Origin of the sequence: Frondihabitans cladoniiphilus (genome assembly GCF_039544345.1) — a bacterium.
GTDB lineage: Bacteria > Actinomycetota > Actinomycetes > Actinomycetales > Microbacteriaceae > Frondihabitans > Frondihabitans cladoniiphilus.
The window spans coordinates 55,892-109,087 of sequence record NZ_BAABLM010000012.1 but is presented as its reverse complement, the minus strand read 5'-3'; the positions used below and the strand labels follow the sequence as shown (position 1 = coordinate 109,087).

The 53,196-nt window shown below is 67.9% G+C and carries 64 protein-coding genes and 1 tRNA gene (2 of these 65 only partly in view); 37 read left to right on the top strand and 28 right to left on the bottom strand.

Going from position 1 to position 53,196, the window contains the following annotated elements:
* The 3 genes in view from ABEA39_RS18230 to ABEA39_RS18220 are tightly spaced (each overlapping or abutting the next) and all read right to left on the bottom strand, a layout consistent with a single transcriptional unit that may run on beyond the window.
* Positions 1-9, bottom strand: the 5' portion of a protein-coding gene (locus ABEA39_RS18230; RefSeq protein ID WP_345377400.1) for a DUF4350 domain-containing protein. The gene continues 1,209 nt to the left of window position 1, outside the view; the window shows 9 of its 1,218 coding nt (coding positions 1-9); the start codon lies at positions 7-9; its stop codon lies off the left edge, out of view.
* A complete protein-coding gene (locus ABEA39_RS18225; RefSeq protein ID WP_345377399.1) occupies positions 6-650 on the bottom strand; it encodes a DUF4129 domain-containing protein in 645 nt (214 codons plus the stop codon). Before ABEA39_RS18225 ends, ABEA39_RS18230 begins: the two co-directional genes overlap by 4 nt.
* Positions 647-2,011 carry a hypothetical protein gene (locus ABEA39_RS18220; protein WP_345377398.1) on the bottom strand — a complete coding sequence of 455 codons (1,365 nt, stop codon included), beginning with the start codon at positions 2,009-2,011 and terminating at the stop codon, positions 647-649. The genes ABEA39_RS18225 and ABEA39_RS18220 overlap by 4 nt, the downstream gene beginning before the upstream one ends.
* A gap of 136 nt (positions 2,012-2,147) precedes the next feature.
* Between ABEA39_RS18220 and mtrA the strand changes: the two genes are divergently transcribed.
* The 6 genes from mtrA (at position 2,148) to secA (ending at position 10,982) form a co-directional block, all read left to right on the top strand.
* Positions 2,148-2,828, top strand: coding sequence for an MtrAB system response regulator MtrA (mtrA, locus tag ABEA39_RS18215; RefSeq protein ID WP_345377397.1), 681 nt, complete (start codon positions 2,148-2,150; stop codon positions 2,826-2,828).
* 7 nt (positions 2,829-2,835) lie between these two features.
* Positions 2,836-4,434, top strand: a complete 1,599-nt coding sequence (mtrB, locus tag ABEA39_RS18210; RefSeq protein WP_345377396.1) for an MtrAB system histidine kinase MtrB — start codon at positions 2,836-2,838, stop codon at positions 4,432-4,434.
* Positions 4,431-6,194: a GerMN domain-containing protein gene (locus tag ABEA39_RS18205; RefSeq protein ID WP_345377395.1), complete on the top strand. Its 1,764-nt coding sequence runs from the start codon at positions 4,431-4,433 to the stop codon at positions 6,192-6,194. Before mtrB ends, ABEA39_RS18205 begins: the two co-directional genes overlap by 4 nt.
* A gap of 140 nt (positions 6,195-6,334) precedes the next feature.
* A complete protein-coding gene (locus tag ABEA39_RS18200; protein ID WP_345377394.1) occupies positions 6,335-7,081 on the top strand; it encodes a ComF family protein in 747 nt (248 codons plus the stop codon).
* A gap of 168 nt (positions 7,082-7,249) precedes the next feature.
* Positions 7,250-7,948, top strand: a complete 699-nt coding sequence (hpf, locus tag ABEA39_RS18195; RefSeq protein WP_345377393.1) for a ribosome hibernation-promoting factor, HPF/YfiA family — start codon at positions 7,250-7,252, stop codon at positions 7,946-7,948.
* A 163-nt stretch (positions 7,949-8,111) separates the two neighbouring features.
* Complete coding sequence (gene secA, locus ABEA39_RS18190; RefSeq protein ID WP_345377392.1) at positions 8,112-10,982, top strand: preprotein translocase subunit SecA; 2,871 nt, start codon at positions 8,112-8,114, stop codon at positions 10,980-10,982.
* A gap of 580 nt (positions 10,983-11,562) precedes the next feature.
* Here the strand turns inward: secA and ABEA39_RS18185 are convergent.
* A complete protein-coding gene (locus tag ABEA39_RS18185; protein WP_345377391.1) occupies positions 11,563-12,201 on the bottom strand; it encodes an Rv3235 family protein in 639 nt (212 codons plus the stop codon).
* Between the two features lie 130 nt (positions 12,202-12,331).
* The gene (locus ABEA39_RS18180) at positions 12,332-12,601 is read right to left on the bottom strand and encodes a helix-turn-helix domain-containing protein (RefSeq protein ID WP_345377390.1); all 270 of its coding nucleotides are present in this window, start codon (positions 12,599-12,601) and stop codon (positions 12,332-12,334) included.
* Positions 12,602-12,706: 105 nt separating this feature from the next.
* On the opposite strand from ABEA39_RS18180, the gene ABEA39_RS18175 reads away from it, so the two are divergent.
* Entirely contained in the window at positions 12,707-14,203 is a 1,497-nt protein-coding gene (locus tag ABEA39_RS18175) for a sensor histidine kinase (protein ID WP_345377389.1), read from the top strand.
* Between the two features lie 353 nt (positions 14,204-14,556).
* On the opposite strand, the gene ABEA39_RS18170 is transcribed toward ABEA39_RS18175, so the two are convergent.
* Positions 14,557-14,805 carry a WhiB family transcriptional regulator gene (locus tag ABEA39_RS18170; protein WP_286344225.1) on the bottom strand — a complete coding sequence of 83 codons (249 nt, stop codon included), beginning with the start codon at positions 14,803-14,805 and terminating at the stop codon, positions 14,557-14,559.
* A 286-nt stretch (positions 14,806-15,091) separates the two neighbouring features.
* Here ABEA39_RS18170 and ABEA39_RS18165 point away from each other — a divergent pair, with 286 nt between their 5' ends.
* A complete protein-coding gene (locus ABEA39_RS18165; protein WP_345377388.1) occupies positions 15,092-15,448 on the top strand; it encodes a hypothetical protein in 357 nt (118 codons plus the stop codon).
* Between the two features lie 169 nt (positions 15,449-15,617).
* Here ABEA39_RS18165 and bcp read toward each other — a convergent pair whose 3' ends face one another.
* Positions 15,618-16,106, bottom strand: a complete 489-nt coding sequence (bcp, locus tag ABEA39_RS18160; RefSeq protein WP_345377387.1) for a thioredoxin-dependent thiol peroxidase — start codon at positions 16,104-16,106, stop codon at positions 15,618-15,620.
* 136 nt (positions 16,107-16,242) lie between these two features.
* Between bcp and ABEA39_RS18155 the strand changes: the two genes are divergently transcribed.
* A tRNA-Lys gene (locus tag ABEA39_RS18155) sits at positions 16,243-16,315 on the top strand.
* A 50-nt stretch (positions 16,316-16,365) separates the two neighbouring features.
* On the opposite strand, the gene ABEA39_RS18150 is transcribed toward ABEA39_RS18155, so the two are convergent.
* Positions 16,366-17,628, bottom strand: a complete 1,263-nt coding sequence (locus ABEA39_RS18150; RefSeq protein WP_345377386.1) for a tyrosine-type recombinase/integrase — start codon at positions 17,626-17,628, stop codon at positions 16,366-16,368.
* Between the two features lie 175 nt (positions 17,629-17,803).
* Positions 17,804-18,382, bottom strand: coding sequence for a hypothetical protein (locus ABEA39_RS18145; protein WP_345377385.1), 579 nt, complete (start codon positions 18,380-18,382; stop codon positions 17,804-17,806).
* Between the two features lie 130 nt (positions 18,383-18,512).
* On the opposite strand from ABEA39_RS18145, the gene ABEA39_RS18140 reads away from it, so the two are divergent.
* The 15 genes from ABEA39_RS18140 (at position 18,513) to ABEA39_RS18070 (ending at position 28,028) form a co-directional block, all read left to right on the top strand.
* Complete coding sequence (locus tag ABEA39_RS18140; RefSeq protein ID WP_345377384.1) at positions 18,513-18,731, top strand: helix-turn-helix transcriptional regulator; 219 nt, start codon at positions 18,513-18,515, stop codon at positions 18,729-18,731.
* Entirely contained in the window at positions 18,728-18,922 is a 195-nt protein-coding gene (locus ABEA39_RS18135; protein ID WP_345377383.1) for a helix-turn-helix domain-containing protein, read from the top strand. Before ABEA39_RS18140 ends, ABEA39_RS18135 begins: the two co-directional genes overlap by 4 nt.
* A 35-nt stretch (positions 18,923-18,957) precedes the next feature.
* Positions 18,958-19,332: a hypothetical protein gene (locus ABEA39_RS18130; protein WP_345377382.1), complete on the top strand. Its 375-nt coding sequence runs from the start codon at positions 18,958-18,960 to the stop codon at positions 19,330-19,332.
* Positions 19,329-20,552 carry an AAA family ATPase gene (locus tag ABEA39_RS18125; RefSeq protein WP_345377381.1) on the top strand — a complete coding sequence of 408 codons (1,224 nt, stop codon included), beginning with the start codon at positions 19,329-19,331 and terminating at the stop codon, positions 20,550-20,552. The genes ABEA39_RS18130 and ABEA39_RS18125 overlap by 4 nt, the downstream gene beginning before the upstream one ends.
* A complete protein-coding gene (locus tag ABEA39_RS18120; RefSeq protein ID WP_345377380.1) occupies positions 20,549-20,818 on the top strand; it encodes a hypothetical protein in 270 nt (89 codons plus the stop codon). The genes ABEA39_RS18125 and ABEA39_RS18120 overlap by 4 nt, the downstream gene beginning before the upstream one ends.
* 46 nt (positions 20,819-20,864) lie before the next feature.
* Positions 20,865-21,017, top strand: a complete 153-nt coding sequence (locus tag ABEA39_RS18115; RefSeq protein WP_345377379.1) for a hypothetical protein — start codon at positions 20,865-20,867, stop codon at positions 21,015-21,017.
* Positions 21,014-21,487: a hypothetical protein gene (locus ABEA39_RS18110; protein WP_345377378.1), complete on the top strand. Its 474-nt coding sequence runs from the start codon at positions 21,014-21,016 to the stop codon at positions 21,485-21,487. The genes ABEA39_RS18115 and ABEA39_RS18110 overlap by 4 nt, the downstream gene beginning before the upstream one ends.
* Complete coding sequence (locus tag ABEA39_RS18105; protein WP_345377377.1) at positions 21,477-23,066, top strand: terminase large subunit domain-containing protein; 1,590 nt, start codon at positions 21,477-21,479, stop codon at positions 23,064-23,066. Before ABEA39_RS18110 ends, ABEA39_RS18105 begins: the two co-directional genes overlap by 11 nt.
* Positions 23,063-23,440, top strand: coding sequence for a hypothetical protein (locus tag ABEA39_RS18100; protein WP_345377376.1), 378 nt, complete (start codon positions 23,063-23,065; stop codon positions 23,438-23,440). Before ABEA39_RS18105 ends, ABEA39_RS18100 begins: the two co-directional genes overlap by 4 nt.
* Positions 23,437-23,817, top strand: a complete 381-nt coding sequence (locus tag ABEA39_RS18095; protein WP_345377375.1) for a hypothetical protein — start codon at positions 23,437-23,439, stop codon at positions 23,815-23,817. The genes ABEA39_RS18100 and ABEA39_RS18095 overlap by 4 nt, the downstream gene beginning before the upstream one ends.
* 86 nt (positions 23,818-23,903) lie before the next feature.
* The gene (locus tag ABEA39_RS18090; protein ID WP_345377374.1) at positions 23,904-24,419 is read left to right on the top strand and encodes a hypothetical protein; all 516 of its coding nucleotides are present in this window, start codon (positions 23,904-23,906) and stop codon (positions 24,417-24,419) included.
* A complete protein-coding gene (locus ABEA39_RS18085) occupies positions 24,416-24,706 on the top strand; it encodes a hypothetical protein (protein ID WP_345377373.1) in 291 nt (96 codons plus the stop codon). The genes ABEA39_RS18090 and ABEA39_RS18085 overlap by 4 nt, the downstream gene beginning before the upstream one ends.
* A 3-nt stretch (positions 24,707-24,709) precedes the next feature.
* Entirely contained in the window at positions 24,710-27,613 is a 2,904-nt protein-coding gene (locus tag ABEA39_RS18080; protein ID WP_345377372.1) for a hypothetical protein, read from the top strand.
* Positions 27,614-27,645: 32 nt separating this feature from the next.
* Positions 27,646-27,822, top strand: a complete 177-nt coding sequence (locus ABEA39_RS18075; RefSeq protein ID WP_345377371.1) for a hypothetical protein — start codon at positions 27,646-27,648, stop codon at positions 27,820-27,822.
* A gap of 44 nt (positions 27,823-27,866) precedes the next feature.
* The gene (locus tag ABEA39_RS18070) at positions 27,867-28,028 is read left to right on the top strand and encodes a hypothetical protein (RefSeq protein ID WP_345377370.1); all 162 of its coding nucleotides are present in this window, start codon (positions 27,867-27,869) and stop codon (positions 28,026-28,028) included.
* 68 nt (positions 28,029-28,096) lie between these two features.
* On the opposite strand, the gene ABEA39_RS18065 is transcribed toward ABEA39_RS18070, so the two are convergent.
* The 5 genes from ABEA39_RS18065 to ABEA39_RS18045 all read right to left on the bottom strand — a co-directional run bounded on the left by ABEA39_RS18065 (position 28,097) and on the right by ABEA39_RS18045 (position 31,547).
* The gene (locus tag ABEA39_RS18065; RefSeq protein WP_345377369.1) at positions 28,097-28,447 is read right to left on the bottom strand and encodes a hypothetical protein; all 351 of its coding nucleotides are present in this window, start codon (positions 28,445-28,447) and stop codon (positions 28,097-28,099) included.
* On the bottom strand, positions 28,447-29,361 hold the full coding sequence (locus ABEA39_RS18060; RefSeq protein WP_345377368.1) for a tyrosine-type recombinase/integrase: 915 nt from the start codon (positions 29,359-29,361) through the stop codon (positions 28,447-28,449). Before ABEA39_RS18060 ends, ABEA39_RS18065 begins: the two co-directional genes overlap by 1 nt.
* The gene (locus ABEA39_RS18055; RefSeq protein ID WP_345377367.1) at positions 29,358-29,681 is read right to left on the bottom strand and encodes a hypothetical protein; all 324 of its coding nucleotides are present in this window, start codon (positions 29,679-29,681) and stop codon (positions 29,358-29,360) included. Before ABEA39_RS18055 ends, ABEA39_RS18060 begins: the two co-directional genes overlap by 4 nt.
* 302 nt (positions 29,682-29,983) lie before the next feature.
* Positions 29,984-30,244 (bottom strand): hypothetical protein, encoded by a 261-nt coding sequence (locus ABEA39_RS18050; protein WP_345377366.1) that lies wholly within the window; start codon positions 30,242-30,244, stop codon positions 29,984-29,986.
* Between the two features lie 424 nt (positions 30,245-30,668).
* Positions 30,669-31,547, bottom strand: coding sequence for a helix-turn-helix transcriptional regulator (locus tag ABEA39_RS18045; RefSeq protein ID WP_345377365.1), 879 nt, complete (start codon positions 31,545-31,547; stop codon positions 30,669-30,671).
* 107 nt (positions 31,548-31,654) lie between these two features.
* Between ABEA39_RS18045 and ABEA39_RS18040 the strand changes: the two genes are divergently transcribed.
* Complete coding sequence (locus ABEA39_RS18040; RefSeq protein ID WP_345377364.1) at positions 31,655-32,437, top strand: SDR family NAD(P)-dependent oxidoreductase; 783 nt, start codon at positions 31,655-31,657, stop codon at positions 32,435-32,437.
* Positions 32,438-32,554: 117 nt separating this feature from the next.
* On the opposite strand, the gene ABEA39_RS18035 is transcribed toward ABEA39_RS18040, so the two are convergent.
* Entirely contained in the window at positions 32,555-33,340 is a 786-nt protein-coding gene (locus ABEA39_RS18035; RefSeq protein WP_345377363.1) for an alpha/beta fold hydrolase, read from the bottom strand.
* 259 nt (positions 33,341-33,599) lie between these two features.
* Here ABEA39_RS18035 and ABEA39_RS18030 point away from each other — a divergent pair, with 259 nt between their 5' ends.
* Positions 33,600-34,148 (top strand): nuclear transport factor 2 family protein, encoded by a 549-nt coding sequence (locus tag ABEA39_RS18030; protein ID WP_345377362.1) that lies wholly within the window; start codon positions 33,600-33,602, stop codon positions 34,146-34,148.
* A 16-nt stretch (positions 34,149-34,164) separates the two neighbouring features.
* Here ABEA39_RS18030 and ABEA39_RS18025 read toward each other — a convergent pair whose 3' ends face one another.
* Positions 34,165-34,962, bottom strand: a complete 798-nt coding sequence (locus ABEA39_RS18025; RefSeq protein WP_345377361.1) for a helix-turn-helix domain-containing protein — start codon at positions 34,960-34,962, stop codon at positions 34,165-34,167.
* Positions 34,963-35,097: 135 nt separating this feature from the next.
* Between ABEA39_RS18025 and ABEA39_RS18020 the strand changes: the two genes are divergently transcribed.
* Positions 35,098-35,850 (top strand): SDR family NAD(P)-dependent oxidoreductase, encoded by a 753-nt coding sequence (locus tag ABEA39_RS18020; protein ID WP_345377360.1) that lies wholly within the window; start codon positions 35,098-35,100, stop codon positions 35,848-35,850.
* 165 nt (positions 35,851-36,015) lie between these two features.
* On the opposite strand, the gene ABEA39_RS18015 is transcribed toward ABEA39_RS18020, so the two are convergent.
* Positions 36,016-36,471, bottom strand: a complete 456-nt coding sequence (locus ABEA39_RS18015; protein ID WP_345377359.1) for a MarR family winged helix-turn-helix transcriptional regulator — start codon at positions 36,469-36,471, stop codon at positions 36,016-36,018.
* Between the two features lie 83 nt (positions 36,472-36,554).
* Here ABEA39_RS18015 and ABEA39_RS18010 point away from each other — a divergent pair, with 83 nt between their 5' ends.
* Positions 36,555-37,118, top strand: coding sequence for a YbhB/YbcL family Raf kinase inhibitor-like protein (locus ABEA39_RS18010; RefSeq protein ID WP_345377358.1), 564 nt, complete (start codon positions 36,555-36,557; stop codon positions 37,116-37,118).
* Positions 37,119-37,126: 8 nt separating this feature from the next.
* Here ABEA39_RS18010 and ABEA39_RS18005 read toward each other — a convergent pair whose 3' ends face one another.
* From ABEA39_RS18005 to ABEA39_RS17990, 4 genes are all read right to left on the bottom strand, one after another.
* Complete coding sequence (locus ABEA39_RS18005; protein WP_345377357.1) at positions 37,127-37,363, bottom strand: hypothetical protein; 237 nt, start codon at positions 37,361-37,363, stop codon at positions 37,127-37,129.
* Between the two features lie 222 nt (positions 37,364-37,585).
* Complete coding sequence (locus tag ABEA39_RS18000) at positions 37,586-37,798, bottom strand: hypothetical protein (protein ID WP_345377356.1); 213 nt, start codon at positions 37,796-37,798, stop codon at positions 37,586-37,588.
* Between the two features lie 52 nt (positions 37,799-37,850).
* Positions 37,851-38,150: a hypothetical protein gene (locus tag ABEA39_RS17995; RefSeq protein ID WP_345377355.1), complete on the bottom strand. Its 300-nt coding sequence runs from the start codon at positions 38,148-38,150 to the stop codon at positions 37,851-37,853.
* A gap of 157 nt (positions 38,151-38,307) precedes the next feature.
* Positions 38,308-39,225, bottom strand: coding sequence for a TolB family protein (locus ABEA39_RS17990; protein WP_345377354.1), 918 nt, complete (start codon positions 39,223-39,225; stop codon positions 38,308-38,310).
* Positions 39,226-39,271: 46 nt separating this feature from the next.
* Here ABEA39_RS17990 and ABEA39_RS17985 point away from each other — a divergent pair, with 46 nt between their 5' ends.
* The 3 genes from ABEA39_RS17985 (at position 39,272) to ABEA39_RS17975 (ending at position 41,693) form a co-directional block, all read left to right on the top strand.
* The gene (locus tag ABEA39_RS17985; protein ID WP_345377353.1) at positions 39,272-39,577 is read left to right on the top strand and encodes a Dabb family protein; all 306 of its coding nucleotides are present in this window, start codon (positions 39,272-39,274) and stop codon (positions 39,575-39,577) included.
* Entirely contained in the window at positions 39,574-40,629 is a 1,056-nt protein-coding gene (locus tag ABEA39_RS17980) for a Gfo/Idh/MocA family protein (protein WP_345377352.1), read from the top strand. Before ABEA39_RS17985 ends, ABEA39_RS17980 begins: the two co-directional genes overlap by 4 nt.
* An 80-nt stretch (positions 40,630-40,709) precedes the next feature.
* Positions 40,710-41,693, top strand: a complete 984-nt coding sequence (locus ABEA39_RS17975; RefSeq protein ID WP_345377351.1) for a LacI family DNA-binding transcriptional regulator — start codon at positions 40,710-40,712, stop codon at positions 41,691-41,693.
* Here ABEA39_RS17975 and ABEA39_RS17970 read toward each other — a convergent pair.
* Together ABEA39_RS17970 and ABEA39_RS17965 are read right to left on the bottom strand one after the other, a co-directional pair.
* Positions 41,690-42,187: a heme-degrading domain-containing protein gene (locus ABEA39_RS17970; RefSeq protein WP_345377350.1), complete on the bottom strand. Its 498-nt coding sequence runs from the start codon at positions 42,185-42,187 to the stop codon at positions 41,690-41,692. The two genes, ABEA39_RS17975 and ABEA39_RS17970, sit on opposite strands and share 4 nt — an antisense overlap.
* A 32-nt stretch (positions 42,188-42,219) precedes the next feature.
* Positions 42,220-43,491: an MFS transporter gene (locus tag ABEA39_RS17965; RefSeq protein WP_345377349.1), complete on the bottom strand. Its 1,272-nt coding sequence runs from the start codon at positions 43,489-43,491 to the stop codon at positions 42,220-42,222.
* 131 nt (positions 43,492-43,622) lie between these two features.
* On the opposite strand from ABEA39_RS17965, the gene ABEA39_RS17960 reads away from it, so the two are divergent.
* Positions 43,623-44,648: a Gfo/Idh/MocA family protein gene (locus tag ABEA39_RS17960; protein WP_345377348.1), complete on the top strand. Its 1,026-nt coding sequence runs from the start codon at positions 43,623-43,625 to the stop codon at positions 44,646-44,648.
* A gap of 128 nt (positions 44,649-44,776) precedes the next feature.
* Positions 44,777-44,968: a hypothetical protein gene (locus ABEA39_RS17955; protein WP_345377347.1), complete on the top strand. Its 192-nt coding sequence runs from the start codon at positions 44,777-44,779 to the stop codon at positions 44,966-44,968.
* Here ABEA39_RS17955 and ABEA39_RS17950 read toward each other — a convergent pair.
* A complete protein-coding gene (locus ABEA39_RS17950; RefSeq protein WP_345377346.1) occupies positions 44,939-46,324 on the bottom strand; it encodes a DHA2 family efflux MFS transporter permease subunit in 1,386 nt (461 codons plus the stop codon). The two genes, ABEA39_RS17955 and ABEA39_RS17950, sit on opposite strands and share 30 nt — an antisense overlap.
* A 101-nt stretch (positions 46,325-46,425) precedes the next feature.
* Here ABEA39_RS17950 and ABEA39_RS17945 point away from each other — a divergent pair, with 101 nt between their 5' ends.
* Complete coding sequence (locus ABEA39_RS17945) at positions 46,426-47,379, top strand: helix-turn-helix domain-containing protein (protein WP_345377345.1); 954 nt, start codon at positions 46,426-46,428, stop codon at positions 47,377-47,379.
* A complete protein-coding gene (locus ABEA39_RS17940; RefSeq protein WP_345377344.1) occupies positions 47,376-47,792 on the top strand; it encodes a (R)-mandelonitrile lyase in 417 nt (138 codons plus the stop codon). The genes ABEA39_RS17945 and ABEA39_RS17940 overlap by 4 nt, the downstream gene beginning before the upstream one ends.
* 135 nt (positions 47,793-47,927) lie before the next feature.
* Here the strand turns inward: ABEA39_RS17940 and ABEA39_RS17935 are convergent, their stop codons facing one another.
* From ABEA39_RS17935 to ABEA39_RS17920, 4 genes are read right to left on the bottom strand one after another with little or no spacing between them, the layout of a single operon-like run.
* Complete coding sequence (locus ABEA39_RS17935) at positions 47,928-48,752, bottom strand: carbohydrate ABC transporter permease (protein WP_345377342.1); 825 nt, start codon at positions 48,750-48,752, stop codon at positions 47,928-47,930.
* Positions 48,749-49,732 carry a carbohydrate ABC transporter permease gene (locus ABEA39_RS17930; protein ID WP_345377341.1) on the bottom strand — a complete coding sequence of 328 codons (984 nt, stop codon included), beginning with the start codon at positions 49,730-49,732 and terminating at the stop codon, positions 48,749-48,751. The genes ABEA39_RS17935 and ABEA39_RS17930 overlap by 4 nt, the downstream gene beginning before the upstream one ends.
* A 2-nt stretch (positions 49,733-49,734) precedes the next feature.
* Positions 49,735-51,096: an extracellular solute-binding protein gene (locus ABEA39_RS17925; RefSeq protein WP_345377340.1), complete on the bottom strand. Its 1,362-nt coding sequence runs from the start codon at positions 51,094-51,096 to the stop codon at positions 49,735-49,737.
* Positions 51,096-52,085, bottom strand: coding sequence for a carbohydrate kinase family protein (locus tag ABEA39_RS17920; protein WP_345377339.1), 990 nt, complete (start codon positions 52,083-52,085; stop codon positions 51,096-51,098). The genes ABEA39_RS17925 and ABEA39_RS17920 overlap by 1 nt, the downstream gene beginning before the upstream one ends.
* A gap of 190 nt (positions 52,086-52,275) precedes the next feature.
* Between ABEA39_RS17920 and ABEA39_RS17915 the strand changes: the two genes are divergently transcribed.
* The gene (locus ABEA39_RS17915) at positions 52,276-53,061 is read left to right on the top strand and encodes a DeoR/GlpR family DNA-binding transcription regulator (RefSeq protein ID WP_345377338.1); all 786 of its coding nucleotides are present in this window, start codon (positions 52,276-52,278) and stop codon (positions 53,059-53,061) included.
* Positions 53,058-53,196, top strand: partial view of a 6-phospho-beta-glucosidase gene (locus ABEA39_RS17910; RefSeq protein ID WP_345377337.1) — the 5' end (the start) only. 1,223 nt of this gene lie beyond the right edge of the window; the window shows 139 of its 1,362 coding nt (coding positions 1-139); it begins with the start codon at positions 53,058-53,060; the stop codon falls past the right edge of the window. The genes ABEA39_RS17915 and ABEA39_RS17910 overlap by 4 nt, the downstream gene beginning before the upstream one ends.

The window sequence follows — 53,196 nt, the reverse complement described above, 5'->3', positions numbered from 1 at the left end:
CGCGGTCACGACCGTGCTCCTTCGAGGGTGGAGGCCTGCTGCACCGGCGTGGTCCGTTCGAGCTCTCTGTCGAGGGCGGCGAGCGACTCGTAGGCCGCGGCGCTGCCCGCCCGGTCGAGGTAGCGGACCTCGTCGAAGCGGCGCGCGGCATCGGTCAGAGCCCTGCCGTGGTCGGGGAAGAGGAGCGCGGCTCGCTCGCCGAACGCGTGCGCCGTCGTGCCCGGGGTCACTTCGAGGGCGCCCCGCTCTCCGAGGGCGCGAGCAATGGCCCGGTAGGCCTCGACGACGGCACGCGAGTAGTCGCCGGCCGCCGCGGCCGTTGCCGCCGAGGCGCGAAGGGCCGCTGCCTCGCGGGTGTCGTCGTCGCCGAACAGCGGTGCCTCGACGGAGCCGTGGCGGTTGAAGCGCGGCAGGCCGTAGACGAGCAGCAGGACCACGATGACACCGACGACGACGAACAGCAGGACGGCGATCGCGAGGGCGGGCGCTCCGGAGACCGAGCCGAAGTGGATCGACTCGACCCAGTCGAAGAACGCCGTGGCGAGCCTGTCGATCAGCCCGGGCTTCGACGCCTGGTACTCCTGCTTGGCGAGTTCCTGTTCGAGCAGGCGCCGGGCGTCGCCGGACGAGGGGGTGAGAGGAGCGGTCACCGCCACGGCGCCCCGGGCGCGGGCGGCACCGACGGGGGCACGCCGGGTGCCGTCGACGGGGGCATGCCGGGCGGCGTCGACTGCTCGGGTGAGGCGGGCGTCCGGTAGGGCTCCGGCAACGGCTGCACGCCTTGCGAACGGAGCTCGACGTAGCGCACGAGGTCGAGGTCGAGGCCCTCGCGGCGGATCCGCAGGTCGATGTAGACGAGAGCGATCGCCGCCGCCTCGATGACCGCGCCGATGGCTCCGAAGATGAGGTTGACGACCTGGCCGGCCAACGAGGTGGCGATGAGGGGGCCGAGCGCGGCCGTGTCGAGATCTCCGTTGGGGGAGAGGAGCCCGCCGCCGATCTGCCCGAGGAACGACAGGGGCGCGCTGACCACGCTCGATGCGACCTGCACGATGACGATCGTCAGGGCGATGATCCCGAAGGTCCGCCAGAAGCTCCGGCGGGTCAGGCGCCACGAGCGGGCGATCGCGCGGCCGAGGGTCAGGCGCTCCAGGACGAGGATGCTCGGGACCAGGGCCGTCTTCGTCAGGATCCAGACGGCCAGGGCGATGACCCCGAAGAACCCGACGAGGCCCACGATCACCGAGAAGACGACGCCGGCCGTCCCGCCCGTGATGGCCAGCAGGGCGATGAGACCGATGATGACGGCGGTCAGGACCGCGAAGGCCGCGATGAGGAGGAGGACCCAGCCGACGAGTGCGCCGAGGCGACCTCGAGCCTGTCGGAGCAGACCGCCCAGCCGCATCTTCTCGCCGACGACCTGGTGCGAGGTCTCGAGGACGAACAGGCCCTGGAGGATCGCGCTGACGGCGATCGTCAGAACGAGAGGGAGGAGCAGCGCGCCGAGGGCGCCGGCGAGGACACCCGGGACAGCGGCGTCGCGGTCTTGGGGCAGGGCGCTCGAGAGAGTCGTGTACGCCGTGACGCCGATGCCCGCTCCGACACCGAGCGTGACGAGCAGGACCACCGCCTGGAAGAGGAGGGAGGTGCCGAACGTGGTGCGGGGGTTCCGCCGGAAGACGCGGAACGAGGCCCCGAGGATGTCGCCCAGCGTCAGGGGACGAAGCGGCACCAGCCCGGGTTTGGGCGGCGGAGCCCAGCCGGGAGGAGGCCCGGCGAACGGGGCCCGCTGGTACTGCGGCGGCTGCGGGTACTGCCCGGGCGCGGGGTACTGCTGCGGCGCCGGATACTGCGGTGGCTGAGCCTGCGGCTGCGGCCGACCCTCGGGTGCGCTCGGCGGAACGGGCTCGCCGCCGGCCGGCGCGGCCCAGCCGCCGCCCCCGGGCGCAGCCCAGCCGGCAGGAGTGTCGTCGCTCATGGTGCCCCCGGACTCGTCGTTGACGTCAACCATTCCACAGGGCCGCTGCCCCGGAAAGCCCGCGAACGTGGGACGCGGACGATCCAGCTTCGCATGGGTATTCTGAGCCGTTCGCTAATGTGAGCGTGGCACCGGCGCACCCGCCCCGGTGGACCCGCTTGTGGAGACCATGACCCCGCGCATCCTGGTGGTAGACGACGACCCGGCCCTGTCCGAGATGATCGGCATCGTCCTCCGGTCCGACGGCTTCGAGCCCGCGTTCTGCGGCGACGGCGCCGCCGCGCTCGCCGCATTCCACTCCGAAGCGCCCGATCTCGTCCTGCTCGACCTGATGCTGCCCGGTCTCGACGGCATCGAGGTCTGCCGCCTCATCCGTGCCGAGAGCGGCATCCCGATCATCATGCTGACGGCCAAGAGCGACACCACCGACATCGTCCGCGGCCTCGAGAGCGGTGCCGACGACTACGTCGTGAAGCCGTTCAATCCCAAAGAGCTCGTGGCGCGCATCCGGACCCGTCTCCGCCCCGCCTCGGAGGCGAGCGTCGACGCGCTGGCCGTGGGCGACCTGACCCTCGACGTCGCGGCCCACGAGGTGCGGCGCGGCGACACCATCATCAACCTGACCCCGCTCGAATTCGAGCTGCTGCTCGCGCTCGCCTCGAAGCCCCAGCAGGTCTTCACCCGCGAGATGCTCCTCGAGCAGGTCTGGGGTTACCACTACAAGGCCGACACCCGGCTCGTGAACGTGCACGTGCAGAGGCTGCGGGCGAAGGTCGAGCACGACCCGGACAACCCGCGGATCGTGTCGACGGTGCGCGGCGTCGGGTACCGCGCCGGCGCGACCGCGTAGGGGGCCCATGCCGCGTCTCGCCTGGCGGACCTGGCCCGGATGGCTCCTCGGGCTCTGGCGCAAGTCGCTCGAGTTCCGCACCATCGCCATCACGGTGATCCTCTCGGGCATCGCCGTGACGGTCATCGGCGTCTCGATCTCGGTCAGTATCGGCACGAACGTCTACGACCAGCGCCGTCAGCAGATCGAGGTCGAGTCGGAGCGCGCCACCGTCCTCGCCCAGAACATCTTCGACTCGGCGACTTCCACCGGCACCGGCAACCAGATCGAGCTCGACTCGTTGCAGAACCAGGCGCAGAGCACCATCCTGAGTGCCACTTCGAGCCCCGGGGGCACGAGCATCGCGATCCTGCGCACCCCCGGCCAGACCACGGCGCAGACCATCCAGGACATCGCGAGCCCCGACTTCCCGACCGCCGCGCTGTCGAGCGAGCTGCGCAAGGCCACGGCCTCCAATAGTTCCAAGCTGCACTTCCAGCCCGTCTCGCTCGCCACCAACGCCGGCACCCAGGCCGGCCTCGCGGTGGGATCGACCCTCCAGGTGCCCACCGCCGGACAATACGAGCTCTACCTCGTCTACAACCTGAGCGACGCCCAGAAGACCCTCGCCTTCATGGAGCAGACCCTGGCCATCGGCTCGATCGCCCTCGTGCTCCTCATCGCCGTCATCACCTACATCGTCGTCCGCCTGGTCGTCGGCCCGGTGCGGGTGGCGGCCGAGACCAGCCAGAAGATCGCCGCCGGACAGCTCGACGAACGCATCCCCGAGACCGGTTCCGACGTCATCGCCACGCTGGGGCGCTCGTTCAACGGCATGGCCGACGTCATGCAGGTCCAGATCGAGCAGCTCGCCGACCTCTCGCGCATGCAGCAGCGGTTCGTCTCCGACGTCTCGCACGAACTGCGGACCCCCCTGACGACGATCCGACTGGCCGGCGACCTCCTCTACGACCACCGCGCCGACTTCGACGCGTCCTCGGGGCGCACGGTCGAGCTCCTGCACACCCAGGTGGACCGCTTCGAGCTCCTGCTGGCGGACCTCCTCGAGATCTCCCGATTCGACGCCGGTGCCGTCGAACTCGAGACCGAGCCCGTCAACGTCGTCCGTCTCGTCGAAGACGGCGTGATCGAATTCGAGCCCCTGGCCGACGAAGCCGGGAGCACGATGCAGGTGGATGCCCGGGGCGGCTTCTTCGAGGCGGAGCTCGACCCGCGACGGGTGCGGCGGATCCTCCGCAACCTGCTCGGGAACGCCATCGAGCACGGCGAGGGCAACCCCATCGACGTCGTCGTCGACAGCGACGCGCACGCGGTGGCGATCGGCGTGCAGGACCACGGGATCGGTATGCGCGCCGAAGACGCGGGCCGCGTGTTCGACCGTTTCTGGCGGGCCGACCCCTCGCGACGCCGCACGATCGGCGGCACCGGACTCGGGCTGTCGATCAGCCTGGAGGACGCCCTGCTGCACGGCGGCCGCCTCGACGTCTGGTCGGAGGCCGGCGTGGGCACGCGCTTCGTGGTGACCCTGCCGCGTGTCCGAGGCGGAGCGCTCACGTCGAGGCCTGTGCCGATCGAACCGCCCGACGCCGAAGGAGAGAGCGAATGACCGGCCTAATGCACCCGTTCGGCACCCGGACCGGGGCGAGGGCGCGAGCGGGCCGCGCCGTCCTCGAGGGGCCGGGGCGTGCATCCCGCGCTCGCCGTCGTCTCGGCGTCCCGGGGATCGCCCTGGCGGTCGCGCTGGCCGTAGCCGGGTGCGCCGACATCCCGACGGCCGGACCCGTGCAGACCGGTGGCACCGTGTCCGACACGGTGCAGAACGACGTCGTCTTCTTCCCGAGCGGACCGATCGCCGACAGCTCGCAGTCGAAGATCATCACCGACTTCATCGACGCCGGCACCGGGTCGCAGAACGACTACGCCGTCGCCCGCGAGTTCCTGACGCCCTCGTTCGCCAAGAAGTGGAACCCTCGCGCCGGAGTCGTCGTGCGGCAGGGCACCGGCAGCGTGCAGGAGCAGGCGCCGACGCAGTCGAGTCTGACGGTGTCGACGGCCGCGACGGTGGACTCGAGCGGGCACTACACGCAGGCGGCGCCCTCGACGACGACGCGCCTCATCTTCCGGTTCGAGAAGGTGAAGGGGCAGTGGCGCCTGAGCTATGCAGCAGACGGCATCGTGCTCTCGACCGCCAACTTCGACAACGTCTTCCGACCCCACGCCGTCTACTTCTTCGATCCGACCTACGCCTATCTGGTCCCCGACGAGCGCTGGTTCCTGGCACGAACGTCGACAGCCAGCCGGGTCGCGGCCGCCCTGCTGGCCGGTCCGTCGCCGTGGTTGCGGGGGGCGGTCGCCACGGCGTTCCCGGACGGCACCACGCTCAACTCGGTGACGGCCGACTCGGCCACGGCGCGGGTCGATCTGTCCGAACAGGCGGGCAATGCCGACGAGACGGCCCGCTCCCGCATGCGCGCGCAGCTGGTGGCGAGCTTCTCGACCATCGCGACCGTGAGCTCGGTCGACATCAGCGTCGACGGCGCCGCCCTCTCGATCCCGGCCGACACCGGCAGCGGCGTGGTGCGCGATCCCACCGTCGACGCGCGCCCGCTCGTGCTGACCAAGGGGGTGTTCGGCTTCGCGACGCCGACCACGGTGACCCCGATCGCCTCGCTCAGCAAGACGGTCGCCGGCCTGAAGCCGACCGCGATCGAGCTGTCCACGCGGCAGAACACGGCGGCCGTCGGCACCGACACCGGCGTCTACTCCGTGCGGGAGAACGTCGCCCCGACCCTGGTCGACAGCCGCCCGGGGCTCGTCGATCCGTCACTCGACGACCTCGGTTTCGTCTGGTCCGCGCAGGCCGACTCGCCGCGATCGCTGACCGCCTACGAGCTCGACGGCACCGCGCACGCCCTGTCGATGTCGCTCCCGGCCGACGAGCAGGTCGTGGCGTTCAAGGTGTCGCGCGACGGCACCCGGCTGGTCATGCTCCTCGACGCGGCCGGCACCACGCATCTCTTCGTGGCCGCGATCATCCGCGACTCCAAGCACGCGCCGACAGGGCTCGGCGATCCCCTCGAGCTCACGCCGCCGGCCGGCGACCCCGTCGGAGTGACCTGGGTCGACGACAACACCGTCGCCACCCTCTCGACCAGCACCTCCGGCGACTCCCTGGTGTCCGAACAGGACATCGGCGGCGAGACCACCGACCTCGGCCGGCCCTCCTCGCCCGGGGTGTCGATCGTCGGCGGCAACGGTGTCGACCGGGTGCGGGTCATGACCGTCACCGGCGACCTGCTGGAGCCGCGCGGCAACGGCTGGCAGGACAGCGGGGTCACGACCGACCTGCTGGCGACGCAGCGGTAGGGGCTCTTCTCCCGAGGGGGTTCCACCTCTTCTCCACAGGGGGTTCCGCCGCTTTTCCACAGGGCTGCGCGAAGAGCGAGTTACGCACAGGATGCACGACCCGGGCCCGGCCGGGGCCCCGGTTCGAGCATCCTCGTGCCATGACCTCGCTCGCACCGCCCTCGATCGTCCAGGCCCTCCTCTCGGCCCTCGCCCTCGTCTCGCCCGTCGACTGCGCCGGGTGCGGCCGAGCCGACGTCGAGCTCTGCCCCGCGTGTCGCACCCGTCTGCGCCCCGCACTGCGTCGAGCGGCTCTTCCCGACGGCACCCCGCTCGTCTCGGGGCTCGAGTACTCGGGCGCGGTGCGCGACGTCGTGCTCGCCTTCAAGCAGCAGGGGCGGTGGCGGCTCGGGCGACCGCTGGCGCCGGCGGTGCAGGCCGCCCTGCTCGCGGCGGCCGGTGCGGGGTCGCCGGGGGCCGGGGCCGGTCCGCCCGAGGTCGGGGCTGTTCTGCCCGACGTCGGGGCGTCGTCGGAGGCCGGGGCGCCGCCGGGTGTCGTCGTCGTTGCGGTCCCGTCGTCTGCCGCGGGGCTGCGACGGCGGGGGTACGACCCGGTGCGCGTGCTACTGCGGGCCGCCCGGGTCCGGCCCGCGCCGCGCGGTCTCCGGGTGTCCCGTGCCTCCGGTGTGCAGAAGGGGCGGAGCCGGGCGGAGCGGCAAGCGGCTCGCGTGGGCACCCTGGCGGCCAGTCGACGCCTGACCGGACACCGAGTGGTCGTCGTCGACGACGTCGTCACCACGGGCAGCAGCCTGGTCGAGGCGGTGCGCGCTTGCAGCGCGGTCGGAGCCGACGTGGTCGGGGCGGCGTGTCTGGCCGACACGCCGCTCGTCTCCGAGAGTGCGGCATGAGTTCCCTGCGCCTGCACCGAACTGGCAGAGAGTCGGCGACCAATGGCCGCACAAACCCTGAACAACACGTGACAGGGAGGTGTCCCGTCAGTACGGTGGCGGATACAAGGCGTGAAAGCACTACCGCCTACCAGAACGGCGGCACGCTGAAGTGGCTGGGAGAACGTCATGGACATTTCCGTAACGGGTCGAAACGTCGGCATCACCGATCGGTTCCGCGAGTACGCGACCGAGAAGGCCGAGAAGGTCGGCACACTGGCCACCCGGGCTCTGGCGCTCGAGATCAAGGTCACCCGCCACAACGAGAAGTCCTCCGGGGCGTCGGGAGACGACCGGGTCGAGCTCACGTTGATCGGCCCCGGCCCGCTCGTCCGGGCCGAATCCTCCGGCAGCGACAAGTACGTCGCGTTCGACCTGGCCATCGGTCGTCTCCTCGAGCGCGTCCGCCGCGCGAAGGACCGCACCAAGGTCCACCGCGGGCAGCACCGCCCGACTTCTCTCCACGAGGCCTCGGCCGAAGACTTCAGCCGCGCCGGCGTCGTTCCGGCCTCGGCCGAGACGCTCGACCAGGTCCGCACCGGCACCATCACGCTCGCGCCCGAGGCCGCCACTGAGGCCGAAGACGAGTACTGCCCCGTCGTCATTCGCAAGAAGGTCTTCTCGTCGACGCCGATGACGGTCGACGACGCGCTCTACTACATGGAGCTCGTCGGGCACGACTTCTACCTGTTCACCGACTCCGAGAGCGGTCGGCCCAGCGTCGTGTACCGCCGCAAGGGCTGGGACTACGGGGTGATCGGCCTCGACGACGAGGCGCCTCGCCACCAGGAGACCGAGACCGCCATCCGCGCGGGTCTCGTCGGCTGAGGCGTCCCGCGTCGGCGAGCCGAGCATCCTCGCCTTCGCATCATCACGACCGTGCGGCCACGGTGCTGGGGAGCCTCCCAGTGCCGTGGCCGTTAGGCTTGCTAAAATTGCGGGTCGACATCAGCGCTTCGGTGGTGTCCGCTCATAACCAATGGGAGTTCCGGTGGCCAACGTTCTTGAAAGAGTCCTCCGTGTCGGCGAGGGTCGTACCCTCCGCAGGCTCAAGGCGTACGCGAAGGCCGTGAACGACCTCGAAGACGACTTCAAGACGCTCACCGACGACGAGCTGCACTCCGAGACGGCCGAGTTGCGCGAGCGCTACGCCAATGGCGAGTCCCTCGACGACCTGCTGCCCGAGGCCTTCGCCGCGGTTCGCGAGGCCGCGGGCCGCACGCTGGGCATGCGTCACTTCGACGTCCAGCTCATGGGCGGCGCCGCCCTCCACCTCGGCAACATCGCCGAGATGAAGACGGGTGAGGGCAAGACGCTCGTCGCGACCACCGCCGCCTACCTCAACGCGATCGCCTCGCGGGGCGTCCACGTCATCACGGTCAACGACTTCCTCGCCAGCTACCAGTCCGAGCTGATGGGCCGCGTGTTCCGCGCCCTCGGCATGACGACCGGCTGCATCCTCGCCGGTCAGTCGCCGGCCGAGCGTCGCGAGATGTACGCCGCCGACATCACCTACGGCACGAACAACGAGTTCGGCTTCGACTACCTTCGCGACAACATGGCGTGGCAGGCCTCCGACATGGTGCAGCGCGGCCACTACTTCGCCGTCGTCGACGAGGTCGACTCGATCCTCATCGACGAGGCCCGCACCCCGCTCATCATCTCGGGCCCGTCGTCCGGCGAGGCCAACCGCTGGTTCGCCGAGTTCGCCACGCTGGCGCGTCGTCTCCAGCCCGAGATCGACTACGAGGTCGACGAGAAGAAGCGCACCGTCGGCGTGCTCGAGCCCGGCATCGAAAAGGTCGAGGACTACCTCGGCATCGACAACCTCTACGAGTCGGCCAACACCCCGCTCATCTCGTTCCTCAACAACGCGATCAAGGCCGACGCCCTGTTCAAGCGCGACAAAGACTACGTCGTCATCAACGGCGAGGTGCTCATCGTCGACGAGCACACCGGCCGCATCCTCTCCGGGCGTCGCTATAACGAGGGCATCCACCAGGCGATTGAGGCGAAAGAGGGCGTCGAGGTCAAGGCCGAGAACCAGACCCTCGCCACGGTCACGCTGCAGAACTACTTCCGTCTCTACAAGAAGATCTCCGGCATGACCGGTACCGCCGAGACCGAGGCGGCCGAGTTCATGTCGACCTACAAGCTCGGAGTCGTGGCCATCCCGACGAACAAGCCGATGCAGCGCATCGACCAGACCGACCTCGTCTACAAGAACGAGACCGCGAAGTTCGAGCAGGTCGCCGAAGACATCGCCGAGCGCAACGCGAAGGGCCAGCCCGTCCTCGTCGGCACGACGAGCGTCGAGAAGAGCGAGTACCTCTCGAAGCTCCTCGCGAAGAAGGGCATCAAGCACGAGGTCCTCAACGCGAAGAACCACGCTCGCGAGGCGGCCATCGTCGCCCAGGCAGGCCGTCTCGGTTCGGTGACCGTCGCCACCAACATGGCCGGTCGAGGCACCGACATCATGCTCGGCGGCAACGCCGAGTTCCTCGCCGTGGCCGAGATGAACTCGCGCGGGCTCAGCCCGGTCGAGACGCCCGACGAGTACGAGGCCGCGTGGGACGACGTGTTCACCTCGCAGAAGGCGTTCGTGCAGGAGGAGGCCGAGAAGGTCGTCGAGGCCGGCGGGCTCTATGTCCTCGGCACCGAGCGCCACGAGTCCCGCCGCATCGACAACCAGCTGCGCGGCCGGAGTGGCCGTCAGGGCGACCCGGGCGAGAGCCGCTTCTACCTGTCGCTCACCGACGACCTCATGCGCCTGTTCAACTCGGGTGCCGCTGAGAGCCTCATGAGCCGTGGCTCCGTGCCGGACGACCTCGCCATCGAGAACAAGATCGTCGGCCGCGCCATCCGCTCGGCGCAGTCGCAGGTCGAGGGCCGCAACGCCGAGATCCGCAAGAACGTCCTCAAGTACGACGACGTCCTGAACCGTCAGCGCGAGGCGATCTACGGTGACCGCCGTCACATCCTCGAGGGCGACGACCTGAAAGACCGCACGCAGAACTTCCTCACCAACGTCATCAACGACGTCATCGAGTCGCACACCGACGAGGGCAACCCCGACGACTGGGACCTCGACGCCATGTGGACCGAGCTCGGCACCCTCTTCCCGATCAGCATCACGATCGACGAGGTCATCACCGAGGCCGGCTCCAAGGGCAAGGCCACGCGCGAGTTCCTCGCCAAGGAGATCCTGTCCGACGCCCAGGTGGCCTACGAGGCCCGCGAGGAGTCCCTCGGCGAGTCCGCCATGCGCGAGCTCGAGCGCAAGGTCGTCCTCTCGGTGATCGACCGCCGTTGGCGCGACCACCTCTACGAGATGGACTACCTGAAAGACGGCATCGGCCTGCGCGCCATGGCGCAGCGCGACCCGCTCGTCGAGTACCAGCGCGAGGGTTTCGGTCTCTTCCAGTCGATGATGGGTGCGATCCGCGAGGAGAGCATCGGGTTCCTCTTCAACCTCGAGGTCGAGGTCCAGAGCCAGGTCGGTCACGAGGGTCACGACCACGGTCCGATCATCGCCGCCAAGGGTCTGGGCGAGGGCGAGAACGCCGACGCCGTGCTCAACTTCTCGGCCCCGAACATCGACGGCGAGGTCGAGGTGCGCGACCAGCGCGGCAAGATCGAGAAGGCCGCCACCGCCCGTGCCCAGCGCCAGCAAGAGCTGACCGAAGAGCTGGCCGACCCCGAGATCGCTGCGGCCCGTGCGACTTCCGGGTCGTCCGAGGCGTCCGGGGGCACCGGCAAGCCGGCTGCTCGCGGGGCGTTCGGCCAGTCGACCACGGCGACCGACGAGGCACCCGCCCCAGTGAACCGCGCCGAGCGTCGTCAGCAGGGCAAGAAGAAGTAGCACCCGCTCAGGCCGAGGCCCCGTCCGCTCGTGCGGGCGGGGCCCTCTGCTGTCCGGCCTCTTCGCCAGCTGCCTCGTCGGTTGTGGTGCCGTGAGAGTCCACGTCGTGTCGTGCTGCGACGCCCGGGCAGCACGACGGAGACTGTCGGCCATGCGCGGGTCGGGCCAGCCGTACCGCGGCGCTCGCTCGGGGCCAGGCGCACCCCGGTCGCGCGGAGCCGCACCCCGGTCGCGCGGAGCCGCACCCGGTCGCGCGGAGCCGCACCCCGCACGAGCGCGACGCCCCCTCGTCGACAGGGGGTCGCCGACGGTTTCGGGGGTGCGGGTGCTTCGAGGCGGGCAGCTGCACCCCGCACGCGCGGAGGCGCACCCCGCTCGCACGCCGCACGCAGAGCCGCACCCCGCACGCGCGAACTGGCACCCCGCACGCACGCCGCGCGCGGAGCTGCACCCCGCACGCGCGAACTCGCACCCCGCACGCGGAGCTGCACCCCACACGCGCGGAGGCGCACCCCGCGCGGACGTCTCGACAGCGGGTCGGCAGGGGTTGACGGGGTGCGGGTGCGTGGAGGGCTCCGGACTACAGCACGTGCACGGCCGTCGCCCGCCAGCGCCGGTCGAGCCCCTCGAGACGGACTGCGACGGCGCGGCTGCGGGCTCGCCCGTGGATGACCACCACCGCCTCGACGACGCCGTCCTTCGGCTCGGTCACCCGCACGCTGCCGACCGAGAAGGCGGGCCGCGAGGGCGCCTCGCCGTGGGCGTTGCGCGCCCGCGCCGCGAGGACGACGCGCTTCATCAGGTGCCGGTACACATCGTCGGTCACCCAGCGCGCGAGCTGTTCGATCTCGCGCGCCCCGGCGAGGATCTCGACCATGCACCGGGCGAGGTTGACCACCAGCGGCGCCGGGTCGGGAAGGTCGCGTCGCGAGGTCGGCTGCTTCTCGAAGAAGGCGTCGGGATGCTCGGCGCGGCTGAGTCGGGACCCACCGCCACCCGGGGTGGCCCCGGCGGGTGCGTCGGCGGCCGCGGCCGCAGACACGGCGGCCGCAGAAGCGGCGGAAGCAGCGGGCACCGCAGCCGCAGACACCGCGGCCGCAGCGGGCACCGTCGGCGACGCGACGGCCGCATGACGAGGTCGTCGCACCCGCGTGGCGGGGGAGGGGAGGGGGATCGCGACGCGGGGAGGATCCGCGGGCGCGGGGGAGGACGGGCACATGAAAGCTGCTCTCGCTCGTGAACGGACTGAGCGCACCGCAACGGCGGGCATACCATCAACATATGACATATTGCGGCAATGGCGCGCCGTGATTTCCTTGCTGTGGAGAACTCGACGTGATGAGGATCCGTCAGGCGCGGGGATCGATGTCGGCAATGCTCCCGAAGTCGTGACCGTTCCAGAGCGAGAGACGCCTCGCCTCTTCGTACTTCGCGTCGATGAACGAATCCAGCTCGATCGCTTCTATCCGCCACGCGTCGTCTCGACCGACGCGAATACCGCGGAGCTCGCCCGAGACCAGAAGGTGCTCGACCTCGGACACCTCTAGACGAAGCGACTCCGAGACGTCCTCCACCGTCAGGAAGCGCCGCGGCGGAACCGGCCCGGTCTCAGAAGTCATAGGTCGATTATCGGCCTGGGGGGTGAGGAATCGGCAAGTACGAGTTGTCCACAGGCCCGGGCTCGCGCATCCTCCGCCCCTCCGGGTCCGGTTAGGCTGGCTCTCGTGTCGACGCTCAGTGATCTCGTTCTCGCCCAAGGCCTCTCCAGCGAGGCCGACGTCGAGTGGCTCCACCTGCTCGTGGGCGACTGGCAGCTGCTGGCCGACCTGGCCTTCGCCGACATGGTGCTCTGGGTGCCCACGCACGAGGGCAGCTTCGTGGCCGTGGCCCATGCGCGGCCGTCGAGTTCGGCGACCCTCTTCTACCGCGACTTCGTCGGGCAGGAGGTGCGTCCCGAGTGGCGCACTCAGATCGGCCAGGCGTACGAGACGAGTCAGATCGTCGACTCGGCTGCTCCCGACTGGTACGAAGAGACCCCGACGCGCGTCCGCGCCGTGCCCGTGCTGCGTCGCCTGAGCGCCAGCACGGCCGAGGTCAGCGAGTCGCCCATCGCCGTCATCACTCGCCACACGAACCTCAGCGAGGCCCGCACCCCGAGCCGTCAAGAGCTCACCTTCAATCAGTGCGCCGACGACCTCTTCGCCATGATCGCGGCCGGCGACTTCCCCGACATCGGGGCGCCGACCGGCCCGCGCCGTGGTGCTCCCCGCGCTTCCGATGGTCTGCTCCGCCTCGACACCGACGGCGTCGTCGTGTTCGCCAGCCCGAACGGGCTCTCCGCATTCAACCGCATGGGTTTCGTGGGCGAACTCGAGGGCGAGTCCCTGGCCGAGGTCACCACCGGCCTCCTGCAGGGCAAGATCGTCATCGACGAGTCGTTGCCGCTGGTCGTCACGGGGCGCGCCCCCTGGCGCACCGACGTCGAGGCCAAGGGCGTGACCGTGTCCCTCCGGGCGATCCCCCTCCGTGACAGGGGCGAGCGAATCGGCGCCGTCGTCCTCTGCCGCGACGTGACCGAGCTGCGGCACCAAGAGCGCGAGCTCATCACGAAAGACGCCACGATCCGCGAGATCCACCACCGGGTCAAGAACAACCTGCAGACGGTGGCCTCGCTCCTGCGCATCCAGGCCCGTCGAACCCAGACCGACGTCGCGCGCGATGCCCTCAATCAGGCCATGCGTCGAGTCGCGTCCATCGCCGTCGTCCACGACACCCTCTCCGAGGGGCTGAACCAGAACGTCGACTTCGACACCGTCTTCGATCGCGTGCTGCTCTTGATCGCCGAGGTGGCGTCCAGCCACAACACGACCGTGCGGCCGCAGTTCACCGGCAGCTTCGGCGACCTGCCCAGCGAGTACGCCACTCCGCTCGCACTCGCGCTGACCGAGCTCGTCACGAACGCGGTCGAGCACGGCCTCGACGGGCGCGACGGCGACGTCGAGATCGTCGCACTCCGCACCGACGACGAGCTCACCGTCAAGGTCCGCGACAACGGCGTGGGTTTGCCCGAGGGCAAGGTCGGCTCCGGTCTCGGCACGCAGATCGTCCGCACGCTCATCCAGGGCGAGTTGAGCGGCACCATCGACTGGCACACGCTCGTCGGGTCGGGCACCGAGGTCACCATCGAGGTGCCGCTGCGCTTCATGGTCGACTCGGCGTAGGCCTCGTTCGGGCCGTAGCGCGCAACGCAGCCGCTTGGGCACGCCGCCGCCCGTAGCACTCAAGTCAGTCGCTCAGTCGGCCCGCAGCCGCTCGGGCAGCCCGCGGCCGCTCGGGCACATGCGCACGGCACGAACACACGGCCTAGGCGGTGTGCTTATGCCGACCCGGTGTGTTCGAGCACAGTTTCCGGCCCGGCCCAGCCCAGCCCGGGCATGACGAAGGGCGCATCCCCCGAACCCGTCATGGCCCGTGGGATGCGCCCCCCGGCGCTGCTCTGAAGCTATGGAGTTGTGCTGCTTGCGAGGTGCCTGACGGCGAACCCGCTAACCCGCGAATTCGCGAACCGGCGAACCTAGCTGGCGCGGCGGGCGCGAGCAGCGCGGCGCTTGAGGGCGCGGCGCTCGTCTTCGCTCAGGCCGCCCCAGACGCCGGAGTCCTGAGACGTCTCGAGTGCGTACTGGAGGCAGGTCTCGGTGACGGTGCAGCGGGCGCACACGGCCTTGGCCTTGTCGATCTGGTCGACCGCGGGGCCGGTGTTCCCGACGGGGAAGAAGAGCTCCGGGTCTGCGGTCAGGCAAGCGGCCTTGTCACGCCAATCCATCTATGGGTACTCCTTTTTGAATCTGAACCCTCGAAACTGAATCCGAGCAGCACAACGTACCGAAGCGCGCGAGTTCATCGCGGGTTCCGGAGGGGGGAAAGAAAAGAATTCGGGAGGCGCGCACGACGACGTGAACGTCACTTCAACCTCGAATATGGTCGCATACTGGTGTGACCAAATCAAGGGTTTAGTGAGGACAGAACGCGTGACCGAACCAGTTCCCAGCACCGCATCAGGTGACGGAAAAAGCTCGACGACACGCCGACGCCCCCTTCTCTTCTGGGTCATGATCGTGCTTCTGACGGCCGAGTTCGCGGTGATGGCCGTGGCGACGGTCTTCCTCGTGGTCGAGATCATCACCACGCACCCGGATTCTTACGCCTCAGGTGTCGCCTTCATCGTGCTGGCCCTGGTCGCCACCGTCTGGCTCGCCTACATGGTCATCGGGGCGCTGCGCGGGCGGGCATGGATGCGCGGGGCGGCGATCGTCTGGCAGGTCATCCAGTTCGCGATCGGCATCGGTTGCTTCCAGGGATTGACGGCGACTCCGGCGATCGGGTGGTTCCTGGTCGTCCCGGCAGTGCTCGTGGTCGTGCTGCTGTTCACGCGCCCCGTCGTGGAGCGGACCGCCGGGCGGAGCTGAGCGCGCGGGGTGGCCCGCCGGTGACCTGACGAGGTTCGGCCATGCCGCACGCGCCGCGGACGTGGTGCGTTGGCCGAACCGCGTCGGGTCGGTCGCGGTCGAGGGTGCTGGGCGGCGACTCCAGAACGTGCACGCGCGGCGCCGCCAACCGCGCGACCGCCGCACCGCCCTACGCGTCGAGCCCGAGCTTCTTCCGCAGCGACTTCACGTGCCCGGTCGCTTTCACGTTGTAGAGCGGAAGCTCCACGACGCCGTCCTCGTCGACCACGATCGTCGACCGGATCACCCCCGTCACGGTCTTGCCGTAGAGCGACTTCTCGCCGTAGGCCGCGTACTCCTTGTGCACGACGAGCTCGGGATCGCTGAGCAGCGGGAAGTTGAGCCCCTGCTCGTCGCGGAACTTCTGCAGTGCCTCCGGCCCGTCCTTCGACACCCCGAGCACCTGATACCCCGCCGACTTCAGTGAGTTGATGTTGTCGCGGAAGTCGCACGCCTCGGTCGTGCACCCCGGCGTCGACGCGGCCGGGTAGAAGTACACGATGACCTTCTGGCCCCGGAAGTCGGCCAGCGAGACGGACCTGCCGGTCTCGTCGGGCAGGGTGAAGGCCGGGGCGACCTCACCCTTCTCGAGGCGGGCGGATGCGAGGGTCTCGGCCATGGTTCTCCTTCAGGGGCGGGGCGCAGGTGGGGCAGGGGCGGAGCGTGGGATGCACGTTCCCGGTGGTGTTCAAAGGCGCTCGAATCTCATGCTAATCTTGATCCTCGGCTGCGGAAGTTCACTCTCCACAGGCCACGCACCTCTAGCTCAATTGGCAGAGCAACTGACTCTTAATCAGTGGGTTCTCGGTTCAAGTCCGAGGGGGTGCACCCAGTAACTACAAGGGTTTCGGCGGTTTTGCCGGGGCCCTTGAACTGTTTCAGGCGTCCAATGTGTGCGATGTGTGTGCAACGCCTCGTCTCGGCGGCAACATGGCCTCTGCTGCGTCGGCCGCTGCACGGTTCGCATCCGTCAGCAGATGGCTGTACAGGTCGCTCGTGACAGCGATGGTGGAGTGGCCCAACCGCTTGCTGACAACCGCGATGTCGACGCCTCCCGAGAGCAGCAGAGACGCGTGTTCGTGGCGCAGCTTGTGAAAGGACATGTGGGGGAGTCCCGTCTTCGTCACGAGGGTGTCAAAGGTGCGGCTGATGTACTCCGGGATGAGCGGCCGGCCGTCCTCGTAGGTGAACACCCACCCGTTGTCCTGGTAGGCCGCCCCCCATGCGTCATGCTCCTGCTGCTGGCGTAGCTTCCACGCGAGAAGGGCTGCGACCGCCTCGCTGCCGAGTGACACCCGGCGGTCCTGCCCGGAGTCCGTCTTCACGGCACCCTCGAGGACAACCTTCCCGACCTGGACGCGCTGCTGGCGGACGACGAGTTCACGTTTGGTGAAGTCCACGTCCGCCCACCGGAGGCCGGCGACCTCGCCGCGGCGCAGACCCGTGTAGATCGTCAGTTCGTAGAGCGGCCCGACCCTGACGAGCGCGGCCGCGTCGAGGAACGTGCGGACCTGCTCCGGCTCCCAGATCTTCGCCTTCGTCTTCGATGCGGCCGGGAGAGCGATCTTGGCCGCGGCGTTGAAGTCGACCAGGTCAAGCCTCTCCGCAGCGCTCAGGGCGCTCGACAGGGTGGCGTGGATCCGGCGAATGGTCGTTGCGCCTCGCCCCTCTGCCCGCAGCGTCTGGATGAAGCGGTCGACGTGCGACTTGCGCAGCTCGGAAAGCTTGACCGCGCCGAGGGCCGGGATGATGTCGTTCTCGAGGTAGGCACGGTACTGGTGCCCGGTGGAGGGGCGGAGTCCGTCCAGGAGGCGCCGGTCCAGCCATGAGGGCAGGTACACGCCGAGGGTGACTTTCTGGTCGCCTTTGTAGCGTCCGGTGGCGAGCTGGTCGACGACCTTCGCTCGCTCCTGCTGCGCTTCCCGTTTGGTCGTGAAGCCCATCTTTCGCACCTGCACCCGCTTGCCGCTGCCGGCGTGCGTGCCGCCGGAGACGGCGAATCCCCACGAGCCGTGTTTCGAGTCGGAGATCAGGACGGGGCAGGCTGCAGCACGCTGCGTCTGGGTGGCGCGATCGGGGAGTGGCCCGTAGGCCTTCCCTGCCCCGTCACGGCAGCCGCAGCGGCGGTAGATGTCAGCCACGGGCCTGCTCCTCAGCCTGCGCTTCGGCCGCGTCGATGGCGCCGAGCATGTGCGCCACGATCTCGTCGATCGTCCTTGGTACCGTTGAATCGTTCACGTTCTTGCCTCTCATCAGGTTGTCGTGGGCTGGGCTCTCGAGGTGCTTTCTTCACTTCGGGGGCCCTTTGTTCTGCCGTCAGCCTTTCGACTCTCCGGCCTTGCCTGGGGTTGAGTCCCCTAGGAAGTTTTTGTGGCGTGCGGTCTGGATCCACCGCCGCATGGTGGGTTCTGAGACGTGCCATGCCGCTGCGAGGTTCTTCGTTGGGGCTCGTGGGTAGCGCGTCACGGCATCCCGGTATGCGTCAGCAACGGACCGGAAGTGGTCGTCGGCGTACTCACGCATGCGGACACGCGGGGGAGCGGCCGGCGTCTCGTTCAGGATGCGGTTCGCCTCCTCGTCCCAGTCCTTGACTTTCATCACTGCCTCGATGAGTTCCGGCATGCGGATCTGACGGAGGGTGCGTGAGGAGATCTCTACGTCAGCCAGCTCGTGACCTTCCGTCAGGGCGCCGACGACGAGCCCGCGGCACACGAAACGGCCGTCAGGCGCCTTGCCCAGGGAGACCCAGACCGGAGGGACGTTGCGGTCGGCAGGGATGTCAGCCTCAAGCCGCACCCAAGTGCGAGATCTGACGACGCGTTCCAACTCGGCGGACGCCTCGCTGTTCGCGGGGAACAGTCCGTCTGGGAACCACTCGGGCTTGATCTCGACCATGCGCCCACTGTACCGATTCTGATACCAGTGCACAACCCAATCGGATACATGTGCACTGTTGACGGCGGGTTCCACCCTGGACTCCACTAGTGAGTACCAACGAAAGGGCGGTGCACCAGTGATCGAGCTGATGAAAGAACTAGAAGCAGCCAGACAGCTTCCCCCTCCGCGCCTCGCTCGAGAGATCCGAGCAGCCGCCGGAGTCTCCCAAGCCCGCATGGCCGAAACCCTCGGCGTCCAACGCGTCACAGTCGTCCGCTGGGAGAACGGCACCCGGCGCCCCCGCCGCGAACACCTCGTCGCCTACGTCGCCCTCCTGCAGTCCCTCCAACGAGTGAGTGCGGCATGACCCTCGACGACCTTCGGCAGCGCGCCACCATCTCGCTCTGGCCCGAAGCCGCCGGCCTCCTCGGACTGTCCAAGAACTCCGCTTACGCCGCAGCGAAAGCCGGCCAGATCCCCACTCTGCGACTCGGGCAGCGGTACATCGTGCCCGCTCCCGCACTGCTCAAAATGCTCGACCCCGACTCCGCCGTCTGATCCCCCACATGATCGCAAAGGCTCGTAGCCATCCCATGACCCAGAAGTACCCCGCCCGCATCCACCTCACCGAACCCGCCGAACGCTACATCGACCAACTCGGCACCGACCTCATCCTGGGGAACGTAGAGCTGCACCAGCTCCCACCCTCGCTCCTCCAATTTCACGTCATCGCCTTCAACGAGGGCAGGGCTTCGCTCAGCGGGGCCACCGACACGATCGAGCGCCTCGAGTTCGAATGCGATCGCCTCTATGCCGAAGTGTGCCGAAGGATCCCGCCCAAGGAACCGACAGGGGAACCCGGCTGGCACACCTTCGCGCAGTGGCAGAAGATCCGCGCCGACATGGCAGCCGAAGCCGGAGGCCAATTCACGGGCGGCTCCCTCGTCGAAACGTGGGTGGCCGCATGAGCGACACTGCACCCGCCGAACGCACCCTCACCCTCACGCCCCTCGAGACCGTCGAAGCGGAACGGCAAGTGTTCCTCTGGAACGGCCGCATCCCCATGGGAACCGCCACGATCTTCGCCGGCCGAGGAGGTGAGGGGAAAAGCACCTTCAGCCTCTGGGTCGCCAGCCATGTCACCCTCGGCACTCTCGAAGGCGAGTACAGCGGTCAGCCCGCCACCGTCCTCCTCGTCGGCCACGAAGACGACCTCGGCACCGTCGTCAAACCCCGGCTCATCGCAGCAGGCGCCGACATGACCAGGGTCTTTTCCGTCACCATCAAGACTCAACTCGACGGCCTCGAACTCACCGAAGTGCCATCCCTCGTCCAAGACCTCGGCCGCATCAGGGAAGCGATCACCACCACCGGGGCCCGACTCATCATCGTCGACCCGCTCACCTCCATGATGGACGGCGCCAACCTCGACAAGACCGCCGACGTCCGCAGGGTCCTCAACCCTTTCACTACCCTCGCCGCAGAACTTAACGTCGCCATCGTCGCCCTCATGCACTTCCGTAAGGGGCAAGGCGACACCCGAGACCTGCTCTCCGGCAGCCACGCATTCCGCGACACCGCCCGCAGCGTCATCCTCTTCGTCACAGACGAAGACACCGGCCAACGAGTCGCCACCGTCGACAAGTCCAACTACTCCGAGACCCGCGGCGACTCCTTCGCCTTCAACCTCGTCTCCACCCTCATCCCCACCAACGACGGCACCGACACGTCAGTCGCCCGAGTCGACTACCTCGGGGACTCCACCATCAGCGTCACCGACATCGTCAACAAACCCGACGACGTCGACCTCGGAGAAGAAATTGGCGCAGTCGTCGAGTACGTCAACCGGCACCCCGAAGGCGTCAAACCCGCCGACGTCGCAACCGCAACCAACCTCGACCCCAAAGCCGTCCGCACCTACCTCTCACGAGCAGCCCACCGCGGACTCATCGCCAAGGCCGGATACGGGCACTACACCCCAAGTGCAACAGCCCCGTCAGTCCGTGCACTTGTGGCACCTGTTGCACCTGTTGCTCTCAACCCCCTAAGTGCAACAAGTGCAACAGAAGCAACAGCGCAACAGCAGCAACACCCTGTTGCACTCTGCCGCTCATGCGGCTTCCCACTCAGCCCCGCAATCGCCCACCACGGCATCCACCCCACCTGCGACACAGGAGAAACAGCATGACCAAACCCCGAACCGCCCTCGCCAACTGGCTCGACGGCTACACCAACCGTGCAGGACAGAACATCGCCCAAGCACTCCACAACCTCGCCACCGACATCGGCCTCCACGACCACGAAGAGAGTGGCGAGCCCGGTGTCCTCGCGGTTGGTGCCGAGTCGTCGAACCCCGCACGCGACGGACTGAGCACATCGCGTGCACACGACCAGGGAAAGTCCCGGTCAGAGACCAGCGCAACTGATACCGAATCAGGTGCGACCGATGACTAACGCGAGGAGTGAGAGGGTCGCAGCGTCGGCAGGGTACGGCCGTGCGATGGCTGTCCTCGAGCATGACAACCCGGAGATGGCCGCAGCGATCCAGACTTACGTCACCGCCCTGCATGCTGAGGCTGCCGGCCATCGTCTCGCTGCTAAGCCCGGTCCCATCCCGGATCCGTTCACCATCCCGGGGCAGGTGCAGGCATGAGCGCCGCGGAGAAGTGGGTCCCTGAGTTCGAGGGGCAGCGGCCACCGTTCGAGGCCGGCAACATGCTTGCCCTCAAGTCCGGGTGGCGTTCCCCGCGCCTGGTCGGGCCCATCGCTGAGGAGCTGATCGCGGCCATCCTCGAGGACCCCCACACCGACTACCTGCGGGAGGCACGCTTCCGGCCGGCCGTCATCGCCTGGGCTCAGGTCGAGGCACGGGTGGCCCTGTACGAGCGGTACATGGAGGGCATGAGCATGGAGCAGCGGTTGGAGAGTTCGCAGGGGCGGACGTCCCCGGAGGAGCAGTTGCGCCGGCTGGATGCGAACGCGCTGACGCACCGTGGGCGGCTGGGGTTGGACCCCCTGTCGGCTGCTCGCCTCGGCAAGGACATCGCGGCGACTCGGGTGGATCTCGCTTCGCTGCTCGCGGACGAGCGGGATGCGGATGGGGGTGCACCCCGTGGGGCTTGACCTTCGTGGGGCGGGCACAGACCCGGGGAAATTTGCGGCACTGATTCTGGGGCAGCCTCTTTTTGACTATCAGGCGGAGGTGGCTGGGTCGGGGGCGACGGTTCGGGTGATGTGTGCTGGCCGGCAGGTGGGGAAGTCGTTCCTTCTGGCGGCGTTGGCGTTGTTTGAGGCGACGACTCGGCGCAACATCACGGTGTTGTTCATCAGTGCGGGTGAGGAGGCTGCGAAGCGGCTGTTGGGGGAGTGTTCCCGGTTGGTGTCGTCGTCGGCTGGTTTGGATGGGTCGATCGTTGAGGAGACGAAGACCATGCTCCTGTTCTCGACGGGGTCTCGGATCATGTCGGTGCCGGCGTCGGAGAAGCAGATCCGTGGAATCAGCGCCGACCTGCTGGTGATCGATGAGGCTTCGTTCGTGCCGGAGGAGATCTGGGTTTCAGCTCAGCCGACGACGATCGCTCGTCCTGGGGCGCGGATCATCCTGGCGTCGACCCCGTACTTGTCGGATCACTTCTTCAAGCACATGTGGGATCAGGGGATGCGGTCCCCGGACGCTTACGTGCGGTCGTGGCATTGGCCGTCGAGCACGTCCCCGTTGGTGACGGATGAGACGTTGGAGGGGGTGAGGCGGGGTATCAATCCGATCCGGTTCGCTCGGGAGTACATGGCGGAGTGGCCGGATGGTTCGGGGTTGCTGTTGACGGCTGACGAGTTGGAGCAGTCGGTTCTGGATTACGAGATGGTGGAGCCGGAGCGGGCGTACGACTTCCACGGGTTTGCCCCGGTGGGTAGTAACGGCCTGGTGCTGCCGCCGCAGGTGAGTGCTGGGGTGGACTACGGGTCGCAGCATGACGCGAACGCTCTGGTGCTGTTGGGTGCCCTGGATGACTACGGGGTGAACTACGACGTGGGGGCGCTGTTCCGGGAGCAGACGACCGAGGATCACATCTTCTTCGTTCCGTGGCTCGAGTACCACCACCGGATGACGTACCACGACTTCGCTGCCCGAGTTGCTGAGGTGGGGAAGGGTTACAACATCCGCATGATCGCGTCGGAGACGAACGGTGTCGGTGCCGGCGGTCACGAGTTCATGGTCATGGCAATGCTGCGGGCGGCAGAACGGGGCGAGCTTGCCTCGAGGTTCGATGTGTCGGGTGGGTGGTACACCAGTGGCACGTTCGTGGCGCCTGTATGGACGGACAACCGCCGCAAGCAGGCCCAGTTCGGCCGACTGAAAGGGATGTTGCAGGCGGGCACGCTGGTGTTGCCGCGGCATGCGGAGTTGTTGAAGCAGTTGTCGTCTTTGGAGATGTCGGAGACGGCTGCGGGTTCGATCTCGATCAGCGTCCCGGATCGGGTTGGGCATGACGACCTCGCGATGGCTCTGGCGCAGGCGTTGATGAATATTGCGACTCCCGCGATGATGTCCGGTCAGCGGTTCAGGCAGCAGCCGTCTTGGGCTTCGTTCACGGATCTCGCCACCGGTAAGCGAATCCCGGATGCTCCTCGAGTGCTGCATCCGTTGAACTCCTCCGTGTGGAACTGGGGCTCACGTGGGGCGGAGCGGGAGCAGCCCGTATGAGCGCCTTCGAGGTCGATGTTGACGGTCGTGTTCTGGGTGATGCGGAGGCGTTGCGGGCCGTCACGTCGTGGATGATGCGGCACTACCAGGAGGACGTCCGGGGCAGGTCGGGGCCGCGGACGGGGGTGCTGATGGACTTCATTTACGCGTGTGGGGAGTCGGTGCGGATCCGTGAAGCCACGGGGGTTCCGTCGACGGAACTCATTCGGAGGGCGCCTGAGAAAGTTGAAGTGTCGATTGACGAAGCCGCTCCTCGGTTCGGCTACTCACCTGAATACCTTCGAAGGTTGGCGAGGGCTGGACGGGTGGGTAGTCGGAGGGTGGGCCGGGTTTGGCTGATCGACATCACGAACTTTCTTGAGGAGACAGCATGACGAAATGGATCAAGAACGAGGACGGGGCGGTTCACTCCGTGTCGGACGAACTGGCCGCAGTCGGTGTGCTGCAGAAGGGCTGGGTCGAACTTTCGGAGGACGAAGCGCGGGAGGCGCAGCCGCAGCTCTTCGGCGTACCGGATAAGGACGTCGCCTACCTGGCTGCGATGGAGGTCAGCCCGGGCGTGGAACTCGACCCCCAGGTGCAGGCCGTTCAGATGCACGACGGTGGCGGACCGCAGTCGTCCATCCCCGAGGCGCCGTCCATCGGTCGGGTCGGGAAGATCGATCCCCGCCAAATGGATGTCCTCGTGGACGGGTCACCCACGACGAACTGGCGTGAACTGCACCCCGTCGAGGAAGCCCACAGCCGATGAGCGGCCGTACGGCGACCGTGGAGCTGTCGCCGGCTGAGATCGTCGAGGCTGCGGATCGGGAGATCCAGGAGGCCGAAGCCCTCGCGTTGACCCTCGAGGAGAAGGTTCGCAGCGGCGACGAGACCGTGAAGTATGAGCAGATCGAAAAGGCTCGGGGCCTCAAGCGGTTCGCAGAACTCCGCAGGGAGGCGGCCCAGGCGAAAGCCGAGGCGCTCGCAGAGAAGCTCGAGCGCGACAAGATCAACGGCCTCCTCGCGGAACATCTCCCCGGCGCCCAAAGCGTCGACGCGGAGATCGAGGGTCTCCTCGTTCAGGCTCGGCAGTTCGTGGACCAGGCGCTCGCTGTGGCTCGGAAGCATGACCGCCATGTGTTCGCGATCGCGCTGGCAGCGACGTCGGCCGGCAACGAGTACCACCCGGAGTCCAACCCCGAGATCATCGGTGAATCCCGCCTCCCGGAGTTCACATGGTTCGAGACCCGAGGGCAGCGCGCCGAGACCCTGTCGCCGGGTACCGTGCTCACGCGCCTCTTGAGCCCGTACCGAGACACCATGAGCGCGTCGCGCCGATACACCGAGATTCGCGAGGCGACCCGCGCATGAACGACTTCGGATTCTCCGTGCCTCATCGGACGGCCACGCTGCAGGGTGACTCGAAGGTCATCACCCGGCAGCAGCTCCGTGACCCCGCGTTCTACGCCCTCGTCAAGGACGGAGTGCTCAACGGCACCATCCAGGTCCTCGACGGCCGCTCCGACGTCCTGGACGTCCACGGGGTGCCGTTCAACCTGAGCGACGAAGACGGCAGGCAGCAGCTCGCCAAGTCGCAACGCGCCTGGGTCGGAGTCGACGAAGACCCCATCGCCCGCTCTCTGACGAAGGAGGGCTAGATCATGGCCGGTCCGGTCACCGAAGGCTCCATTGTCGCGAAGCTGAAACTCGACTCCTCGGACTGGAACCTTGAGTTGAACAAGGCTGAGGAGAAGGCCCGCGCTCTCGGCGCGATCAGCCCGAACATCAAGGTCACGGTCGAGTCCGCTCAGGCGATCGCGGACCTCGCCGCGGTGCACGAGGCAGCCCTTCGCGCCGGCGGCGACACGACGATCCGTGTGAACACGGAGTCCACAGGTGCAGCGGTTCACGCTCCGGGGGACACGTCTTCGACGAACACGGTCGACACTCGTGTCACGGGTGAAGCGTCCGTGGTGGCTCTGACGGCTGCTGAGGAGGCGCTGCGGCGTGCCTCGGCGGAGGCTGCGGCCGCGAATGACGTGAATGCGGCGTCGATGCGTTCCGCGGCTGTCGCTGCGGCTGAGGCTGCCGCCGCGCAGGATGCTCTCGCTCTTGCGCAGCAGCGCGCCGCCACTGCCGCCCGCGAGCAGGAGGCGTCGAACCGTCAGCAGGCGGCGTCCCAGAACACGGTGACCGAGTCGGGCCGTGGCATGCAGGCGCAGACGGCGTTCATCATCGCCGGTATCGCCGCCCTGGTCGCCACGGCCGGCCCCGTGGCCGGGTGGGCGGTCGGTGTCGCTGGTGCCCTCGGCGCCATGGGTGCCGCCGGCATCCTCGCCGTGTACGGCATCTCGCAGGAGATCAAGTCCGGGACCGCGGTCGGGCAGGCCTACCAGGCCGGCCTCCAGGGGCTCAAGCGGGATCTCGACGTCCTCGGTGCCACTGGCGCCGGCGCGTTCCTGTCGTCCTTCCAGCAGGGCGTCACCAGCATCAACAAGGATCTCCCGCAGCTCAACAGCATGGTCAGCCAGTTCGGCGGCATGCTCGGCGGGACCGTCACCACCGCCTTGCAGGGCGTCCTGAACGCGATCCGCATCCTGAACCCCCTGTTCGTGCAGGCCGGCGGCTACATTCAGCAGGTCGCGGCCGGGTTCCTCTCGTGGACGCAGAACGGCGGGCTGCAGCAGTTCGCGAACATGGCGCAGGCCACGTTCCCCTCCGTCGTGAACATGATCGGTGAAGTCCTCAACGGGGCGATGGATCTCGTCGGAGGGCTGCAGAGCATGGGGCCTGCGGTCCTGATGACGGCGACGGCCATCGGCCAGTTCGCCTCATTCCTGGGAATGCTCGGTCCCGTCCTTGGGCCGGTTGCCGGCGGGGTCCTCACCGCGGTTGTGGCCTTCCAGGTCCTCGACACGGTCCTTCCCCTCGCGAGCAAAGCCATCGCGCTCTTCAGTGCCGAAACGGAAGCCTCCCTCGGCCCCGTGGGTTGGGTTGTTGCGGCAGTCGGCCTCGCCGCGGCCGCCTTCATCGGAATCGCCGCAGCCACCCACCAGGCAACCCAGGCTCAGGTCGACTACACGGCAGCTGTACAGCAGGACTCCGGCGTCATTGGCGAGCATGTGAAGGCGCAGACGGCCAAAGCGCTGGCCGACGCTGGCGCGTTCAAAGCCGCGACGTCCCTGGGAATTGCGCAGTCGACTCTCACCCAGGCAGCGCTTGGTTACGCGCCCGCTTTGGCCACGGTCAAGGCTCATACGGACCTCGCCGCGCAGTCGTACGCGAAAACTGTCGAGGTCACGGGACAGCTCAACGGTTCCTCGCAGGTCATGACGCAGAAGCAGAAGGACTTGAAGGCCGCTGTCGACACCGTCACGTCGTCGGTGAACGGCGCGAACGGATCCCTCAAGGAGTCGCAGCAGACCTACCGAGACACGCAGGCCGCAGTCGGTGAATCCACGGCAGGCCAGACGAGTCTCGCTCGCGCCTATGGGGCGACGATCGGCGCCTACCAGGCGGCGAAGACGGCAGCGGATAGTCAGAAGGCTTCCGGTCAAGCGGCGACCCTGCAGATGCAGCTCGAGAACGACGCGGCTGGGGTTCTCAAGAACACCCTCGATCTTCTCGATGGGAAGACCCTGTCGGCGGCGGACGCTCAGAACGCGTTCGATTCTCAACTCTCGAACATGGGCACCCACGTCAGCGACGTCGGCAAGCAGATCACGTTCACCACCACGAACATCGGTGACATGTCGGCGGCGTCCGTCAGCCTTCGCGGCCAGTTGAACAGCCAGGTCGAGGCCATGCAGGCCAACGTCGAAGCACAGGTCGGCCTGTCCGGCTCCACCGCCGACTCGATCCCCCTCCTGCAGCAGCAGCGTCAGCAGATCATCGACAACGCGGTCGCGCACGGCGTCAACCGAGACGCCGTGACCGCGTACATCGACAAGATCATGCAGGTGCCGACCTCCGTCCCGCCGACGAAACTCGACGTGGATGCAGTCTCGGCTCAGCAGAAGCTCAGCGCGTTGCAGACCGCTCTGCAGGGCATCCCCACCCTCATCACCGGCTCGGTTCAGATCGACACCGCACAGGCGATGGAGAACGTGAAGGCGACGACGAACGCCGTCCTGGCGCTGACGAACGCAGTCAACACGGCTGGGCAGGCTGGCGGCACCGCAACGGGCGCAGCCGCCAAGAAAGCCCTCGGGTTTGCGACGGGTGGTTCGGTCCCGGGCACGGGGTCGGGCGACACGGTCCCGGCGATGCTCACCCCTGGCGAGTACGTCGTGAAACCGGGGCCCGCCGCCCAATACGGCTCTCTCCTCGCAGCGATGAACGCCGGGCAGGCCGTGAACCTGCCAACGTCAGCGGCCACGCCCGCTTCCCTGCCTGCCGCTTCCACGAGCCCAGCCGCGGCCAGTGGCACACCGCAGACCATCACCGTGGTCCTCGAGAACAACACGGGCGTCAGCTTCGACGGGATGATCACCGCCCGCATCAAGCAAGAGAGCGCCCGGCGAGCCACCAACTTGTCCACCGGACTGCAACGAGTCAACTTCTAGGCAGTGTCGGTGGCTGGCTGTACCTTCGGGTCATGCCAGCCACCAAGTGCCCTCAGTGCGGCGCCAACGCAGACGCCACGTTCATCCCCAAGGAGAGTCGCGGCTACACGCAGCCCGCATACTCCTACAAGTGCGAAGCGGGGCACACCGGGTACATGAACCTCGAGCCGCCCACCGACAACCGGCTCACCTACCCCGGGAACCGGTAGTCGTGGAGCGTTACACGATCAGGCGGGGCGACAAAATCTCGTTCGTGTACAGCACCCGCTGGGGCATGACCGACTCCGGTGACATGGGTTTCATCGAGGAAAAGCCTGATGGCTTCGAGGCTTTCGGTCGAGGTGACAACCCGAACTCCATCGGGGTCTTCGATACCGTTGAGGCTGCCGCTGCGGCCCTTGCCTCATCCTTCTAGCTGTAACAAATGTGACACCTGCAGCCACTGCCCCCGTCTCGGACACACACCACAAAGTCCCGACTGCCTCAGAGAACGTCGCCGTCTTCGATATGGTTCAGGTCGCCCAGCACCTGCCGCTCCATCACGAGCCTGTCGTACCAACCGGCGTCGCTTGCGGCGAGAAGCACGATCGCGTCTTTTGCCAGATCGACCACAGCCCAGTCATGTGTAGGCACCGTCGTTGCTTGCGCCATTCTGGCTACTTCCGCGGTCACCGCGGTGTCGCTCCCCAGACGGATCCGGGCCGTGATGAGCCGGTTCAGCCCGACGATGTCTTTACCCTCGGCCGTGTCCAGAACGATCTGGATTGCTAGCCCGCGGATGAGTCGTTCACGGAAGCGAAGGTACCGGTCGGGGTCATGCGGCGCTTCGGTCATCAGTGTGTTCCTCTCGTCGAGGTCGACGGTACAGACACGTCAGGGAGGCGCGCCATGCCCTCCGCGATCAAGACCATGGACGGTCGGACGTAGTGCCGCAGGGTGTTCGGGGACGCATGCCGCATGGCCTGCTGCACGATGAGCATGTCCGTGCCGGCATCCACCAGCTCGGTAGCGAACCATGCCCGGAGTTGATGCGGGCGGTGTGCGATGCCAGCCCGCTTTACCGCCTTCGACAGGACGTTGGAGACGGACTTGGCGTTTATGTGGGCGCCGTCGTTCGGCCCAGATCCGGGGAACCACCATCCAGTGCGGGGGAACCTCGCCGGGTCGAGAGCGGCCAGATCGAGGATCTTCGGGTGCAGGGGGCGCCACACCTCGAAGCCGCCCTTCGCTTCGGACGTGAAGATCTCGCCCGTCTCCCATCTGATGTGGTCACCGTTCACTGCGGCGATCTCCGTGGCCCGGAACCCCTGGTATGCGGCGAGGGCCACCATCATGCGGGTCTTCCCGTAGATGCCGGAGTTCAGCAGCTTCTCGACGTCATCCGTGGTGAAGGGGTTCGCCTCGATGCGGGGCGAGTGGCCACGGGGAAGTCGAGCGGCAGGGTTGTCCGCCCGGTAGCCCTCGTCCTGCAGGAGAGTGAAGAACGTGTGCAGGAACGACTTGTAGTTCTGCCTGGTCTTCGCGCTGAGATCCGGCCGGCCAAGCCACGCGATCAGCTCCGGCCGGCTCGCGAGAGTGACCCGTTTGCCAAGCCACCTACCCAGGGCGTGGAAGACGATGCGGCGTTCCTTGATGGTCCTCTCCGTGCAGGCGGAGGCACGCATGTAGGAGGTCCAGAGGGCGTAGGCGTCATCATCGCTGAGAGCGTCGTCGACTGTCTCGCTGATGCGCGTGACGGCGGCGATCATCGGCCTTCCTCCTTGTTCAGGGAGGCCGCGAGGGCTTCGGCCCGTTCGACCTGCTCAATGAACCCGCGGAGGATCGTCGAGTTCACCTCGGGGCCGTCGAGCTTTTCGAGGGCAGCCCATACTCGCCACCGGCTGTCGACGAGTTCCACTTCGACCATGCAGAAGTCGTCTGAGTACTCGAGGGCGTGGTGCAGGACGTCGGAGGCGTCACCCTCGACGTGCATGGCCCAGAGGCAGTGTTCGTTGTCGCAGGGGAACAGGTCGTAGTCAGGTTCTTGCATGAGGTCGGCGTGCTGGATGGGGAATGTGTCAGTGGTCATGATGGAGCCTTTCGAAGATGGGGGGATCAGGGTTGTCCACACTGTGGACAGCCTTGGGGGTGGGTTCAATCCACACCCTTCGGGGCAGGGGTCTAAGCAATCCTTAGACCCCTGCTGGGTTGGCCCTATCGCGTTTGAAACGCGGGATGGTGTTCAGAGCCCAGGGGGTGTCCACAGTGTGGACGCCCTTTGTCGTTTAGCCAGGTCGGATTTCAAATCGGATGATGAGTTCAGTAGTGGTGAACCCGCCAGGGGTGGGCACGAGACGCCCACCCTTTGCCGATGAACCCGTAAGGGGGTGTCTAGTTCGCACCCCCTTTAGCGATGACGTCGGCACTGCCGACGTCATAGGACGCTGCGAACCACGACTGCGGGTCGACGTCGAGGACACGGGCAGCAGCGATGACGTCGACGAGCTGCACGATGCCGTGTCGGCCGGTACGCAGGGCCCGGGCACGCTTCCGTGGGACGCCGAGGAGACGGGCGAACATGGCGGTCTTGATGCCCTGGTCGCGGCACTCGGCGTCGATGCGGGAGGCGACTGTCTGAACGTTGAGGATCATGCTTGTCTCTTTCCGTTATGTGCACGGTGGTGTGTGCAAACTGGTTGGGAACGGATGGGAACGGATGGGAAGGCGCCGCCCCTGGACCGATCAGAACCGCCGACTTCTAGCCCCACTGGGAACCGATGGGAAGGATTGAGAACGGGTTGAGTTCTCTCTTAATCAGTGGGTTCTCGGTTCAAGTCCGAGGGGGTGCACAGAAGATCATCCCCGTGTTCGAAGCATCGCTTCTTCCACGGGGATTTCCTTCGCCGGTTTCGTCGGCTCCGCCTCCTGCCGGTTTCGTCGGCTCCGCCTTCGCGCCGGCTCCGCCGACATTCGGCTTCTTCGGTGGGAGCGCACGGTTGGCCGCAGCGTCGGACGCGCAGATGGCTGCGTTCGGTTCGGGAGTTCACCTCGAGGCCGGCGCCGTCAAGACGAGGGGCTAGGCCGACCCGGCGGTTGTGGGTCGGTCGCTGGACGGTGCTCGGCCGTCACGGTCGATCATGCCGATGAGGGCGAGTGCGTCTGCGTCGCGGGAGCCGGGGGCGGCGGTGTAGAGCACGAGGTGCTGGTCGCGATCGGTGAGGGCGAGGGAGTCGCAGTCGACGGTGATGTCGCCGACGGACGGGTGGTGGAAGGTCTTCGTGAGCATCGGGGCCGGGTGTACGTCTTGCCTGTCCCACAGCCGGGCGAACTCGGTGCTGCCGTCGCGGAGGTCTCGGATGAGGCCGGTGACGTCGGGGTCGGACGGGTAGCGGGCCAGTGTCGAGGTCAACTCCATGACCACTTGGTGACGGAATTCGTTCCCTTCGGCAATGCCGTACGGCTTGCGGTCGGTCGGTTCGGGCCCGAGGAATGCCCTGCGGGCGAGGTTGCGGTCCGCGGGGGCGAGGAGGGCGAAATCCTCCATGAGGGCTGCCGCGAGGGGGTTCCAGGCGAGCACCTCGAAAGCGGCCGACAGGACGAATCCGGCGGTGTCGGGGAGTCGTTCGAGAAGCGCCAGGATGCTGGGGCGGACGTCGCGCCGGTGGAGTCCGGTTCGTGTCGGCGCTGTTCCCGCGAGCAGGTGGAAGTGGTCGGCCTCGGAGTCGGTGAGCCGCAGGGCCTCGGTGATTCCGGTGACGACTTCGATCGACGGGCGTGCGGCGCGGCCCTGTTCCAGTCGGATGTAGTACTCGGTCGAGATGTGCGCGAGGACGGCGATCTCTTCCCGGCGCAGACCGGGTGTGCGTCGCCTCGGTCCGGAGGCGAGCCCGACGTCTTCGGGTCGGAGTCGCTCGCGTCGGCTGCGGAGGAAGGTTCCCAGCGCCTGATTGTCCATGCCCCCAGTCTGTGCCTCCGCGGCGTGAGTTCGTGCCCCTAGTGGTCGGCGACCCTAGTACTCTCCGGGCCTGGATCAGCATCGCCGCCCGTGACGACAGTGAGGGCATGACAAACCACACTGAAACCGCTCCCCTCGGCCTGCTGACGGGCAAAGTCGTCTTCATCACCGGCGCCAGCCGAGGCATCGGCGCAGCCGCCGCCCGACTGTTCGCCCGGGAAGGCGCCTCCGTGGTGCTTGCCGCGCGCAGCACCGCCGCCCTCGAACGCGTCGTCGCCGACATCCGCGCGGACGGCGGAACCGCCGATGCCGTCACGATGGATCTCGCCGACCGCGACAGCATCCGCGCCGCGGTCGCCCGCGTCGACGACCTCCACGGTCGGCTCGACGGCGCGTTCAACAACGGAGCAGCCCTCCAGCAGCCGGGATCGACCGAGACGACCAGCGACGACGACATCGACGGCCAGTACACGGTGAACTTCCGGGCCCACTGGACGGCCATGACCGCCGAGTACGCCCTGATGCGACGGTCCGGGGCCGGCGCGATCGTCAACACGTCGAGCATCGGCAGCCGGCGCTCGAACCCCGGCCTGCCCGCCTACGGCGCCATGAAGCGCGCACTCAACAGCCTGACCGAGACGGCCGCGGTCGACTGGGCGCCCCACGGCGTCCGCGTGAACGCGATCACCCCCGGCGGCACCGACACCGAGATGGTCGACGCCTGGGAGTCGGAGGCACCCGGCACGAAAGACTTCATGATCGCGTCCGTCCCTCTCGGGCGCCTCGCGGAGCCGACCGAGATCGCCGAGGTCGCCGCCTGGCTCCTCAGCGACAGGGCCTCCTACGTCACGGGCGCTGTCATCCCGGTCGATGGAGGCGCCGGCGCGTGACTCCGAGCCCCGGCGCCACGGCCCACGGCCCGCCCCCTGGCCGGCTTCCCGACAGACGCTGTCTCCACGAGAGGGCTGCCTTGTCCCGGCACCCGGTCGGAGGCTCAACGTGATCGCCTACCGGACTGCCGTTCCCATCCGAGTCAGCCAATCCCGCAGCAGCGCGCCCGTCAACTCCGGCCGCTCGAGGTGGACGCTGTGCCCCGCCGTGTCGAGGACTGCGTAGGTCCCACGCGGGTAATGGTCACGCAGCCGCCAACCGTCCTCGAAACCGACCACGTCGTCTTGCCGCCCGAACAGATGCAGCGATGGCGCGAGGAACGGTTCGGGATGCCCGATCTCGGGATCGACGGGAAGCCCGTAGTCCGATGCGATCCGTTCCATGACCTCGTGGTCGGAGCCTCGGGCCCCGGGAAGCACGTACTCGACGAACGCGGCGAAGGTCTCGGCGGTCTGCACGACGTGCTCCTCGACGAATCCCTCGCGTGCGTCTCCGGCACGTTCGAGAACGGCCTCGTCGACGACGAGGGCAGCCCGCGGTGGCACGGTGCGGTGGCTGTGACGTGCTTCGACGACGCCCGCGATCGTGGCGAGGCCGAGCACCCGGTCGCGGAGCTCATGAGCAACATGACGAGCGATCATCCCGCCGAAGGATTGCCCTAGGATCGCGAACGGCTCGTCGCCGATGTGGTACTGGACGGCCCCGATCACCTCCGTGGCCACGTCCAACGCACTCGCCGCCGTCGACGGGCTCGCTTTCTCCGCCCACGGCAGCTCCACGGAGAGCCGCCGCCACGGCATCGACTCGATCATGCCCTCGAGGGGCACCATGACGCGGTGATCCACTCCGAATCCGTGAAGCAGGACAAGTGGGCGGCCGACTCCACGAGAGTGAATGATCATCGGACGAGGCTATGGCCTCATCGACCGTGTCGGGGTCCGAGTCGCCCTGACCCCCGATGGTTCGTCGCTGCTGGAACGGGCCCTTCCGGTGGTCTCGTCGCTCAGCGACCTCTTTCCTGGGCCTCGCCGAACCGCCCCGCATTCCAACGGCCGTAGCCGCCTGTCCCTCGTGGTACCAGTCTCGACGCGGTCTTCCGGCCTGTTCCGGCTCGAGTCAGACTCGGTTCTCGATCAGCCCACGGGAATCAGGAGAGAACACATGACCGCCGCATCTGCCACCCGCACCGCCCTCGAGACGGCCCAGGAGTTCATCCGAGGTGTCGAGGCGAAAGACTTCGAGGCCGTGCGGGCGACCCTGTCGCCCCATGCTCGCCAGCTCTTCATGCACTCGAGCCGCACCACCACGGAGGCGGGCGCAGCCGACCTCGTCGCCGACCGTGCAAAGGGCTTCTGTGTCGCGGACGTGGACGGCCGCGACGAGATCATGGCCTACACCCAGGCGCTCTTCGACAAATTCACACCGCTGATCTGGCGTGACCACACCTGGACCCTCTCGGAGACCGGCGATGCGGTGTACTTCTCCGGGCGGGGCGACATGATCGTCACCTCGAACGGCAGGTCGTACCGCAACACCTACGTCACTCGGTTCGACGTCGACGACGGCAGGATCGTGACGATGGCGGAGTACGCGAACGCGTTCCTGTACGCCGGTCTGCGCCTGACACCCAACGGCGCCGAATTCCGGGCGCTGCTCCGGGCGATTGCGAGGATGATCAACCCGACCCTCTCGGCGACGTCCGGCCACTGAGCCGACGCCCCTGAGGTCACGCGTCGCTGTGAGGTGTGTAGAGCATGATCCAGTGGTCGTTCTCTGGGTCGTGGAGCATCTCGCTCTCGAAGCGGAGCCACCCTTTCTCGGGGTGGTGCAGCAGCTTCATCGCGGATCGCCACGTGCCGACCTCGCTCCGATCCCAGTGCTCGCGGAACACCTCGCTTCGGTCGGCGAGGTCTCGGAAGACGGCGTGGAGATACGCGTCGTCCGGGTATCGACTCATCGCCACGCGCAGTTCGGACGCTGCGACGCGAGCCAGTTGCTCGGCGCCGTCGTCGCCGACGACTTCTGTCACCCGTCGGGAGGTGAACGCGAGGTGGGCGACATTGCGGCCGAAAGGACCGGGTTCCAGGAGCGTTCCGAGAAGTTCGCTCGCCGCCTTGTTGGCGGCCAGGAGGTCGAGTCGGCCGTCGTGGACGGTCACGGGCATCACCTCGTCGAGTCCGTGGAGGAGCTGCTGGAGCCCCGGCCGAATGACGCTCGCCGGCGCTTCGAGCTCCGGTGGGTGTTCTCCCGCGAGACGAAAGAGGAGGTCGCGTTCGGCCGTCGACAGCCCGAGGGCCCTCTGGAGAGCGTTCAGGATCTCGCGCGACGGCCGTGGCGCGCGTCCCTGCTCGAGGCGCGTGTAGTACTCGACCGAGATCCCCGCCGCTTCGGCGAGTTCCTGACGGCGTAATCCGGGAACTCGTCGCGCTGACGTTCTGCCTTCGGCGGCGAGGAAGGGCGGCTGCAGGAGGGCACGCTGCTGGCGGAGGAACTCTCCGAGTTCGGGGCGCGCGGCTACCTGCATGACGCCATTCTCCGCGCTCCTGGTGCGAGACGCCCCGGATTGCCTGTCCCTGCCGATACCAGCCTCGTCCGGGTGTTCCTGCCGTGGCGTGACCGGCGGAGAGTGGTGATCCTCATGACTCAGGAACGGAACCCCATGCCACTCGACCGCATCGCTCTCGTCACCGGCGCCAACAAGGGAGTCGGAAAGCAGGTCGCCAGCGAACTCGTCGCGAACGGCCTCACCGTCATCGTCGGCTCCCGTGACCTCACCCGCGGGCGGGAGGCTGCCGCCGACATCGGCGGCGGTGCGACAGCACTTCAACTCGACGTCACCGACGCACGGTCCATCGCGACGGCTGCCGCGTGGATCCGCGAACGGTTCGGTCGTCTGGACGTCCTGGTCAACAACGCCGGGATCTCGCATACGCAGGCGGACTTCACGATGGACGACTACGCCGCCATGTCTCGTGCGAGCACCGCGTCGATCGAGGGGGTGCGCGCGATCTGGGACGTCAACGTCTTCGGGACCCTGGCCGTCTATCAGGCCATGCTCCCCCTCCTTCGCGAGTCGTCCGACGCCCGAATCGTCAACGTCTCCAGCGGCCTCGGATCGCTGACGGAGACGAGCGACCCGAACTACCCGTACCGGTCTACCTTCGGCCCGGGCTACCCGGCGTCGAAGACCGCCCTCAATGCGATGGCCCTGGCCATGTCGATCGAATTGGAAGGCACACCGATCAAGGTCAACGTCGTCTCGCCGGCCTTCACCGCCACCGCGCTGAACGACTTCCAAGGCACCGAATCCGTCGAGGACGGCTCGCGGGAGGTGGTCCGGGTGGCGTTGCTCGGCGCTGACGGCCCCACCGGGACCTTCACGCTGTGGAACGGCGAAGTGATTCCGTGGTGACACTCCGTTCGCGCTTCGCGCGGGTCTCCGTGTTCGAAGCATCGCTTCTTCCACGGAGATTTCCTTTGGGCCGGTTTCGTCGGCTTCGCCTTTTGCCGGCTCCGCCTTCGCGCCGGCTCTGCCACCATGCGGCCTCGACGGCCTCGACGGCCTCGACGGCCTCGGCTACGACTCGGCGATCCGGTCGAGGAGGGCACAGGCTCGGGCGACGACGTCCTGCTCGGGGCCACTGAGTTCGTCGAGCCGGGCGCTCAACCAGGCGTTGCGCCGAGCCTGCGTGGCGACGGCGAGATCCGTGCCGGCTGGCGTCGTGGTGAAGAGGACCCTCCGGCCGTCGCGGTCGTCTGGGGTGCGGACGGCGTAACCGGCGGAGGTGAGGCGGTTGACGCTCTGGCTCATCGACGCCGGCGCGACCTGGGCCGCCTCGCTGAGCTCGGTGAGCGAATGAGGCCCGCGCTTGTCGAGGAACGTGAGCACTTCGAGCGCCTTGTCGCCCAGTTCGCCCTCCGGGCGCTCGGCACGGAACCGCCGGGAGAGACGGCCGACCGTCGACCGCACCCGGCTGCTGAGGTCGTTCGCGGAGGAGGCCCCGCTGCCCTCGAGGCTTGATTCGTCGTCCACGATCCCTTAGCGTACCTAACGAAATACCTTTAGCGTACCTAATCACTTGCGTGACCATCCGAATGAGAACAGGAATCGCCGGCATGCCCAACCCCCTCGGACGCGCCCTCCGCCATCGCCGCGCCGGCCAGGACTCCCTCGTCTGGGCCGACCCCGATCTGCGCGTCGCGGAGAACTTCACGCTCACGAGCCCGGGATTCGACCACGGCGGTCCGATTCCCTCGCGGCACCGGGGCCGCGTCTTCGGCGCGAACGTGTCACCCGCACTGGCCTGGTCCGCCCCTCCGACCGGAACGGACGAGCTTCTCCTGATCGTGCAGGACGCCGATTCGCCGGGGAGACGCCCCGCCACGCACGCAGTGACGCGTGGCATCGACCCCGGCGGGCTGCACCTCCCCGAGAGCGCTCTGGTCGAGCCCAGCCCGTTCGAGGGCCTGTCGCACGGCAGGGGGCCTCTCGGGCGACTCGGATACGTCGGCCCCGCGCCGATTCCGTCCCACGGCCCGCACTCGTACGTGTTCCAACTCTTCGCCCTCGATCGCCGCCCCGACCTGCCGCCGAGGTTCACGGTCGACGACGCCGTCGGCGCCATGGTCGGGCATCTCCTCGGTCGCGCTCGCCTCGACGGCACGTACGAGATCCGGTAGGCGAGTCCTCACGCAGGGGGAGCGGAGCGCTCCGCCTCTCCCGCCGACCGACCGATGAGCGAACGCTGACCGGAGGCCGACGGTGCCCGCGACCAGGCGACGTCGTCGCCGGTGTCGTGTCCCAGGCCGTGGAGTGCCGCGTCGACTTCGGACTGCTCGCCCTGTCGATCGACCGGTCGGTCGTCGTTCGTGCCGCGCATGGGTGCCGCCCTCTCCGAGGTGGGAACGTCGTCGTTCGTCTTCACTCGGCGGGGTCTCGGCTGGGTTGGCTCCGATTATGAAGAATTCCCTTCCGTTGCGCAAGATCCGCGGGCCGCGCTGTCGGCCCACATCCGCGCGTCGCGGATTCAGGACGGACGGCGCGCTCGAGGACTCACAGGCCCCGAGCGCGACATCCGTCCTGATGTGTCGACCGACCCGCGCAAGACGCAGATGCCGGCCGGCCGGCCGCGAGGCGTAGCCCGAGGTCAGGCGCGGCCGCCCGGCCTCCGGCGGATGCCGAGAACGATCAGGACGACGCCGACGACGACCATGACGACTCCGACGTACAGCCAGGTCCGATCGCCGGTCATGGAGCTGCCCGGAATCAGATTCAGCCCTTGACCGGCGAAGACCGCGCCGACGATCAGGATGATCACTCCCACGAGGACGAGGGCGGTGCGCCCGATTCGGTTGCTCATGCTGCTCACGGTACCCGCGTCACCGTACCCGCGTGAGAGCTGGGCAAGCGGGTCAGCGCGCAGCGACCGCCGCGTCGCGCTGGCTGTCGACCCATTCGTAGAGGAGCCCGCGCGGGTCGGCGGCCCGCTCGAAGTGCTCGGCGAAGGCCTGCGGGGCTCGGATCACCTGCACCCGGAGGGCGCTGTGCTCGAGAAGGGCTTCGACCAGGCCGGTGACGTAGGTCCGCGAGTGCACCGAGGATTCTCCGGCGTCGAGCTCCACGACGGCGCCGGCCAGGGCGCTTCCGGCGTGGTCGACGAGCTCGCGCGCCTCCTCGGTGGTCGTGCCGAGCTTGGGGACGATTATGGTCACGGTCTTAGGTGTCATCCGATCAGCCTGGGGCCGAGGCGCCCTGCTGTCTGCCAGGTTCACTCTCAGCGACATCCGGACGGCCGGGCCGAGCGCGCCCATCGAGACCCGGAAGCGCTCGGCGACGCGAGCATCCCCCGGATTCGAGTCGACGTGCTCGTCAGTCGGCCACGGGATACGCGACGAACGCGAACCGGCGGCTGTCCGGGCTCCAGCTGTTGACGTTGAGCGTGCCCTGCCCGCCGAAGAGCGGGTACGTGGCGATGGGAGTCGACCAGTCGGCGGTGCGCACGAGGCGCACCTCGACGGCGAGATCCGCGGGATGCCCCAGCGTGCCGGCCGGGAACGCCAGGTAGGTGGCCAGCGAGCCGTCGGGCGACGGGTGCGGGAACCAGTCCACGGTGTCGGAGGCGACCAACCGCTCCACCACGCCTCCGCCGCCATCGCCGTCCTCGTCCTCGTCGTCGCCGCTCGAGCCGGGGTCGGCGATCCGCGCGAGCTGCGCGTGCCCGGGTGCACTCGTGAAGCCCTCGGTGTTGAAGTAGATCCAGGCGTCGTCGGCGCTCCACTCGGGCCCGTCGATGTGCTTGGGCCCGGTGTCGACGAGGACTCCGGGCAGCCCGTCGCCGGGGGAGACCATCAGTCGACCGGCATCGCCGATGTCGCCGAGCTCCACGTAGGCGAGGCGGGACGCGTCGGAGGTCACGCCGTGCAGGAAGTGCCACGTGCCGTCGTCGGGGGAGACGCGGGTGACGGGGCCGCCGGTCAGCGCGCCTTTGTAGATGTGGCCGTCCATCGCCGAGAGGAACACCCACTGGCCGTCGCGCGTGAGGACGTGGTCGTTGTTGATCGGCGGGAGGCCGACGAACTCGACCTCGTGAAGGGCCGTCGGTGAAGCGACGTCGAGCCGCCAGAGCTTCCCGGCGCCGTTGACGTAGAGCGACTCGCCGTCGGCCGACCAGTTGGGCGCCTCGATGAGGATCGTGTCGGTCGTGAAGAGGAGAGTCGCGGGGCCGCCCTCGGCGGGCGCAGTCCACACCTCGGAGCGCTGCCCCGTCGCAAGCTGTCGGTAGTCCATGGGGGCACCCTACCAACGAGTGGTTAGCACGAGCTAAGCTGACCCCATGATCCAGCACACCGTGTGTTTCACCCTCGTCCACCCGGCCGGCAGCGACGCCGAGACCGACTTCCTCCGCACCGCCGCGGCTGTGTTGCCCGGCGTGCCCGGTGTCGACGCCTTCCGCATCGCCCGGCAGGTCGGCTCGCAGAGCGAGCTCCAGTGGCAGTTCTCGATGGACTTCCCTGACCGGGCGACGTATGCGGCTTACGACGCGCACCCCGATCACCGCCGTTTCGTCGAGAGCCGATGGGTGTCCGATGTCCAGGCGTTCACCGAGTTCGACTTCGAGCCGTACACGCCCCGCGCATGAGCCCGTTCGTCTTTCCTAGCGCGCCCGTCGCCCCGCTTCGCGGCGGCCCCGTCCTCCGCTGGGGCGTCGTCGGCACCGGCGAGATCGCGGGCGACTTCATCGATGCCGTCCATGCCCACACCGACCAGCGCATCGTCGCCGTCGCCTCCCGCTCCGCCGAGCGCGGCGCCGCCTTCGCCTCAGCCCACGGAGTCGAGCACGTCGTCGAATCGGCCGAGCAGCTCGCCGCCCGCGACGACGTCGACATCCTCTACGTGGCCACGCCCCACACGGCCCATCGCGAGGGAGCCCTGGCGGCGATCGCCGGAGGCAAGGCGGCGCTCGTCGAGAAACCCCTCGCCACGTCCGAGGCCGAGGCCCGGGGGATCGCCGATGCGGCCCGCGCGGCCCGTGTCTTCGTGATGGAGGCGATGTGGACGCGCTTTCTGCCCCATTTCGTCCAGCTCGACGCGCTGCTCCGCGAGGGCGCGCTCGGCGACCCCGCCCTGGCGAGCGTCGAAGTGGCCTGGCGAGCCGACCTCTCCGCCGGCGGCCGCCTCGTCGACCCTGCTCTCGGCGGTGGCGCCCTGCTCGACATGGGCGTCTACAGCCTCTGGTTCGCCCAGTTCGCCATCGGCCATCCGGCCTCCGTACAGGCCGTCGGCTCGACCCTGGCCAACGGTGTCGACCTCGAGTCGGTCGCAGCGCTGCGCTCGGTCTCCGGTGCTCTCGCCACCGCCTCGACGAGCATCCGCGCGACCGCCCCCGGTCTCGCCACGGTCAGCGGCACCGGCGGTTCGGTGCGCTTCCTCGACCACTTCGTCTTTCCGGCGAGCTTCTCGCTCACGACGACGGCAGGGGGCGCGGGATCCGAGACCCTCGACTGGTCCGACACCTCCGGCATCGCCGGGCGGGGCGGTCTCGCGTACGAGGCCGCCGCCGTGGCCGCGCACGTCGCGTCCGGTCTCACCGAAGCGCCCGAGCACACGCTCGACGACAGCGTCTCGCTCGCCGCGACGTCCGACGCCGTTCGTCGCAGCCTGACGGTCGTCGACGACTCCGCCCTGCGCTGAGGAGCGGCCGGCAGAGGGAATGCCATAATCCGATGGTGACAGGAGAGCGGCAACCCCGGGCCGATTCGCGTCCGCCGACGATGAGCGACGTGGCCGACCGCGCCGGCGTGTCCCGTCAACTCGTGTCGATGGTCATGCGCGGCCTTCCCGGGCCGAGCGAGGCATCGCAGAAGCTCATCCTCGAAGCCGCAGCCGCCCTCGACTTCCGTCCGAACGCGTCGGCTCGACTGCTCCGGCAGAAGCGCACGCGGCTGATCGGCGTCATGATCATCTCCTCCAATCCCTTCGAGTCGCGGGTCGTCGAGCGGCTGCTGGAACGGGCCGCCGATGTCGGGTTCCACGTCGTGGTCGCGCCGATGAGCGAGAAGCGCACGACCGAAGTGGTCATCTCGGAACTCCTCGAGCAACGGGTCGAGGCGATCGCCGCGTTCAACCCGGACCCGGACTCGGAAGCCCTCTCGCGAGCCCTCGACATGCTGCCGGTGGCCTGGCTCGGCGAGCGATCGGACGACGCCCGCGCCGACGTGGTCCGCACTGACGACGACGAAGGTCTCCGCCTGGTCGTGGAGCACCTCGTCGCGCTCGGCCATCGCGAGATCGCTTACGCCGGCGGGGCCGACGGAAGGGTGGGCACGGACCGCGCCGACACGTACAGGCGGGCCATGAAGGCCGCGGGTCTTGCATCCCACGTCGACGTTCTCGGTGTCGGGTTCGGCGAGGAGGACGGCGCTACGGCGGCGTGGATCCTGCTCGGGCGGGATGCCCTGCCCACCGCGGTCGTCGGATCGAGTGACCAGTGCGGGGCGGGCCTGAAGGCGGTCTTCACTCAGAACGGCGTCGCTGTGCCGGGCGACGTCTCGGTGACCGGATACGACGACAGCGACGTAGCGGCGTTCTCATACAACGCGTTGACGACGGTTCGGCAGGACGTCGAGCACACGGTCGACGCGACGTTGGGCTCGCTGTTGCGACGGCTAGCGGATCCCGCGCTCCCGCCCCGTGAGACGCCGACCACGGCGACCCTCGTCGTGCGAGGATCGACCGGGCCGGCGCGCTCCGTCTAGAGTTCGGCAGCCCCTCTCGCGGAGGCGAGGTGCTCGTCCAGCGCCTCGACGACGAGATCGTGCTCGACATAGTCGTCGACGCCCGATGCGACCACGACACCGACCTGGGTCGCGCCGATCCGGATCGGGACGGCCCCGCCGTTGAAGGCGTAGGCGAACCGATCGACGCCTCGGTGCGTCGCAGGATCGGTGACGCCGTAGGCCTCGAGGCGCTTCATGATCGACAGGGAGGCCGTGTCGAAGTGCCGGACGGTGGCGACCTTGCGGTTCATCCAACTGTCGTTGTCGGCCGAGGTCCCTGCGAGAGCCGCCTGGAACACGAGTTGCTCGCCGAGCCAGACGGACGTGGAGATGGTCTGCTCGCGGGAACGCGCGAGCTCGATGATGCGCGTGCCGACGGCGAGGGCGTCGTCGTGCTCGAATCGCGCGAAGCGGAGCCTGTTGTCTTGTTCGGAGAGCGCGGACAGGATGTCGGGGGCGTCGAGAATAGGCATGGGGGTGCTTTCTGGGTGGGGGACTGGCGGGGTCAGCGGACGCGTTTGATCGGGATGACGACGAGGGCTCCGAGGATCGTCGCGATGCCCGCTCCCCAGATCATCGCCGTGTAGTTCTCGCCGGCCGACGACCCGATCTTGAGCAGGACGAGCCCGACGGCCGGGGCGAGCGACTGGGGCAGCGCATTGGCGATGTTGATGACGCCGAGGTCTTTGCCGGGGCGGTCGGCGTTGGGCAGGACGTCGACGACGAGGGCGGTGTCGACGGCGGTGTAGATGCCGTAGGCGAAGCCCATGACGATCTCGGCCGTGTAGAACACGCCGAGCGTGCCGGAATGGGCCAGGATGATCAGCCCGATCGCGAAGAGGAGGGTCGAGCCGCCGACGAAGATCTTGCGACGGCGGAGCCGGTCGGAGACGTAACCCGAGATGAGGGAGCTGATCAGGAGCGCGATCGTGTAGAGCAACACCCCGAGGGCGACGGCCCCGACGGCTTTGGCGCTCGAGAGCCCGAGCCTGTCTTCCATGTAGAGGAGGCGGTACGTGGTGAACATGAACGACCCGAAGGTGATGAGGAATCGCGACCACCAGGCGAACGCGAAGTCGGGGTTCTTGACCGGGTTCGTCCAGAACGACGAGACGATGTTGAGGAACGTGAAGGGCTTGACCGGGTTGGTCGGCAGGACGTCCTTCGCGACGAAGACGTAGACGATCACGCAGAGGACGCCGAGGACCCCGGGGGCGAGGAACAGCAGCGGGAGGTTGCCGACCAGGTAGACGGCAAGGTAGATGCCGGCGAGGATCGAGACGTTCTGGGCGATGGCGACGACGCTCGAGGCGCGGCCGCGCTGTTCGATCGGCACGTTGTCGGCGAAGCTCGCGATGAGAGCAGCCGAGGCGGCGTTCGAGGCGATCTGGCAGAGCAGCCAGGCCAGGGTGATCTCGACGACGTTCGTCGATCCCGCGACCAGGCCCAGCCCGATGGCGAGGCCGACGATCCCGCCGAGGAGCCACGGGCGGCGGCGGCCCCAGCGGGTGCGGGTCCGGTCGCTGAGGGCGCCGAAGAGCGGGTTCGAGAGCAGCGCACCCAAGGCCCCGATCGGGAGGACAGTGCCGATGATCGAGGCCGGGTCGTCGGGGTTCAGCTGCTGGGCCTTGAGCTGCATGCTGACGAAGATCGGCGACAGGATGGCGATGAAGATGCCGAACTGGGCGATGCCGAGGCCGGCCAGATACATGTTCGAAACGCGCCTGGTCGCGATAGGGGTGGTCAACGGGTGGAGCCCGGGGATTTCGGTGGACAACGACGCCTCCTTGAGTCGGTGGTCGAGGCCGGGACGGCCTCGGTTCGTGTTTAGCTCGTGCTAAGCAGTGAAGCGTGGTGAGCTTAGCTCGTGCTAACTTCAGAAGCAAAGACCTTCCGAGGAGACCTCCCATGACGACCACATCGCTTCCCGAAGCCTCGATCTTCCACGCGGGTGCCGGCGAGCCTGCCCTGCGCTGGGGGTTGATCGGTCCGGGGTGGATCGCCGGCGAATTCGTGACCGCCGTCCACGCGCACACGGCTCAGCGGTTCGTCGGCGTCGCTTCCCGATCGGAAAAACGCGCAGACGCCTTCGCGTCGACCTACGGCATCGAGAACGCCTTCGGATCGGCCGAGGCGATGCTGGCACGTCCGGACATCGACGTCGTCTACATTGCCTCGCCACCCGGGGCCCACCTCGCCGAGGGCCTCGCTGCGGTCGCTGCGGGCAAGCACGTGATCATCGAAAAGCCCCTGGCCTCCGATGCGGTGGAGGGCCAGCAGCTCGCCGACGCCGCGCGGTCCGCGGGTGTGTTGCTGATGGAGGCGATGTGGAGCCGCTACCTGCCGCAGTCGTCGGTCGTCCGCGCGCTCGTCGCCGACGGTGGTCTCGGCGAGATCCGAGAAGTCCTCGCGAGCCACGGTCAGGCGATCAACCCCGGCCCCGACCATCGGCTTTCCCGGGCCGACCTCGGTGGCGGCGCCCTGCTCGACCTCGGCATCTACCCGGTGCAGTTCGACTCGATGATCCTCGGGGCCCCGACCCGGGTGACCGCAGTGGGGGCCGTCGCCGAGAGCGGTGTCGACTCGTACTCGTCGCTGATCCTGAGCCATGCCGGCGGTGCGCAGTCGACCCTGACTAACTCGATGATCACTCGCACGCCGAACTCGGCGGTCGTCGCCGGCTCGGAGGCCCATCTGTACCTCGCGCCGACGTTCTACAACCCGACGACGCTCGAGCTCACGGGAAACGACCCGGCCGCGCCGACCCTCCACTGGGACGACCCCACCGACCTGCGGGGATTCGCGGCGCTGTCGTGGGAGGCGACCGCACTGGCGACGTTCGTCGGCGAGGGCCGAACGGAGTCTCCGCTGCATACGCTCGACGAGACCGTCTCGATCCTGGAGACACTCGACGAGGCACGCCGACAGCTGTAGAGCGTCGGCACCGAGGCTTTCCGGGGCCTTGTGAAGGCACGACCCAGAGATGGGTAGTACATGCGGGGGCGAGCAGAATTCACGAGATCGTCACAACAGATGCCGCGCGGTCGGCGCATGCTGGCGACATGGTTCTCCTGATGTGCGTCGACCCCGACTGTGGTGGTCTCGCGGTGAGCCCCGAGCGTCTCGGCACGCTCGTCGCGGCGAACACGAGCGACGCCCGGGAGGCACGGTGCTCGTCCTGCGGTCGCATCTGGTCCGTCTCCGAGTCGTTCGGAGAGAACCCCTCACGCGGGCAGGCCGCCGGTCTCCTCTGAGAGCGACGTCCGCAGGAAGACGCTCGCAACGGCCGCTGCCAGGATTACGGTTCCGGCGAGGGCGAAGCTGATCTGGAGGCCGATGACGAAGTGGGCGCGGTCGGCGACGAGGACGCCGAAGACGGCGATCGCGACGGCCCCGCCGACCTGCCGAAAGGTGTTGAAGACGGCGCTGGCGGTGCCGGCGCGGTCGGCGGGGACGCTGGCGAGCACGACCGAACTCACCGGGGGCATGGCCACGGAGCCGCCGGCGCCTGTCAGCACCGATCCGACGATGACGAGCCAGGGGTCGCCGAGGGGTGCCGTGACGATCTGCCAGATCAGTCCTGACACCATCGCGAGGAGACCGAACACGACCGGTACCCGGGCGCCGAACCGGTTCGCGAGAGTGCCGCTGACAACATTGCCGACGACGCTGCACGCGGCCGAGGGCAGGAACACGAGCCCCGCCAGCAGCGGCGACAGCCCGAGGTGCTGCTGGAGGAAGAGGCTGAGCACGAAGACGGTGCCGAAGTTGCCGACCATGAACGCGAATCCCACGGCGAGCGAGATCCGCATGCCGCTCGAGCGGAACAGGGGCAGCGGCATCATCGGATGACTCACCCGTGCCTGGACCAGGAGGAACGTCGCGAGTGCCGCGGCGCCGACGACGAACGACCCGATCACCGCGGGGGAGCCGAAGCCGAGCGAGCCTCCCTCGATGAGTCCGAACACCAGGCCCACGAGCGTGACGACGGCGGCGACCTGGCCGGCCCAGTCGAAGGGCGTGGGATGCACGGGCGAGGGCGCGACGGAGGCGAGGAGCATCAGCATCACGACCCCGACCGGCAGGTTGATGGCGAACACGAGGCGCCAATCCAGAGTGGTGAGCGCGCCTCCGAGGACCGGGCCGACGGCTCCCGCGACGGCGCCGCCGACTGCCCAGACGCCTAGGGCGCGTGCACGCTCGCGGGGTTCAGGGAACGCCTCGCGGATCAGCGCCATCGACGCGGGCAGCATGACGGCCGCTCCTGCGCCCTGCACCAGCCGCGCTGCGATCAAGGCGCTGAGGGACGGTGCGACGGCGCAGCCCACCGAAGCGAGTACGAAGCCGAGGATCCCCCAGCCGAAGGCCTTCTTCGCGCCGATCCGATCGGAGAGGTTGCCGGCGAAGAGAAGAAGGGCGGCGAACAGCAGCGTGTAGCCGTCGATCACCCACTGCAGCCCGGACGTGCTGCTGTCGAACTTCCGGCCGATCCGGGTCAGCGCCACGTTCACGATCAAGATGTCGAGGGTGATGAGGAAGAAACCGAGGGAGGCGATCAGGAGGGTCCGTCGGGCGGTGGCCGGTGCATCCCGCGTCGCTGTCGTCGTCATGGTGTCGAGAGAACAGCAGAAACGAGCAGCGGGGGATGCCCTGGCGAGAGGTGTCCTGGCAGGGCATCCCTCTCTCGTCCCGACGCTCCTACGCTCGGGACATGGACAATTCCGACGAGGTGCGTGAGTTCCTGACGACGCGCCGGGCTCGTGTGAGCCCTGAGCAGGTCGAGCTGCCGAGCGGTCCGAACCGTCGCGTGCCGGGCCTCCGTCGGACGGAGGTGGCCCTGCTCGCCGGTGTCAGCGTCGAGTACTACTCCCGGCTCGAGCGCGGCAGTCTGGCGGGCGCCTCGGACGGCGTGCTGCATGCCATCGCCCAGGCGCTCCTCCTCGACGACGACGAGCGGGAGCACCTGTTCGATCTGGCGCGGGCGGCGAACGCCTCTCCGATCTCGTCGAAGCGGCGGGCGAGCGCGGCGCGGAACGTCCGTCCGAACTTCCAGTTCGTGCTCGATGCGATCACGGGCGGCCCGGCGTTCGTCCGCAACGGACGTCTCGACATCCTCGCCTCCAACGCCCTCGGCAAGGCCGTCTACTCCGACTTGTACGAGAGCCCGGAAGCGACGCTGCCGGGCAAACCGATGAACCTCGCCCGCTTCTGCTTCCTCGACCGCGAGCGAGCCGACCGCTTCTATCCCGACTGGGGTGTCGCCGCCGACCAGACGGTCGCGATCCTGCGCACGGAGGCGGGTCGCGACCCGTTCGACAAGGACCTGCAGGATCTCGTCGGCGAGCTGTCCACCCGCAGCGACGAGTTCCGCACGCGGTGGGGTGCCCACGACGTGCGCCGCCACGCCACGGGCACGAAGCACTTCGTCCACTCGCTCGTCGGCCCTCTCGACCTGGTCTTCGAGGGCACCGAACTCGTGGCCGACCCCGGCCTCCACCTGCTCGTCTACGCCGCCGAGCCCGGTACCCCGACGGCGGAGGCACTCAGCCTCCTGGCCTCCTGGACCGCGGCTCCTCCCACTTCCGCCGCGCATTCCACTTCTGCCGCGCATCCCACGTCCGCCGCGCATTCCACATCGGACCTCACGAAAGAGAACGACTCATGAAACTCCAGCCGACGAAGCCCACCGTCAAGAACCCCGCCACGCAGTTCACCGGCGACGTCTGGGTCGACATGATCGGCGTCCCGCAGGACGACGGTCAGCGCGCGAGCACCGCCCGGGTGCAGTTCTCGCCCGGCGCCCGCAGCAACTGGCACTCGCACGGCCTCGGTCAGACGATTCACGTCACCGAGGGCGTGGCCTGGATCCAGGCGCGGGGCGGCGAGGTCCTCGAGGTCCACCCCGGCCAGACCGTCTACACCGCGCCCGGAGAAGAGCACTGGCACGGCGCGAGCCCGGGCGCCTTCATGGAGCACCTCGTCATGATGGACATCCCCGACGACCCGGCCACCGCCACCACCTGGCTCGAGCCCGTCTCCGACGAGGAGTACCTGGCCGGCACTGCCCGCCGCCCGTGAGTGACGTCGGCGGCCGATCTCACCCGCCGGCGCGCAAATGGCGAGCGAATCATTGCCAGCTCGGCCCAGGGCCGGCGCGGGACGGCAGACCGGCTGCGGATCGCTCGCGTTGTGCGGCCCTCGTACGATCCCGTCTCAGCGGCTCGAGATCCCCCCGACCATTCCGTTGATGAAGCGCTTCTGCAGCAGGAAGTAGAGGATCACGATCGGCAGGGCGACGATCACCCCGGCCGCGGAGAGCAGGGAGTAGCTCGTCAGGTGCGCGCCCTGGAAGAACGCGAGGCCGAGCGGCGCCGTCCGCTTGCTGTCGTCGGTGATCATGATGAGCGGAGTCAGGAACTCGTTCCAGGTCCACATGGAGACGAGGACGCACATGGTCATGATCGACGGCGTGGTCGGCGGGACGATGATCTGCCAGAGGAGCCGCAGGTCGCTCGCGCCGTCGAGACGGGCTGCCTCGATGACGTCGCTGGGGAAAGTGCGGAACTGGTTGCGCATCCAGAAGACCCCGAATGCCAGCGACTGAGCGGTCTGGGGCAGGATCAGCGACGCGTAGGTGTTCGTCAGGCCGGCGCCTCGGAGGTTGAAGTACAGGGGGATGATGAACGCCTCCGCGGGGAGCATGAGCCCGGCGAGGAGGACGAAGAAGATGATGTTCGACCCGGGGAAGTCCAGTCGGGCGAAGGCGAAGCCGGCGAGGACGCTGAGTAGCACCGTCAGGACGACGACCGAGACCGTCACGAGGATGCTCGAGAACATGTAGGTACCGAACCGGCCCTGTGTCCAGGCCGCCGCGTAGTTGCCGAAGGCGAAGGTCGTCGGGACATGGAAGCCGCCGTCGTTCTTGGCGGGCGGGAGCACGGACGAGAAGAGGACGCCGATGAGGGGGATGATCGCGAACAAAGCGAAGATCGAGAGGATGACGTAGTTGACGAATTTCTCGCCGATACCGATCTTCATTCGACGTCCTTCGGCTGCAAGAGATTGATCAACGCGGTGACGATGATGATGACGATGGTGAGGACGACGGCCACGGCGGCGGCGGATCCCACCTGACCCTGGTTGAAGGCCCGGTTGTACGCCTCGAAGGCGGGCACGGTCGTGCTGTCGCCGGGGCCGCCGCGTGTCGTGATGTAGACGAGGTCGAACGTCTTGAGAGCGGAGACGACGGTAAGGGTGAGAGCCACGGCGATCTGCCCTCGAAGGGCCGGCAGCGTGATGCCGAAGAACTCCCGGACGGGTCCTGCACCGTCGAGGCGAGCCGCTTCGAACAGTTCGGGCTGGATGTTGCCGACGCCGCTCACGAAGAGGACGAGGCAGAGGCCGATGTTCAGCCAGGTCCCGACGAAGCCGATCGCGATCAGAGCCGTTCCGTAGTCGCCGAGCCAGACCTTGGCCAGATCACCGAGGCCGACGGCCCGGAGGATCTCGTTGAAGAGGCCGTTCTGGGAGTAGATGGACACCCAGATGCTTGCGACGACGACCGAGGCGATGACCTGCGGCAGGAACAGCACTGTTCGGAAGAACGACATCCCGCGGAGGGCGTGAGCTCGGGACACGATGAGAGTGAGTGCCAGAGCCAGGACGACGGGTATCGCGGAGTAGAAGATCATGAGCACTGCTGCGTGCACGAAGGCGCTGCTGAGTGCGGTGTCGGTCACGACGCCGACGTAGTTGGAGAGACCGGCGGAGGTCGCTTGACTGATGCCGTCCCAGTCGTAGAACGAGTACTGCAGCGTTTGCAGCGTGGGCACGCCGAGGAAGACGGCGAAGAGCGCGAACGCGGGGAGGACGTAGAGGTAGCCCTTGAGATCGCGGCGGCCCCGGCGGGCACGGCGTGAGGCCGTGCCCGCGGGTCGTGCGGCGATGCCTTGTCGGCTCCGGCGGGCGCGGGCGTCGACCGTGCCCGCCGGGGGTGCAGCGTTGGTGCGAGTGCTCACGATTAGCCGCGATCCTTCGTGAAGGCCTCGTAGTCCGTCTGGAGGCTCTGGGTGAACTGCTCGGGAGTGGCCTGACCTCCGACGAGGTTCTGCATGCCCGAGGTGAGGGTGTCGTAGAACGTGCTCGTCGTGTAGTCGAGATAGGGCACGACCGTGCTGGCCTTGCTGATCTCGGTGTACTGGTCGGCGATGTCCGCCGCCAGCGTCCCCGACGTCGGCGAGTACCCGGTCGGGAGGACCGCGGGGAGGTTGCCGGTGTCGAGAAGCGTCTGCGCCGCTTTGGCATTGGTGATGAAGTCGATGTAGGCGGCCGCCGCGTCGGCGTGCTTGGACTTCGACGTGATGGCCCAGGCGAGGCCTTCGCCTCCCTCCGTCACCGGCGCGCTGGCGCCGACGGGGGTGAGGGTGGTGAATCCGACCGCAGTCTTGCCCATGTCGCTCTCGAGGGTCTGCTGCTGCCAGGTGCCGTCGACGTAGAAGGCCGATCCGCCCTTTCCGAAGCTGGCGAGGGACGCGTCGCGGGAGATGCCGCTCGAGCCGGCGTTGATGTAGCCCTTGTCGACCCAGCCCTGGATCGTGGCGGCTGCGGTGACGTTGTCCTTGTCGGTCCAACTCCCGCTCTTGGCCGTGACCAGATCGTCCACCGCCGTGGCTCCGGCGACGGCCGCCTGGACGACGCCGTACAGGTGGATGCCCGGACTCTTCTCGAGGTTGCCGTAGTTGAGCGGCAGGATGCCGGCGGCCTTGGCCTTGGCCATGTCGACGGTCAGGTCGTCGATGGTCTTGGGCGCGCTGACCCCGAGCTGGTCGAGGATCGCCTTGTTGTAGTACACGCCGACGAGCTCGCCGGTCTGCGAGACGCCGTAGAGGTTCCCGGTCTGCCAGGTCTTGCCATCGGAGGAGAACGTGTTGAGCTTCAACAAGCTGGACGGGTAGTACGAGGTCCAGTCGTAGAGCTTCGCGTAGTCGTCCATCGGGCGAAGGAGCCCGCCCTTCACGAAGGCGCCCATGTCGGGGTATCCCTGGTTCGCCTGGACCACGTCCGGGGGAGTGTTCCCCGACAGAGCCAGCTTCAGGGTGGTCTTGAGATCCGAGAACGATTGCGAGACGCGCTTGATCGTGATGTTGGGGTACTTCTTCTCGAACGCCGCGTTGAGTTCCTTCTGAGCGGTGTCGCTGCCGCCGTCGGTGTTCTGATCCCACTCCGTGAGCGTGATCTTGTCCTTCGTCACCGTCTTGGAGACGGACCCGAGCGAGGCGGTCGACGTCGCGGTGGACCCGCCCGGCGCGCATGCAGCGAGCCCGATCGTGAGGCATGCGGCGATGCCGACGAGCAGGGGCACTTTCCTCATCTTGCTGTGCATTACTTCTCCTTGATATCGACACGGGAATCGGCGGAGGCCCACTCCTCGATGCAGGTCCAGTCACCGACCGGCTGTTCCTCGGCCAGGAAGCTCGCCAAGGCTGCAGGCCGGGGGGCGCTGGCAGCGCCCCCCAGGCTCATCACCGACAACGACGCGCAGAGTCCGGCGAAGCGCAGTTTCTGCTCGAGCGGCCAGTCGTGGTCGAGGGCCGCCATGAACGAGGCGACGAACACGTCCCCGGCACCGGTGGGATCGACGGCGTCCACGCGGACGGCGGGCACCTCGGTCAGCTCACCCGTACCGCTGTCGTAGGCGACGACGCCGTCGGGGCCGCGGGTGACGACGGCGAGCTCGACGTAGTCGCCCAGCGCACGGGCGGCCGAAACGGCGTCGTGGGTGCGGGTGTACTTCATGGCCTCGACGTCGTTGGGAACGAAGACATCGACTCCGGCGAGGCGGTGGAGGACCCGAGGTGACCACTCGCCGGTCGAGTCCCATCCGACGCCGCCCACGATCACGGTGCCGTGCGATCGGAGGTCGGCCACCCAGGAGGGGATGTCGCCGGCGATCCCGACGTGGGTCGCGCCCACGGACCCCAGGTCGGCAGGGAACTCGCGGCCTGGAATGCTCTCCTCGTACGTAATGAAGCTGCGATCGTGAGCTCCGGTCAACGAGACGGTCACGGGGCTCTGGTGGCCCGGGACGACGTCCACGTGGCTGACGTCGAGATTCGGTTCGTCCTGGAGCAGCGAACGGATGTGCGTACCGAGGACGTCGTCGCCCAATTGCGACAGCAGCACCGTCTTCGAGCCGAGCCGGGCCGCGGCGACCGCACGGTTGGCGACACCGCCGGGCGTGACGGAGAAGGCGTCGGCGAAGACCTCTGTACCGGCGGACGGAACCGGGACACCCGAGAAGACGACGTCGCAGAACACGGTGCCTGCGAAGAGCAGGTCGGTGTGCATCGCGTCCGGCTGTGATTCCGACAAGAACGGCTCCATCTGTTGGTGATCGACTTTGCTCACTCGGGAGGAGCGTCGGCTTACTTCTGCAAGTGTGTGCAGAAAGTGTGTCAATCATGTTTCGAGAATGACGCCATTTCATTAACTCTGCTCATCTTGAGTCGTGTTCTTGCGCAAAGAAGTGCAGATCTCGTCATCTTCGAGTTAGTGTGAACGCATGATCTTGAGAGAGCGACAGGACCGCATCATCAACGCGCTGCGGTCCACCGGGGCGGCGTCGGTCCGAGAACTGGCCGAGGCCCTCGATGTGAGCGAGGCGACGATCCGCCGCGACCTGCAGGTACTGGACAGCAACGGCGAGCTGACTCGCACCTACGGGGGAGCCGTCCTCCGGGCCGGACACGTCGTGGACGAGCACGGCTCGGAGGGCGACCGCGAACGGCCGTTCGAGTTCGGCGAGGACGAGCAGCGCGCCGAGAAGAAGAAGATGGCCGTCGCCGCCGCGGCCATGATCCACGACGACAGCGTCGTGATCCTCGACATCGGAACGACGACGGCGCTCGTGGCACGCGAGCTCCGCGGCCGCAATGTCACGGTGATCACGAGCAACCTCGCCGTGTTCGACGAACTCCGCGACGACACATCCGTGCGGCTCGTGCTGCTCGGAGGCGTCGTCCGGCGCAACTACCGCACGCTCGTCGGCTCGCTCACCGAGCTCGCACTCACGCAGGTCAGCGCCGACTACCTCTTCTTGAGCTGCACCGGCGTCCGGGGCAACGGACACGTGGTCGACAACATGGCCGTCGAGGCTCCCATCAAGCAATCCATGATCGCCGCCGCGGACAAGGTCGTCCTGCTCGCCTCGGAGGCCAAGTTCCCCGGGACGGGCGCGCTGCGCCTGTGCTCCCTCACCGATGTGGACGTTCTCATCACCACGGAGAACGCTCCCGAAGAAACGCTCGCACTATGCCGGAACGCCGGCGGAGAGGTCACAATCGTATGAAGCTCTGCATCCTGGGAGGCGGCGGATTCCGCACCCCCTACGTCTACCAAGCGCTCCTCCGCGATAACGGGTCGCCCCGGGTCGAAGAGGTCGCTCTGTACGACACCGATGAAGTGCGCCTGCACACGATGGTCG

Excerpts from the sequence above, each read along its gene's own strand:
- ABEA39_RS17975 (WP_345377351.1), top strand. The coding sequence starts at position 40,710 with ATGAGCGACGTGGCCGACCGCGCCGGCGTGTCCCGTCAACTCGTGTCG.
- ABEA39_RS18115 (WP_345377379.1), top strand. The coding sequence starts at position 20,865 with ATGGCTGTCCTCGAGCATGACAACCCGGAGATGGCCGCAGCGATCCAG.
- ABEA39_RS18185 (WP_345377391.1), bottom strand. The coding sequence starts at position 12,201 with ATGTGCCCGTCCTCCCCCGCGCCCGCGGATCCTCCCCGCGTCGCGATC.
- ABEA39_RS18125 (WP_345377381.1), top strand. The coding sequence starts at position 19,329 with ATGAGCGACACTGCACCCGCCGAACGCACCCTCACCCTCACGCCCCTC.
- ABEA39_RS18010 (WP_345377358.1), top strand. The coding sequence starts at position 36,555 with ATGCCCAACCCCCTCGGACGCGCCCTCCGCCATCGCCGCGCCGGCCAG.
- ABEA39_RS18120 (WP_345377380.1), top strand. The coding sequence starts at position 20,549 with ATGACCAAACCCCGAACCGCCCTCGCCAACTGGCTCGACGGCTACACC.
- ABEA39_RS17960 (WP_345377348.1), top strand. The coding sequence starts at position 43,623 with ATGACGACCACATCGCTTCCCGAAGCCTCGATCTTCCACGCGGGTGCC.
- ABEA39_RS18100 (WP_345377376.1), top strand. The coding sequence starts at position 23,063 with ATGAGCGCCTTCGAGGTCGATGTTGACGGTCGTGTTCTGGGTGATGCG.
- ABEA39_RS18220 (WP_345377398.1), bottom strand. The coding sequence starts at position 2,011 with ATGGTTGACGTCAACGACGAGTCCGGGGGCACCATGAGCGACGACACT.
- ABEA39_RS18145 (WP_345377385.1), bottom strand. The coding sequence starts at position 18,382 with ATGGTCGAGATCAAGCCCGAGTGGTTCCCAGACGGACTGTTCCCCGCG.
- ABEA39_RS18025 (WP_345377361.1), bottom strand. The coding sequence starts at position 34,962 with ATGCAGGTAGCCGCGCGCCCCGAACTCGGAGAGTTCCTCCGCCAGCAG.
- ABEA39_RS18180 (WP_345377390.1), bottom strand. The coding sequence starts at position 12,601 with ATGACTTCTGAGACCGGGCCGGTTCCGCCGCGGCGCTTCCTGACGGTG.
- ABEA39_RS18075 (WP_345377371.1), top strand. The coding sequence starts at position 27,646 with ATGCCAGCCACCAAGTGCCCTCAGTGCGGCGCCAACGCAGACGCCACG.
- ABEA39_RS17935 (WP_345377342.1), bottom strand. The coding sequence starts at position 48,752 with ATGAAGATCGGTATCGGCGAGAAATTCGTCAACTACGTCATCCTCTCG.
- ABEA39_RS18205 (WP_345377395.1), top strand. The coding sequence starts at position 4,431 with ATGACCGGCCTAATGCACCCGTTCGGCACCCGGACCGGGGCGAGGGCG.
- bcp (WP_345377387.1), bottom strand. The coding sequence starts at position 16,106 with ATGGCCGAGACCCTCGCATCCGCCCGCCTCGAGAAGGGTGAGGTCGCC.
- ABEA39_RS18035 (WP_345377363.1), bottom strand. The coding sequence starts at position 33,340 with ATGATCATTCACTCTCGTGGAGTCGGCCGCCCACTTGTCCTGCTTCAC.
- mtrB (WP_345377396.1), top strand. The coding sequence starts at position 2,836 with ATGCCGCGTCTCGCCTGGCGGACCTGGCCCGGATGGCTCCTCGGGCTC.
- mtrA (WP_345377397.1), top strand. The coding sequence starts at position 2,148 with ATGACCCCGCGCATCCTGGTGGTAGACGACGACCCGGCCCTGTCCGAG.
- ABEA39_RS18040 (WP_345377364.1), top strand. The coding sequence starts at position 31,655 with ATGACAAACCACACTGAAACCGCTCCCCTCGGCCTGCTGACGGGCAAA.
- ABEA39_RS18065 (WP_345377369.1), bottom strand. The coding sequence starts at position 28,447 with ATGACCGAAGCGCCGCATGACCCCGACCGGTACCTTCGCTTCCGTGAA.
- ABEA39_RS18085 (WP_345377373.1), top strand. The coding sequence starts at position 24,416 with ATGAACGACTTCGGATTCTCCGTGCCTCATCGGACGGCCACGCTGCAG.
- ABEA39_RS18170 (WP_286344225.1), bottom strand. The coding sequence starts at position 14,805 with ATGGATTGGCGTGACAAGGCCGCTTGCCTGACCGCAGACCCGGAGCTC.
- ABEA39_RS18020 (WP_345377360.1), top strand. The coding sequence starts at position 35,098 with ATGCCACTCGACCGCATCGCTCTCGTCACCGGCGCCAACAAGGGAGTC.
- ABEA39_RS18055 (WP_345377367.1), bottom strand. The coding sequence starts at position 29,681 with ATGACCACTGACACATTCCCCATCCAGCACGCCGACCTCATGCAAGAA.
- ABEA39_RS17955 (WP_345377347.1), top strand. The coding sequence starts at position 44,777 with ATGGTTCTCCTGATGTGCGTCGACCCCGACTGTGGTGGTCTCGCGGTG.
- ABEA39_RS18130 (WP_345377382.1), top strand. The coding sequence starts at position 18,958 with ATGACCCAGAAGTACCCCGCCCGCATCCACCTCACCGAACCCGCCGAA.
- ABEA39_RS18095 (WP_345377375.1), top strand. The coding sequence starts at position 23,437 with ATGACGAAATGGATCAAGAACGAGGACGGGGCGGTTCACTCCGTGTCG.
- hpf (WP_345377393.1), top strand. The coding sequence starts at position 7,250 with ATGGACATTTCCGTAACGGGTCGAAACGTCGGCATCACCGATCGGTTC.
- ABEA39_RS17945 (WP_345377345.1), top strand. The coding sequence starts at position 46,426 with ATGGACAATTCCGACGAGGTGCGTGAGTTCCTGACGACGCGCCGGGCT.
- ABEA39_RS17985 (WP_345377353.1), top strand. The coding sequence starts at position 39,272 with ATGATCCAGCACACCGTGTGTTTCACCCTCGTCCACCCGGCCGGCAGC.
- ABEA39_RS18030 (WP_345377362.1), top strand. The coding sequence starts at position 33,600 with ATGACCGCCGCATCTGCCACCCGCACCGCCCTCGAGACGGCCCAGGAG.
- ABEA39_RS17925 (WP_345377340.1), bottom strand. The coding sequence starts at position 51,096 with ATGCACAGCAAGATGAGGAAAGTGCCCCTGCTCGTCGGCATCGCCGCA.
- ABEA39_RS17970 (WP_345377350.1), bottom strand. The coding sequence starts at position 42,187 with ATGCCTATTCTCGACGCCCCCGACATCCTGTCCGCGCTCTCCGAACAA.
- ABEA39_RS18200 (WP_345377394.1), top strand. The coding sequence starts at position 6,335 with ATGACCTCGCTCGCACCGCCCTCGATCGTCCAGGCCCTCCTCTCGGCC.
- ABEA39_RS18050 (WP_345377366.1), bottom strand. The coding sequence starts at position 30,244 with ATGATCCTCAACGTTCAGACAGTCGCCTCCCGCATCGACGCCGAGTGC.
- ABEA39_RS17990 (WP_345377354.1), bottom strand. The coding sequence starts at position 39,225 with ATGGACTACCGACAGCTTGCGACGGGGCAGCGCTCCGAGGTGTGGACT.
- ABEA39_RS17980 (WP_345377352.1), top strand. The coding sequence starts at position 39,574 with ATGAGCCCGTTCGTCTTTCCTAGCGCGCCCGTCGCCCCGCTTCGCGGC.
- ABEA39_RS17915 (WP_345377338.1), top strand. The coding sequence starts at position 52,276 with ATGATCTTGAGAGAGCGACAGGACCGCATCATCAACGCGCTGCGGTCC.
- ABEA39_RS17940 (WP_345377344.1), top strand. The coding sequence starts at position 47,376 with ATGAAACTCCAGCCGACGAAGCCCACCGTCAAGAACCCCGCCACGCAG.
- ABEA39_RS18110 (WP_345377378.1), top strand. The coding sequence starts at position 21,014 with ATGAGCGCCGCGGAGAAGTGGGTCCCTGAGTTCGAGGGGCAGCGGCCA.
- ABEA39_RS18140 (WP_345377384.1), top strand. The coding sequence starts at position 18,513 with ATGAAAGAACTAGAAGCAGCCAGACAGCTTCCCCCTCCGCGCCTCGCT.
- ABEA39_RS18060 (WP_345377368.1), bottom strand. The coding sequence starts at position 29,361 with ATGATCGCCGCCGTCACGCGCATCAGCGAGACAGTCGACGACGCTCTC.
- ABEA39_RS18135 (WP_345377383.1), top strand. The coding sequence starts at position 18,728 with ATGACCCTCGACGACCTTCGGCAGCGCGCCACCATCTCGCTCTGGCCC.
- ABEA39_RS18000 (WP_345377356.1), bottom strand. The coding sequence starts at position 37,798 with ATGAGCAACCGAATCGGGCGCACCGCCCTCGTCCTCGTGGGAGTGATC.
- ABEA39_RS18080 (WP_345377372.1), top strand. The coding sequence starts at position 24,710 with ATGGCCGGTCCGGTCACCGAAGGCTCCATTGTCGCGAAGCTGAAACTC.
- ABEA39_RS18045 (WP_345377365.1), bottom strand. The coding sequence starts at position 31,547 with ATGGACAATCAGGCGCTGGGAACCTTCCTCCGCAGCCGACGCGAGCGA.
- ABEA39_RS17950 (WP_345377346.1), bottom strand. The coding sequence starts at position 46,324 with ATGACGACGACAGCGACGCGGGATGCACCGGCCACCGCCCGACGGACC.
- ABEA39_RS18165 (WP_345377388.1), top strand. The coding sequence starts at position 15,092 with ATGATCGTGCTTCTGACGGCCGAGTTCGCGGTGATGGCCGTGGCGACG.